Annotated in this window: 56 protein-coding genes (2 of these 56 cut by a window edge); 28 read left to right on the top strand and 28 right to left on the bottom strand. The window is 62.3% G+C overall.

What is annotated here, in order from left to right:
• The 5 genes in view from AC4PTT_RS20205 to AC4PTT_RS20225 are tightly spaced (at most 56 nt apart) and all read right to left on the bottom strand, a layout consistent with a single transcriptional unit that may run on beyond the window.
• Positions 1-431, bottom strand: the beginning of a protein-coding gene (locus AC4PTT_RS20205; RefSeq protein WP_492162861.1) for an ABC transporter ATP-binding protein. It extends 634 nt beyond the left edge of the window; the window shows 431 of its 1,065 coding nt (coding positions 1-431); its start codon is at positions 429-431; the stop codon falls past the left edge of the window.
• A gap of 56 nt (positions 432-487) precedes the next feature.
• Positions 488-1,738: an ABC transporter substrate-binding protein gene (locus tag AC4PTT_RS20210; protein ID WP_492162862.1), complete on the bottom strand. Its 1,251-nt coding sequence runs from the start codon at positions 1,736-1,738 to the stop codon at positions 488-490.
• 31 nt (positions 1,739-1,769) lie between these two features.
• On the bottom strand, positions 1,770-2,615 hold the full coding sequence (locus AC4PTT_RS20215) for a carbohydrate ABC transporter permease (protein WP_206544968.1): 846 nt from the start codon (positions 2,613-2,615) through the stop codon (positions 1,770-1,772).
• The gene (locus tag AC4PTT_RS20220) at positions 2,612-3,535 is read right to left on the bottom strand and encodes a carbohydrate ABC transporter permease (RefSeq protein WP_492162863.1); all 924 of its coding nucleotides are present in this window, start codon (positions 3,533-3,535) and stop codon (positions 2,612-2,614) included. Before AC4PTT_RS20220 ends, AC4PTT_RS20215 begins: the two co-directional genes overlap by 4 nt.
• Positions 3,532-4,362: an MBL fold metallo-hydrolase gene (locus AC4PTT_RS20225; protein WP_492162864.1), complete on the bottom strand. Its 831-nt coding sequence runs from the start codon at positions 4,360-4,362 to the stop codon at positions 3,532-3,534. Before AC4PTT_RS20225 ends, AC4PTT_RS20220 begins: the two co-directional genes overlap by 4 nt.
• Before the next feature lie 145 nt (positions 4,363-4,507).
• Here AC4PTT_RS20225 and AC4PTT_RS20230 point away from each other — a divergent pair, with 145 nt between their 5' ends.
• The 8 genes from AC4PTT_RS20230 to AC4PTT_RS20265 all read left to right on the top strand — a co-directional run bounded on the left by AC4PTT_RS20230 (position 4,508) and on the right by AC4PTT_RS20265 (position 12,314).
• Positions 4,508-5,437, top strand: a complete 930-nt coding sequence (locus AC4PTT_RS20230; RefSeq protein WP_492162865.1) for a LysR family transcriptional regulator — start codon at positions 4,508-4,510, stop codon at positions 5,435-5,437.
• Between the two features lie 220 nt (positions 5,438-5,657).
• Positions 5,658-6,677, top strand: coding sequence for an ABC transporter substrate-binding protein (locus AC4PTT_RS20235; RefSeq protein WP_113156769.1), 1,020 nt, complete (start codon positions 5,658-5,660; stop codon positions 6,675-6,677).
• Complete coding sequence (locus AC4PTT_RS20240) at positions 6,677-7,480, top strand: ABC transporter ATP-binding protein (RefSeq protein ID WP_492162866.1); 804 nt, start codon at positions 6,677-6,679, stop codon at positions 7,478-7,480. The genes AC4PTT_RS20235 and AC4PTT_RS20240 overlap by 1 nt, the downstream gene beginning before the upstream one ends.
• Before the next feature lies 1 nt (position 7,481).
• Positions 7,482-8,297 carry an ABC transporter permease gene (locus AC4PTT_RS20245; protein ID WP_317561653.1) on the top strand — a complete coding sequence of 272 codons (816 nt, stop codon included), beginning with the start codon at positions 7,482-7,484 and terminating at the stop codon, positions 8,295-8,297.
• Between the two features lie 21 nt (positions 8,298-8,318).
• Positions 8,319-9,038 carry a GntR family transcriptional regulator gene (locus AC4PTT_RS20250; protein WP_113156766.1) on the top strand — a complete coding sequence of 240 codons (720 nt, stop codon included), beginning with the start codon at positions 8,319-8,321 and terminating at the stop codon, positions 9,036-9,038.
• Positions 9,035-9,949, top strand: coding sequence for an Ldh family oxidoreductase (locus tag AC4PTT_RS20255; protein WP_492162867.1), 915 nt, complete (start codon positions 9,035-9,037; stop codon positions 9,947-9,949). Before AC4PTT_RS20250 ends, AC4PTT_RS20255 begins: the two co-directional genes overlap by 4 nt.
• 104 nt (positions 9,950-10,053) lie before the next feature.
• The gene (locus AC4PTT_RS20260) at positions 10,054-11,370 is read left to right on the top strand and encodes an acyl-CoA thioesterase/BAAT N-terminal domain-containing protein (protein ID WP_492162868.1); all 1,317 of its coding nucleotides are present in this window, start codon (positions 10,054-10,056) and stop codon (positions 11,368-11,370) included.
• Positions 11,371-11,435: 65 nt separating this feature from the next.
• Entirely contained in the window at positions 11,436-12,314 is an 879-nt protein-coding gene (locus AC4PTT_RS20265) for a DUF1684 domain-containing protein (RefSeq protein ID WP_206544977.1), read from the top strand.
• Between the two features lie 59 nt (positions 12,315-12,373).
• Here the strand turns inward: AC4PTT_RS20265 and AC4PTT_RS20270 are convergent, their stop codons facing one another.
• The 4 genes from AC4PTT_RS20270 to AC4PTT_RS20285 form a co-directional block, all read right to left on the bottom strand.
• The gene (locus AC4PTT_RS20270; RefSeq protein WP_297562249.1) at positions 12,374-13,111 is read right to left on the bottom strand and encodes a hypothetical protein; all 738 of its coding nucleotides are present in this window, start codon (positions 13,109-13,111) and stop codon (positions 12,374-12,376) included.
• A gap of 364 nt (positions 13,112-13,475) precedes the next feature.
• A complete protein-coding gene (locus AC4PTT_RS20275) occupies positions 13,476-14,210 on the bottom strand; it encodes a pentapeptide repeat-containing protein (RefSeq protein WP_206548523.1) in 735 nt (244 codons plus the stop codon).
• Positions 14,211-14,924, bottom strand: coding sequence for a pentapeptide repeat-containing protein (locus AC4PTT_RS20280; RefSeq protein ID WP_492162869.1), 714 nt, complete (start codon positions 14,922-14,924; stop codon positions 14,211-14,213).
• A gap of 182 nt (positions 14,925-15,106) precedes the next feature.
• On the bottom strand, positions 15,107-16,513 hold the full coding sequence (locus AC4PTT_RS20285) for an aminotransferase-like domain-containing protein (RefSeq protein ID WP_206544979.1): 1,407 nt from the start codon (positions 16,511-16,513) through the stop codon (positions 15,107-15,109).
• Between the two features lie 128 nt (positions 16,514-16,641).
• Here AC4PTT_RS20285 and dctP point away from each other — a divergent pair, with 128 nt between their 5' ends.
• From dctP to AC4PTT_RS20310, 5 genes are all read left to right on the top strand, one after another.
• Positions 16,642-17,676 carry a TRAP transporter substrate-binding protein DctP gene (dctP, locus tag AC4PTT_RS20290; RefSeq protein WP_113156761.1) on the top strand — a complete coding sequence of 345 codons (1,035 nt, stop codon included), beginning with the start codon at positions 16,642-16,644 and terminating at the stop codon, positions 17,674-17,676.
• Between the two features lie 65 nt (positions 17,677-17,741).
• Positions 17,742-18,245, top strand: a complete 504-nt coding sequence (locus AC4PTT_RS20295) for a TRAP transporter small permease subunit (RefSeq protein WP_113156760.1) — start codon at positions 17,742-17,744, stop codon at positions 18,243-18,245.
• The gene (locus tag AC4PTT_RS20300; RefSeq protein WP_113156759.1) at positions 18,242-19,555 is read left to right on the top strand and encodes a TRAP transporter large permease; all 1,314 of its coding nucleotides are present in this window, start codon (positions 18,242-18,244) and stop codon (positions 19,553-19,555) included. Before AC4PTT_RS20295 ends, AC4PTT_RS20300 begins: the two co-directional genes overlap by 4 nt.
• A 14-nt stretch (positions 19,556-19,569) precedes the next feature.
• Positions 19,570-20,847: a hydroxymethylglutaryl-CoA reductase, degradative gene (locus tag AC4PTT_RS20305; RefSeq protein ID WP_283801243.1), complete on the top strand. Its 1,278-nt coding sequence runs from the start codon at positions 19,570-19,572 to the stop codon at positions 20,845-20,847.
• The gene (locus AC4PTT_RS20310; protein ID WP_492162870.1) at positions 20,844-21,743 is read left to right on the top strand and encodes a hydroxymethylglutaryl-CoA lyase; all 900 of its coding nucleotides are present in this window, start codon (positions 20,844-20,846) and stop codon (positions 21,741-21,743) included. The genes AC4PTT_RS20305 and AC4PTT_RS20310 overlap by 4 nt, the downstream gene beginning before the upstream one ends.
• A 124-nt stretch (positions 21,744-21,867) precedes the next feature.
• Here the strand turns inward: AC4PTT_RS20310 and AC4PTT_RS20315 are convergent, their stop codons facing one another.
• The 15 genes from AC4PTT_RS20315 to AC4PTT_RS20385 form a co-directional block, all read right to left on the bottom strand.
• The gene (locus AC4PTT_RS20315) at positions 21,868-22,920 is read right to left on the bottom strand and encodes a dihydrodipicolinate synthase family protein (RefSeq protein WP_492162871.1); all 1,053 of its coding nucleotides are present in this window, start codon (positions 22,918-22,920) and stop codon (positions 21,868-21,870) included.
• 16 nt (positions 22,921-22,936) lie between these two features.
• Positions 22,937-23,659, bottom strand: a complete 723-nt coding sequence (locus tag AC4PTT_RS20320; protein ID WP_113156745.1) for a TetR/AcrR family transcriptional regulator — start codon at positions 23,657-23,659, stop codon at positions 22,937-22,939.
• Entirely contained in the window at positions 23,646-24,674 is a 1,029-nt protein-coding gene (locus AC4PTT_RS20325; RefSeq protein WP_113157131.1) for an NAD-dependent epimerase/dehydratase family protein, read from the bottom strand. The genes AC4PTT_RS20320 and AC4PTT_RS20325 overlap by 14 nt, the downstream gene beginning before the upstream one ends.
• Before the next feature lie 4 nt (positions 24,675-24,678).
• Entirely contained in the window at positions 24,679-26,157 is a 1,479-nt protein-coding gene (locus AC4PTT_RS20330) for an enolase-like domain-containing protein (RefSeq protein ID WP_492162872.1), read from the bottom strand.
• Positions 26,154-26,993 carry a sugar phosphate isomerase/epimerase family protein gene (locus AC4PTT_RS20335; RefSeq protein ID WP_492162873.1) on the bottom strand — a complete coding sequence of 280 codons (840 nt, stop codon included), beginning with the start codon at positions 26,991-26,993 and terminating at the stop codon, positions 26,154-26,156. The genes AC4PTT_RS20330 and AC4PTT_RS20335 overlap by 4 nt, the downstream gene beginning before the upstream one ends.
• 4 nt (positions 26,994-26,997) lie before the next feature.
• Positions 26,998-27,510: a tripartite tricarboxylate transporter TctB family protein gene (locus AC4PTT_RS20340; protein WP_317090167.1), complete on the bottom strand. Its 513-nt coding sequence runs from the start codon at positions 27,508-27,510 to the stop codon at positions 26,998-27,000.
• The gene (locus AC4PTT_RS20345) at positions 27,507-28,544 is read right to left on the bottom strand and encodes a Gfo/Idh/MocA family protein (RefSeq protein ID WP_492162874.1); all 1,038 of its coding nucleotides are present in this window, start codon (positions 28,542-28,544) and stop codon (positions 27,507-27,509) included. The genes AC4PTT_RS20340 and AC4PTT_RS20345 overlap by 4 nt, the downstream gene beginning before the upstream one ends.
• Positions 28,541-30,058, bottom strand: a complete 1,518-nt coding sequence (locus AC4PTT_RS20350; RefSeq protein WP_224924832.1) for a tripartite tricarboxylate transporter permease — start codon at positions 30,056-30,058, stop codon at positions 28,541-28,543. Before AC4PTT_RS20350 ends, AC4PTT_RS20345 begins: the two co-directional genes overlap by 4 nt.
• Positions 30,059-30,183: 125 nt before the next feature.
• The gene (locus AC4PTT_RS20355; RefSeq protein WP_492162875.1) at positions 30,184-31,206 is read right to left on the bottom strand and encodes a Bug family tripartite tricarboxylate transporter substrate binding protein; all 1,023 of its coding nucleotides are present in this window, start codon (positions 31,204-31,206) and stop codon (positions 30,184-30,186) included.
• 294 nt (positions 31,207-31,500) lie between these two features.
• Positions 31,501-32,322 (bottom strand): carbohydrate ABC transporter permease, encoded by an 822-nt coding sequence (locus AC4PTT_RS20360; RefSeq protein WP_475079735.1) that lies wholly within the window; start codon positions 32,320-32,322, stop codon positions 31,501-31,503.
• Positions 32,323-33,189, bottom strand: coding sequence for a carbohydrate ABC transporter permease (locus AC4PTT_RS20365; protein WP_113157129.1), 867 nt, complete (start codon positions 33,187-33,189; stop codon positions 32,323-32,325).
• 167 nt (positions 33,190-33,356) lie between these two features.
• Positions 33,357-34,688 (bottom strand): extracellular solute-binding protein, encoded by a 1,332-nt coding sequence (locus AC4PTT_RS20370; protein WP_317090175.1) that lies wholly within the window; start codon positions 34,686-34,688, stop codon positions 33,357-33,359.
• Positions 34,689-34,702: 14 nt separating this feature from the next.
• Positions 34,703-35,590: an ROK family protein gene (locus AC4PTT_RS20375; RefSeq protein WP_492162876.1), complete on the bottom strand. Its 888-nt coding sequence runs from the start codon at positions 35,588-35,590 to the stop codon at positions 34,703-34,705.
• A complete protein-coding gene (locus tag AC4PTT_RS20380) occupies positions 35,583-36,269 on the bottom strand; it encodes an N-acetylmannosamine-6-phosphate 2-epimerase (protein ID WP_492162877.1) in 687 nt (228 codons plus the stop codon). Before AC4PTT_RS20380 ends, AC4PTT_RS20375 begins: the two co-directional genes overlap by 8 nt.
• A gap of 72 nt (positions 36,270-36,341) precedes the next feature.
• Positions 36,342-37,091, bottom strand: a complete 750-nt coding sequence (locus AC4PTT_RS20385) for a GntR family transcriptional regulator (RefSeq protein ID WP_492162878.1) — start codon at positions 37,089-37,091, stop codon at positions 36,342-36,344.
• 204 nt (positions 37,092-37,295) lie between these two features.
• Between AC4PTT_RS20385 and AC4PTT_RS20390 the strand changes: the two genes are divergently transcribed.
• Positions 37,296-37,709 carry an antitoxin Xre-like helix-turn-helix domain-containing protein gene (locus AC4PTT_RS20390; RefSeq protein WP_492162879.1) on the top strand — a complete coding sequence of 138 codons (414 nt, stop codon included), beginning with the start codon at positions 37,296-37,298 and terminating at the stop codon, positions 37,707-37,709.
• 5 nt (positions 37,710-37,714) lie between these two features.
• The gene (locus AC4PTT_RS20395) at positions 37,715-38,413 is read left to right on the top strand and encodes an RES family NAD+ phosphorylase (RefSeq protein ID WP_492162880.1); all 699 of its coding nucleotides are present in this window, start codon (positions 37,715-37,717) and stop codon (positions 38,411-38,413) included.
• Between the two features lie 318 nt (positions 38,414-38,731).
• On the opposite strand, the gene AC4PTT_RS20400 is transcribed toward AC4PTT_RS20395, so the two are convergent.
• Complete coding sequence (locus AC4PTT_RS20400; protein ID WP_299936308.1) at positions 38,732-39,817, bottom strand: response regulator; 1,086 nt, start codon at positions 39,815-39,817, stop codon at positions 38,732-38,734.
• Between the two features lie 222 nt (positions 39,818-40,039).
• On the opposite strand from AC4PTT_RS20400, the gene AC4PTT_RS20405 reads away from it, so the two are divergent.
• The 3 genes from AC4PTT_RS20405 (at position 40,040) to AC4PTT_RS20415 (ending at position 43,159) form a co-directional block, all read left to right on the top strand.
• Entirely contained in the window at positions 40,040-41,023 is a 984-nt protein-coding gene (locus tag AC4PTT_RS20405) for a hypothetical protein (RefSeq protein WP_113156724.1), read from the top strand.
• Positions 41,024-41,234: 211 nt separating this feature from the next.
• Entirely contained in the window at positions 41,235-41,822 is a 588-nt protein-coding gene (locus AC4PTT_RS20410; RefSeq protein WP_492162881.1) for a putative pterin-binding protein, read from the top strand.
• The gene (locus AC4PTT_RS20415; RefSeq protein WP_492162882.1) at positions 41,819-43,159 is read left to right on the top strand and encodes a sensor histidine kinase; all 1,341 of its coding nucleotides are present in this window, start codon (positions 41,819-41,821) and stop codon (positions 43,157-43,159) included. Before AC4PTT_RS20410 ends, AC4PTT_RS20415 begins: the two co-directional genes overlap by 4 nt.
• On the opposite strand, the gene AC4PTT_RS20420 is transcribed toward AC4PTT_RS20415, so the two are convergent.
• Positions 43,156-44,769, bottom strand: coding sequence for an alkaline phosphatase family protein (locus AC4PTT_RS20420; protein ID WP_492162883.1), 1,614 nt, complete (start codon positions 44,767-44,769; stop codon positions 43,156-43,158). The two genes, AC4PTT_RS20415 and AC4PTT_RS20420, sit on opposite strands and share 4 nt — an antisense overlap.
• A gap of 131 nt (positions 44,770-44,900) precedes the next feature.
• Between AC4PTT_RS20420 and AC4PTT_RS20425 the strand changes: the two genes are divergently transcribed.
• The 4 genes from AC4PTT_RS20425 to AC4PTT_RS20440 are packed head-to-tail and all read left to right on the top strand — an operon-like array spanning position 44,901 to position 48,428.
• Positions 44,901-45,410, top strand: a complete 510-nt coding sequence (locus AC4PTT_RS20425; RefSeq protein ID WP_206994633.1) for a MarR family winged helix-turn-helix transcriptional regulator — start codon at positions 44,901-44,903, stop codon at positions 45,408-45,410.
• Between the two features lie 32 nt (positions 45,411-45,442).
• The gene (locus tag AC4PTT_RS20430; protein ID WP_492162884.1) at positions 45,443-46,396 is read left to right on the top strand and encodes a Bug family tripartite tricarboxylate transporter substrate binding protein; all 954 of its coding nucleotides are present in this window, start codon (positions 45,443-45,445) and stop codon (positions 46,394-46,396) included.
• Between the two features lie 6 nt (positions 46,397-46,402).
• Positions 46,403-46,915, top strand: a complete 513-nt coding sequence (locus AC4PTT_RS20435) for a tripartite tricarboxylate transporter TctB family protein (protein WP_492162885.1) — start codon at positions 46,403-46,405, stop codon at positions 46,913-46,915.
• Between the two features lie 4 nt (positions 46,916-46,919).
• Positions 46,920-48,428 carry a tripartite tricarboxylate transporter permease gene (locus AC4PTT_RS20440; protein ID WP_206545008.1) on the top strand — a complete coding sequence of 503 codons (1,509 nt, stop codon included), beginning with the start codon at positions 46,920-46,922 and terminating at the stop codon, positions 48,426-48,428.
• A gap of 39 nt (positions 48,429-48,467) precedes the next feature.
• Here AC4PTT_RS20440 and AC4PTT_RS20445 read toward each other — a convergent pair whose 3' ends face one another.
• Entirely contained in the window at positions 48,468-49,682 is a 1,215-nt protein-coding gene (locus AC4PTT_RS20445) for an ROK family transcriptional regulator (protein WP_206552925.1), read from the bottom strand.
• A gap of 170 nt (positions 49,683-49,852) precedes the next feature.
• Here AC4PTT_RS20445 and AC4PTT_RS20450 point away from each other — a divergent pair, with 170 nt between their 5' ends.
• From AC4PTT_RS20450 to AC4PTT_RS20475, 6 genes are all read left to right on the top strand, one after another.
• A complete protein-coding gene (locus tag AC4PTT_RS20450) occupies positions 49,853-51,094 on the top strand; it encodes an extracellular solute-binding protein (protein WP_492162886.1) in 1,242 nt (413 codons plus the stop codon).
• A gap of 77 nt (positions 51,095-51,171) precedes the next feature.
• Positions 51,172-52,056, top strand: a complete 885-nt coding sequence (locus tag AC4PTT_RS20455; protein WP_113156715.1) for a carbohydrate ABC transporter permease — start codon at positions 51,172-51,174, stop codon at positions 52,054-52,056.
• Positions 52,056-52,901, top strand: a complete 846-nt coding sequence (locus AC4PTT_RS20460) for a carbohydrate ABC transporter permease (protein WP_113156714.1) — start codon at positions 52,056-52,058, stop codon at positions 52,899-52,901. The genes AC4PTT_RS20455 and AC4PTT_RS20460 overlap by 1 nt, the downstream gene beginning before the upstream one ends.
• Positions 52,898-53,917: an SIS domain-containing protein gene (locus AC4PTT_RS20465; protein ID WP_492162887.1), complete on the top strand. Its 1,020-nt coding sequence runs from the start codon at positions 52,898-52,900 to the stop codon at positions 53,915-53,917. The genes AC4PTT_RS20460 and AC4PTT_RS20465 overlap by 4 nt, the downstream gene beginning before the upstream one ends.
• Positions 53,917-54,852: a carbohydrate kinase family protein gene (locus AC4PTT_RS20470; RefSeq protein ID WP_492162888.1), complete on the top strand. Its 936-nt coding sequence runs from the start codon at positions 53,917-53,919 to the stop codon at positions 54,850-54,852. Before AC4PTT_RS20465 ends, AC4PTT_RS20470 begins: the two co-directional genes overlap by 1 nt.
• Positions 54,849-55,922 carry an ABC transporter ATP-binding protein gene (locus tag AC4PTT_RS20475; protein ID WP_283801286.1) on the top strand — a complete coding sequence of 358 codons (1,074 nt, stop codon included), beginning with the start codon at positions 54,849-54,851 and terminating at the stop codon, positions 55,920-55,922. The genes AC4PTT_RS20470 and AC4PTT_RS20475 overlap by 4 nt, the downstream gene beginning before the upstream one ends.
• Positions 55,923-56,006: 84 nt before the next feature.
• Here AC4PTT_RS20475 and AC4PTT_RS20480 read toward each other — a convergent pair whose 3' ends face one another.
• Positions 56,007-56,012, bottom strand: the end of a protein-coding gene (locus AC4PTT_RS20480) for a glycosyltransferase family 4 protein (RefSeq protein ID WP_492162889.1). The gene runs 2,277 nt beyond the window's last position; only the last 6 of its 2,283 coding nucleotides appear in the window; its start codon lies beyond the right edge, outside the window; it ends in the stop codon at positions 56,007-56,009.

A 56,012-nucleotide genomic window follows, 5' to 3' on the forward strand; every position in this document is an offset into this window, starting at 1 on the left:
CCGACACGCTGCCGCTGGCCGCCGGAAAGCTGCGCCGGGTAGCGGTCAAGATATGGCTCCATGCGGGTCAATGCGGCTGCGGCCCTGACCCGCGTGCGAATGCTCTGCGCATCAAGCCGCGCCATGCGCAGCGGAAAAGCGATGTTCTCGAACACCGTCTTGGTCGGATAGAGCGCATAGTTCTGGAACACCATGGCCACGCCGCGATGCTGGGAATCCACCTGCGTGACATCCTGCTTACCGAACAGAATGCTGCCCGATGTGGGCGTTTCAAGCCCGCTCAGGCAACGCAGCAGCGTTGTCTTCCCGCAGCCCGAAGGGCCGACGATGATCGTGATGCCGCCTGCCGGGCAGTCGATGTCGAGACTGGAGAAAACCGGACGCTCCGCGCCCGGCCAGTGCTTTGTGAGATTGCGAACCGCAACGGGCATGGGGTTCTCCCCCATGCCCTGCGGGCCTGTTTTCCGGGCCGATCCGTTGCGCGCGATCATTGGGCTTCGTTCAGCTCGTTCATGATGTCGGCAAGGCGGCTCATGCCCTCCTGCGGTTCGACAGCGCCGGTCAGGATCTGGTGCTGGATATCGCCGAAATTGCTCTGGAACTCATTGTTGGCGCTACCCGGCAGCGTATACCAGGGGCGGTTTTCCTGGCCGTTCAGAGCCATGAGCGCGGGGTTCTCGGCATAGAAATCGCCGAGCAGTTCCGGCGTCTGCGCTGCGGTGACATTGATCGGCGAAGAGGCGGTCGCCTTCACCGTAGCGGCAACGCTCTCGGGCGCAACGAGCGAGAGGAGCGCCTTGCAGGTGGCTTTCTGACGCTCCGGGTCCGTCGCGAGCATCACGAAACCATTGCCGGAAGCGGCCGTCAGCGGCGTCTCGCCGTCACGGGCCGGCATCGGCGCAACCGCCAGATCGAACGAGATGTTGCTGGAGACGTTGTTATAGGCCGAGGACGAGCTCAGAAGCATCGCCACTTCGCCCGACTGGAACATGCGCGAAGCCTCGCCCCAGAAGGTCGAGGGCGCGAGCGCGGGCATCTGTTGCTTCTCGACGAGGCCCCGCATGAACGCCATCAGCTCGACCGAAGCCTTGCTGGCAACGCCGGACCGCCCCTCGCCATCGACCATCTCGCCGCCCGACGAGAGAAGCTGGCTCTCATAGACATAGGTGTTTGGCATGTACATCAGAAGGCCGAAGCGGTTGCCGGAACCATCGCTCAGCCTGGCGGCAGCGGCCTCAAGCTCGCTCCAGTTGCGCGGCGGGTTCTGCGGGTCGAGGCCTGCGGCCTCAAATGCATCCGCGTTCACGAACAGCGCAGGCAGGGTGACATACCAGGGCATGGCATAGAGCTTGCCGTCGACACGAAAATTGTCGACCAGCCCCTTGTCGAGCTGCGCCGCGAGCTCCGGAGCCGAGGCAAGGCATTCGTCCAGCGGCTGCGCGCGACCGGAATCCACATAGGCCCGCAGCACGGCGCCGGTCACGCGAACCGCATCCGGAGCGGAGCCGGCAACGATGTCGGCCAGAACCTTCTGCGTGGTGTCGAGATCGGACTGGTTGTCGAGCTCCAGATTGACCGAAACATCCTCCTGGCCGGCGTTGAAGGCCTCGAAGACCTGTTTCAGAACCGCGCCGTTCTGTTTTTCCTGGCCCGAAACCAGCCGCAGCTCGGTCTGGGCGAGTGCAGGCGTCGCGCTGATCATGGCGAGAAGTGCGGTGGTGGTGAGAAGGCGTTTCATGAATTGGCTCCAGATGTGATGTGAGATGATGTCAGTCGACCTGCCCGGAGGTCATCGCGATGCCGGCGATGAGCTGCCGCTGGGCGATGAGGAAACCGACGAGAAGAGGCAGGACGGTCAGGGTTGCAGCCGCCATTTGCGGCCCGTAATCCGCACCAAGCTCCTGATCCAGAAACTTGACGATGCCGAAGGGAACCGTGGCGGCGAAATCGTTGCGCAGCACGAAAGACGGCCAGAAATAATCGTTCCAGTGCGACACGAAACTGAGGATGCCGAAGGTGACGATGGCCGGCCGCGCCATCGGGAAGACGATGTGCACCAGCGTGCGGAGCGAAGATGCGCCATCGAGCCGCGCCGATTCGAAAACCGATTGCGGGATCGACAGGAAGAACTGCCTCAGCAGAAAAACGCTGAAGGCCGAACCGATGAACGGCAGGATGAGCGCGCCATGCGTGTTGATCATGCCGAAGCGCGACAGAAGCACGTAAATCGGGATTGCCGTGGCGTGATAGGGAACCATCATCGCGGCCAGCACCAACCACAATCCGACTTCGCGCCCGGAAAAGCGCAGCCGCGACAGCGCATAGGCTGCGGGAACGCAGACGATCACCTGCCCGATGAAGATGGCGGTCACCACGAAAATGCCGTTCAGATAATAGCGAAGCAGCGGCACTTCCGCGAAAACGCGGCGATAGTTCTCGAGGCTGAAATCGCTGAGCGCCAGAATGTTCCCGGCAAAGACCTGATCCGGTGCGGTGAACGAGGTGCGCAGCATCAGCCAGAAAGGCAGCAGCATGAAAACCGCGCCTGCAGCGAGCGCCAGATGGGTGCCGCCTGCAACAAGGCGGGCGCGGGTCGTGTCGATTGATTGGGTCATCGCGTTCCAGCCTTCTCGAGCCGTGCGGTCATGATGCGCTGGAGCGCGGTTGCGGCGATGGCGAGCGCCAGAAGAACGAGCGTGACCACCGATCCCCCGCCGATGTCGAAGAAGTAGATGCCCCGTTCCCACATGAGGTGAGCGAGCGTCTGGCTGCTGCGCGAGGGGCCGCCGCCGGTCATGGTCGAAACCGTGTCGAACACCCGCAGCGCATTGACCGAAGTGATGATGCCGACAAACACCGTGGTGGGGCCGATGGCGGGCCAGGTGACGTGCCAGAAGCGGTGCCATGCGCTGGCGCCATCCACCCGCGCGGCGTCGATCTGGTGGCTCGGCACGGCTGCAAGTGCCGCGAGATAAAGAACGACGACAAAGCCGATCTGCTGCCAGTTGCCGACAATGGCCACCGCCGGCAGAGAAAGCACAGGCGAGTTCAGCCAGTCCACCAGGCCGGTCATCTGACCAAGCGTCTGGTCGACGATGCCGCGACGCCCGACGAACATCCAGCGCCACACGATCGACATGGCGACCAGCGTGGCCGCGACCGGAAGGAAGTAGACTGCCTGCCAGAATGCGCGCCCGCGCCGCAGACTGTTGATCGCGAGCGCGATCAAAAGGCCGAGGATCATCGATGGCGGCACGGTCAGGAGAATGTAGGTGAAGGTGACGCGCAGGCTGTTGAGCACCTCGCCGCGCGCGGCAGCCCGGGTGAAATTCTCGAACCCGACGAAGCGAATGGTACCGGCCAGAATGTCCACGTCGAAGAAGGCGAGCAGCAGCGTCAGAAGACACGGCAAGATCGCAAAGACGAACAGGAGCAACATCAGCGGGCCGACCAGCAGATAGGGCGCAATGCGCTGCCCGATGCCTGTGGGCGCTGCCGGAATGGGTGTCAGAAGCGCTGCGGGAGAAACGGTCACAGGCGATACTCACGCGTTTCAAAGGCGAGATGGATTGCACCGCTGAAATGCTGCGCTGCCGCGGCGCGCGCGCCCGGCCCGTCTTCGGGCGCTGCGAGATGGCAGAGCACCAGTTCGCGGGCCTTTGCCAGGGCCGCCAGCCTGCCCGCCTCGGCAGGGCTCATATGCGCGCCGCCGGCAAGCGGGCCGGACATATGTGCATCCACCAGAAAAAGGTCGGCGGAAGCGGCGAAACCCACCAGGGTGGGGTCAAAGCAAGCATCTGCCGAGTAGACGATGCGCGCACCGTTCTTCTCGATCCGCATCGCGGCCGTCGGCGCATTGTGATCCACCGCATGCGTCTCGATCTGGTTCGCGCCGAGCTCAAGCGTATCTCCGATGGCATACTCACGGACATCGAAAACCGTCAGAAGCCAGTCGTGCCGCTCCTGAACTGAGGCGGCAAGCGCCCGTTTTCCGGGTTCGTCCGCATCGCTCGGGAACTGCCAGCTGCGGTGACCGAACAGGTCAGAGAACCGCTGAAGAAACTGCAAACCGCCCTGCGGAATGCAAAGCGGCAGCGGCGTCGTGCGCCCATCCACGAGCCATTCGGCCAGAAGCGCATAGGCAAGCGGCACGAGATCCAGAACGTGATCGGGATGCAGATGGCTGATGACCACCCCATCCAGCCCGCAATGCCGGCCATCGGCAAGCAGAGCGGTTGCGATGCCGGGACCACAATCGAGAAGGATGTTTTCCTGATCGGCCGTAACCAGATAGCCCGAACAGGGAAGCCCCCGCACGGGATACCCACCCGACGAACCCAGAACTTTTAGAGCAAGTGACACAAAAACCGCCTGAACCGAAACGCGATGGCGGCGACGGTTAAGTCGGCTGCATTTCACCTGCATGACAGTTCAATTCGAATGTCATCCGACTGATAGATAAAACCTATAGGCGGGTTGCCGTGATCAAACGCGAAAGTGTCAGGGCATGTCCGGCAATCCCATCGAACCGTCCATTCTGCGCCGCATGCGCAATGTGAGCCTGCGCCAGCTCATCTATTTCGACGAACTGGCCCGCCAGAGCGGCTTCAACCGCGCGGCAAAGTCGCTCGCCATCAGCCAACCCACTCTGAGCCAGCAGATTTCGCAGCTTGAAACGACACTGGGCGTGCGTCTGGTCGAGCGTGGAAACCGGCTCCTCAGGCTGACGCCGGAAGGGCAGTTCCTGCTTGGACAGGCGCAGCGGGTGCTCGACATTTTCGGCGACGCCATCGAAACACTCGAAGGGCGGCGCAATGCGCGGGAGCTCAAGATAGGCATTCCCAATTACATGTTCTATCCGGCAACCACACAATTGCTGCAGCGGTTTCGCAAAAGCCATCCGGCAAGCGATTTCTTCCTCACCGAACTTTCCGCCGAAGAGCTGAGCCAGAAGCTGAACGAAGGCGAGCTGGACGCTGCCTTCCTGACCATTCCGACGCCGCCACGCCTGTCGGAGGATCTGGAGAGCATCACCGTCTGGAAGGCCCCCTATCTGATCTGCCTTTCACGGCACCATCCGCTCGCCGCAAAGCCGTCTCTCAGCGGCGAGGATCTGGCGCATCTGGAGATCATTCTCGCGCCGCGAAACTATCACCGCGCGCATTACGATTATCAGATGGCCGGCCTTCATGCGCTGGGCTTCACGCCGCGCATCGTCCACACCCAGGTCAGCACGGCGCAGTCCCAGATGGCGCTTGCAACGGCGGGTGTCGGCGTCTGCCTGATCTCACCGGACACGCTCTCCATGAGCCCCGAACTGGTTCTGAAGCCCACCGAGCCAGCGCTGCCAGACCACGAACTCGCGCTTTTCTGGTCGCCGGCGAACCAGAACCCGCTGCTCAGGGAGTTCTGCAATTGCGCCCGGCGTTTCGGCTAGGCACCTTCCCCGATTTACCCCGCCCGGCACAGGCGAAATTGCTTCAATCGATACAACAGTACCAAAATGAAAATATCAGGTTGCGCCACTGATATATCAGTTGTACGGTTTCATTTCCGGCATGACGTTCTCCCTGCCCACGGCCCGGAAAGGCTTCGGACAGGGGCGGAAATGTCAGGCGCCGGCCAGTTTTCCTTGCGGAGAAGGAGGAGTCTCACGCATGCTCTCAGTCAGTCGTCGTGTTCTCATGGCAGCCGCGTTTGCTGTCGCTTTGGCACCGGCAGCCACCCTGCCAACAAAGGCCGAAGACCTGCCGGAGATTGAGTTCCTCTATTCTCCCTTTGCCGACTATGCGCCCTTCTTCGTCGCGGAAGATCTGGGATATTTCGATGAGTTCGGCGTCGACGTGACGCTCTCGCCGAAGGGCAACACGGCCGAGACCATCCAGATGCTCGCCTCCGGCAACATTGAAGCAGGCGCCGCCACCTGGGCCTCCAGCCTCTTCAACGCGCTTGATCGCGGCGCCACGGTTTCCATCATCGCCACCTCGGCGCGCATGCCGAACACGGTGCCCTCCCCGTCGCCTTTCATGGTGTCGCAAACGGCCTGGGATGAAGGCATCCGCACCGTTGCCGACCTCAAGGGCAAGCGCATCGGAATTCCCGGTCCCGGCGGCTTTGGCATGTATTCGGTCGCAAAGGCTCTCGAAAAGGGTGGCCTGACCATCGACGATGTCGAGCCGGTCTATCTGCCGCCGCCCGCGACTGCCGCCGCCTTCGCCAATGGCGGGCTTGAAGCGGGCTGGAGCATCGAGCCCTTCGCCCACCAGCTTGAAAAGCAGGGTCTTGGCCGCCGTCTGGTCGAGGATCACACCTTCGGCACCGAGCTCGGCCTGATCGCCTTCAACCAGGACTTCGTCGAAGAGAACGAGGAGGCGGTTGTGCGTTTCATGGCGGCCTATCTGAAGGCTGCGCGTCAGCTCGACAATGGCGGCTGGGAAGACGACAAGATCCTCGAAATCGTTTCGAACTACACCGGCACCGAGCCCGACGCCCTGCGCGGCATTCCCTATACGGTCCGTTCCGAAGACGGCGCCATCGACATGGAATCGGTGCGTGAACAGGAAGAGTTCTTCCGTCAGCGCGGCGCGCTCGAATATGAGGGAAATTCCGACATCGACAGCGTTTATCGCCGCGATCTTCTGCAGCGTGCCAACGAACTCCTCGCAAGCAAGAAGTGATGCAGGCCGTGCAGGAAAAAGTGCGTCCGTCTCCGGCGAAGACCGCCGGAGCGGCCATCGAGGTCAGCCATCTGACCAAAGCGTTCTACGACAGCCAGGACGACCGCGTGACCGTGGCCGTCTCCGACGTCAGCTTTGAGGTCGAGCGCGGCGAATTCGTGTGCATCGTCGGCCCCAGCGGCTGCGGCAAGACCACGGTTCTTCGCATTCTCGCCGGCCTTGAGGACGAGCTGAGCGGTTCCGTGAAGCTGCACAGTTCGACGCCGCCGGCGATGGTTTTCCAGGAAGCGTCCGTGCTGCCCTGGCTGACCGTGTCGCAGAACATCGCGTTCCCTCTGAGCCTCAAAGGCGTGCCCCGCGCACAGCGGGAGACGCGTGTGCGCGAAATGCTGACGCTGACGGGCCTGACCGACTTCGCGAACGCCCTTCCCCATCAGCTTTCCGGCGGCATGAAGCAGCGCGTCTCCGTAGCGCGCGCGCTTGTCGACGACCGCGACATCCTCTTGATGGATGAGCCGTTCGGCGCACTGGATGAGCAGACGCGCCTGGTTCTCCAGCAGGAATTGCTGCGGATCTGGGAAACAACCGGCAAGACCGTGGTCTTCATCACGCACAGTGTCGATGAAGCGCTGACGCTGGCGGATCGCGTTCTCGTCATGTCGCCGCGCCCCGGCAGGTTGGTCGCCGACATGCGCGTCCCCTTCGAACGTCCGCGCGACGTTGTGGAGATGCGCCGCGACAAGCGTTTCTGGGATATGACTTACGAGGTCTGGCGCTTGCTGGCCTCTCCTGCGGAGGCATGAGATGAGCACTGCGACCACGATACTGACAGAAGACGAACTCCGCCGGCTCAAAACACCGGCGCGGCGTGAAAAACTGTTCCGCTTCGCGTCCTATTTCAGCCCGCTTCTGCTCCTTTTGATCTGGGAGCTGTCGAGCCAGTTCAACCTGATCGACCGCCGTTTCTTCCCGGCTCCCAGCGCAATCGCCGAAACGGCCTGGCGCATGATCGTGAGCCTGGAGCTTTTCGAGCATATGGGCGCAACCCTGCGCCGTGTGGGCATCGGCTACATGATGGGCGCCATTCCGGGCATCACGCTCGGCCTCATTCTGGGCCTGTCCCAGCCTGCCCGCCGCATCCTCGGTCCGATCTTCTCCGCACTCTATCCGGTGCCGAAGATCGCCATCCTCCCACTGATCCTGCTGATCTTCGGCGTCGGCGATGCATCCAAATTCGTCGTCATCGCCATCGGCGTGTTCTTCCTGATGTTCTACAACACCATGGGCGGCGTCCTGCAAACCCCGCAGATCTACATGGATGTCGCCAAGAACGCAGGCGCGAGCCGGTTCCAGACCTTCACGCGCATCGCCTTCCCGGCTGCGCTGCCAAGCATCTTCACCGGCCTGAAGCTTGCTGCGGGTTCGTCCTACATCATCATCGCGGCTGCCGAGTTCCTCGGTGCGCGCAGCGGCGTCGGCTTCTTCATCTGGGCATCGTGGCAGACCTTTGCGGTCTCACGCATGTTCGTCGGCATCGTCGTGATTTCGGTCATGGGCTATCTCACCATCCTCGCCCTTGAGGCGCTGGAGCGGCACTTCGTAGCCTGGGCGAAGAACTGATCGGCTGAGGACAAGAGGCTCATGACCGTCGACACCGGCCCGGCCCCCAACGCCCACACACCCGTCTCGGAGCGCATCTATCTTGCGCTCCGGCAAAAAATCGTGCGCTGCGAACTCGCACCGGGCACCACGCTCGACACCAACGCCATTGCGCGTGACTACGACGTTTCGAAAACGCCGGTGCGCGACGCCATGCAGAAGCTCGCGGCCGACGGGCTCGTGACGATCCTGCCGCGCAGTGGCTATCGCGTGGCCACCATCACGTTTCAGGCCGTCCACGAAATCCTGGACCTGCGCGCGGCCATCGGCCCGCACGCGGCACGGCAGGCAGCGCGTTATGCCACTCCGGCCGACATCGCCGAGCTGCGCGAAATCGTTGCCGAATACGCCACGCCGCTCGACATCGGGGCCATGCAGCAGGTGGCGCGGCGCTTCCATGTCGCCATCGCGCAGTGCAGCCGCAACAAGCGCGTTGTCGCTCTCTCGGAAACCCTGTTCGACGAGCTTGAACGCCTCCTGCGCTTCGCAATCGACTTCTCGGTCAAGATCGGCGAACACTCGGACGAGCACACGGCGCTTGTCGACGCCATCGAGGCCGGCGATGGCGAAAGGGCCGCCGCCATCGAGGCCGAACACATCAAGAGCAGCCGGGCGTTCCTGATCGAACGCCTGATGACGCTCGGTTATCTGTCCGCTGGCGAAGTCCAGATCGGCAATGCAGCGCGGGGCATGGACGAATGATCGCATTTCCCGACGCAGTTGCGCGGCTGTCGGCAGCGCTTGGCGACACTCCGGCAGCGAAACTTGCCTCAGCAGCACTGATCGAGGCCGACGCACTCAACCTGTCGCGCTTCGGCATTGCCATGCTGGATGAGTGGACGGCCGACGCCGCGCCCGTCCCTACTGCCGAAACCCCGCAGACCGTAAGCTGGCTCGACTGCTCGGCCGCCTTTGCACCGCTTGCCGTTGCGAGCGCCACGCTGGGCCTCACCACAACCGCACGGGAAAAGGGCATCGCCGCCGTCTTTCTTCGTGGCGTCAGGGGCTTCGGCCGTCTTGCTCCCTTCGTGCGCCATCTCGCCGATGCCGGCCTTGTCGGGATCGCCGGGGCGGAAGGCCCGCCTTTCGTCGCCGCCCATGGCGGGACGCGCGCCGTCATCGGCACCAATCCGTTCGCCCTCGCCATGGGCACTGGCGCGGACCGCGTGGTGATCGACGTGGCAAGCAGCACCGCCACCATGGCCGACATCCGCAACGCCCGCAGCACCGGCGCTCCCCTGCCGGAGGGAATTGCGCTGAATGGCGAAGGACAGCCGACCACAATCGCCTCCGAGGTTACCGCACTTCTGCCGCGCGGCGGACAGGTTGGCTCTCTGCTCGGCCTCGTGGTCGAACTTCTGGCCGGTGTCGCCGGCGGAGGCCGCGACGATCCGAAAGGCCGGGGCGTGTTCCTGCTCGCCTTCGACCCTGAAGCAGCCGGAGACAGCATCGACTGGCAGGCCCGGCTTGCAGCCCTCAAAAGCGACTGGACCGGAAGCGGCGGTCACTGGCCGCGCGGCGGCGCACGCTCGCCCGAAGCCGCGCTGGGCTATGATTTTGCCAAACGCCTCGATGCTCAGCTCGCACGCATGACAGGTGAGGCAAACCAATAATGCCACGCCTTTCCCGACACGGCCGGAGTGCCTCCGGCTCAGCCCCTCTGCGCGCCAATGCCCGGAAATGGCTGACCACCCCTCTTGCAGAAATGGTGCTCTAGATGACGACAAATCCTGCTTCCGCGCCCGTTGTTTCCGTCACCCCCGCTGACGGCCTGATCGACGAGCCCCGCCGCATCGTCGTCTCGGGCCTCACGCCCGATGAACTCGTCGCGATCTCCGCGCGGACAGTGCGGGCGGGCGGCGTTCTCTGGTACAGCCAGGCGACATTCATGGCCGATGCCGATGGCGTCGTCGATCTGACCCGCGATGCGCCCGTTGGCGGCGATTATGCGGAAATCTCGGCAATGGGCCTCATCTGGAGCCAGAAGCCGGTCGACAGCAACAGTCAGGAGCTTTTCCCCGACGACGTCATGCAGCCGCTGAAGACGGCGCTGACGGCGGAAACCGCCGCCGGCGTCAAGGCAGAGGGTGCGCTTCTCCAGCGTCTCGCAGCTGAAGGCGTGGAACGGCAGGAAATCCGCGAAGACGGACTGGTCGGCACGCTGTTCACACCCGCAGGCCCCGGCCCGCATCCCGTCGTGGTGGTGCTCAATGGTTCCGGCGGCGGCATCAACGAGCCGCGCGGCGCGCTTTACGCCTCTCATGGCTATCAGGCTTTTGCGCTCGGCTATTTCAAGGCTCCGGGCCTGTCGCCCTTCATCACCGAGACCCCGCTCGAATATCTGGAGACCGGCCTCAACTGGGCGCACCTCACGCTCAAGCCGCGCGACGGTTTCGTGGCTGTGGCCGGGCAGTCGCGCGGCGGCGAACTCTCCCTGCTTCTCGGCTCGACCTTCCCCGATCTCATCTCCGCCGTGATCGCCTATGTGCCGGGCGCCATGGTGCATGGCGCACAGGGTGCGGGTGATCCCGCGCGTGGCGGCTGGCAGGGCGTGACCTGGACCCGGGGTGGTGAGCCGCTTACCCATCTCTGGCAGGACAACAAGGCCGTGCACTGGCACCCCTGGGGCGGCGACGCACCACCGACCCGGCATCATTCCGTCTTCTTCGAGGGCCTGAAGGACACCGATCTGGCCGCACGCTCACGCATTCCAATCGAGAACACGAAGGCCGCCGTCCTGCTCGTTTCGGGCCGCGACGACCGCGCCTGGCCATCGAGCCTCTACTCGAAAATGGTGGTTTCCACCCTCAACCGGCACGACCACCCGCACCTCGTCCGTCATCTCGATTTCGATGACGCCGGCCATGCGATCAACCTGCCCTTCGTGCCTTCGACCCAGTTGAGCCGCGAGCACCCGGTTTCGAAAGTGCCCTACACGAATGGCGGTACGCCATCGGGCAACGCGCGGGCGGATGAAGGCTCCTGGCGCGGTGTCCTCGCATTCCTCGACGAACTCACACGCCCGGCCGGCTGAAGCGCCGGTCCACCCGCTTTCTTTTGCGCAAGCAGACAACTGAATCCTTCGAAAGGAAGATGAACATGCCCACGACAGAACACCTGGAAGGTCAATGGCGCGAATGGCGCTATGCCCACGTCGCCAAGATGTTCCGCCCGTATGGTTGGACTTCGCTGGTTGCGCAGTACTGGCTGGAGAAAGACGATCAGGGCGTCACCTTTGACCTTCTGCCGGGCACCTGGTCGGTGGAAGACGGACGCATCATGTTCACCCCGCCCGCCGAAGGCCCGAACCTGTCGGTGGACGGCGAATACCCCACGGGCCCGGTGGAGATCATTCCGGGCCGCAACCAGACCTATGGTCATGGCGACAGCCTTCCGGTCTATTTCGGCCGCAACGAGGTGGAAACGCTTCTGCGTACGACGCATGACGGCCAGCCGCTTTTCGGCGTGCGCGTGCGCGACCCGCTTGAGGCCACACGTCTGGAAGACGCCGGCGTCACCGCTTTCGATTACGATCCCGAATGGCGCATTCGCGGCGTCTACACGCCGAGCGAACGCACCGACTACGAGGCCGAAACCGTGGAAGAAGGCGTGCGTGAATCCACGCCGCGCATGGGCACCTTCACCTTCGAGTACAAAGGCAAGAGCCACGAACTCGTTCTCATCGGCAAGGACACGCCGGATGGCGTACAGCCGGTCGCCCATGTGCGCGACAAGACCAATGGTCCCGTGACCTATGGCGCCGGCCGCGTCATTGAACTTCAGTTCACCGACGAGACCAACAGCCGCATCGACTGGATCGATTTCAACTATGCTGTGGCACTGCCCTGCGCCTTCACGAACTTCGTGACCTGCCCGCTGGTTCCGCCGGAAAACCACCTCGACTTCGAGGTTCTGGCCGGCGAAAAACGCCCTGCGCAGAACATTGCGCGGACCATGACCTATCAGCCCAAGGACTGACCGGCCTCCACAGTCTTCAGGCATGTGCCGCCAGGTGTTTCCCCTGGCGGCACAACACCCTAAAATGTGATGGAAAGCCCGACGACCGGGCCATGCTGGGTCACGCGATACTTGAAGTCGCTGACATTGTCGCCGCCATCATAGTCCTGATAAAGAACGCGATAGCCGACGCGGAACATGGTCGGAACGTCGCGGATCATGGTCCGGTAGCCGAGATAGGCCTGACCGTGCGCACTGAAATCAGTGCCGGCGCCAAAGCCGCCAATGTCTGCTTCCGCCGCAAAATTCCAACGGTCATCAATGTCGTAGATCATCCGCGCGCCGATGAACGGGTCGGTCCACTGCACCTTCCGGCGAGCGGTCATCGGCCCGACTTCGACCTTGGCGTCTATCTGTGTCCAGCGAACACCAAGCGTCGGCTCGATTGCAAACACGCGCGGCCTGCCAAAGAGCGTCGCGCCACCCAGCTCCTGCTCGTAAACGCGATAATAGGCGCCGGCGGCAAGCGTGGTGTTGATGACCTGCAACGCCAGTTCATTGTCCAGAATGTCTTCATCCTGGCTGGTCTTGACGTACTGGCCGTCGACATAGACGCCGAACGTGCCATTCGTGACTTCCAGATTGCCCATCAATCCGACATCGAGATTCTTAAAGATCTCATGAAAGGGCATTTTTACATCAGTGCTATATCCAAGAACGCCCGCCGTGCCGTTGAGCGACGCGCCCCAGACATAGGGGCTGAAAATCACCCGCCATCGCTGCTGATCCTGGATTTCGGCCTCTGTCGCGCCAAGCATGTCGCTGGCCTGCGCCGCAGCGGACGCAGAGCACAGGGCAAAACCCGCCAGCGCGGCCCTGAAGAGGCGCGCAGCTGATAAACCACCACTCTTGCCCGCACAATGTTCGGTCATATTCCCCCCTCGCTCCAGCAGACACCGGCCACCCCTTGTCCCTGGGATTCAGCGTAAAACTTCGCCAAACTCAGAACTCACAAACATTTATTTCATCAAACAGGGCAAGTGAACTGGTTTTTTTACGAAAGCGTCGCGAAAGCCGAAACATACGCCAGATGATTTTGGCCATTTCCTGCATCGTTTCCATCAACTCTCACCAGAGCTGTGAAAGTATTTTTCAGATGATCAATATTACTGGGTCCTGACCCTAGTTCAGCACCCTGATCCGGAATTGCGCCAGCACCTTTTCCTGCTGATCACGGCTGATGGTCAGATCATCAGTCGTCAGCGCCTCGGTCAGATCCAGTTCATCGATCTGCGCATGCGCGATGCTTGCCCCCGTCAGGACCGCACGCGTCAGCCTGGTTCCATTGAGATTGGAGCCTGCAAAACTGGCGGATGAGAGATTGCAGCCGGTCAGGTTCGCACCACGCAGATCGCAAAACTCGAACGTGCTGCTTTCAAGATTGAGGCCATTCAGATCGGCGTCCTGAAGTTTCGTGCGCACGCACGAAAAGCCACCCATTATGTGCCGATGGTTGATCTGCCGCTGAACGTCGAGCTTCAGCTGCGCCTCACCCGCATCGCAGTCTTCCAGACGCAGCATGAAGCCCAGGCAGTCGCCAAACACATTGTGCGAGACATCGCATTTCAACAGAACCGCATTCGACAGGTCGCAGCGCGACCAGGTGCAGCGCTGCGTCTCCTTCTCTCCGCTGAAACGGCAGGATTGCAGTTTTGCGTCACGGAACGAACAGCCGATGAACTGACAGTCGTGAAAGGTGGACAGGCCGATCCGGCCGCCATCGAAAATGCAGTTCACGAATTCACATCGAAAAAACGTGGTTTCGAAGATCGCAAGGTCGTCGAGAACCTCATCGCGGAAGCTCTTCTCCGAAACGTTCTGCAACCCTGCGGCTTCTTCCAGGCTCATCGCGTCCATTCAGAAAACCAGCAGCCCGAGTTGTTCCAGAAGCTCGGCGGCCTGTTGCCTTGAGATCATCGCTCCCCTGAAGCGGCGGGCGTCGGTCAGCTTTATCTCACCAAGATCGGCATCGCGCAGATCCGCAAGCTCGAAACGGCAATCCCCCAGATTCGCGCCCCGCAGAGAACAGCCCTCGAATGTCGCCCCGCGAAAGTCGCACATCCGCAGGTCCGCCTCGCCGAAATCGACCCGCTTCAACACCTTCTTGCGAAACGAGAACGATGGCAGGGTGGCCATTCTCAGGAGCACTTCCTCGAGCTGAAGCTCAAGGCTGCGCACTTCCGTCAGGTCCGCGCCGAGCATCTTGCAGCCAGTGATGACCGCCGATGTGAGCGTTGCGCGCCGAAAGTTTGTATTACTGAAATCACTACCCGCAATCCGGGCGTCGGTCATTTTTGCGCCAACGAAACTGGCCTTCGCAGCCCGGCAACCAACAAAAGCGGCATCATCCAGCTGCGCGCCATCAAAACAGGTCCGGGTAAGATTGCATTCCTCAAAATGCCATCCCTCCATGTCCAGCCGCGAGAGATCGGCGTCTTCCAGAACGCAGTTCCGCAGCACCACCGGCGCACCCGACCCGGTGAGCTGGCGTAGCGCATCCCGACCGAGTTCCTGATCGGCGAGCGTGGCGGAACCTTCGCCTGTTGAGATCATCTCAAAGCGGCCTTCCATGAAAGAACTCTCTGAACCAGCGTTGTCCTATTCCCCACCGCGCTCCCGCCATCCTGACGGGAGATGCATTTGCGGCGAGGCCGAAGCATCTTGAAGCGCCCTTATCGAAGACGCGCCGCGAACTTGCAATCAGAAGCGGCTCTGGACCCAGGACACTCCTGACAGTCCGGCTCACATCGTCTTTACGCGCGCGAAGCGTTTCGCAGCTGATCCGCCAGAAATGCAAGGAAGCGCGGATGCGTCCCATAGGCGACATTCACCCGGATCGCCGCCCTGCCCTGCGTCGGCCTGCCCGGCCGAAAGACGCTGCCCGGCGCAAGGAATATGCTCTCCTCAGAGGCCGCACGGCAGAGCGCCATCTCGTCAATCGAGTCGGGGAACTCCACCCAGAGATAAAAGCCCGGCGAGACACTCTTGCGAACTGTCAGCCCCAGCGCCTCAAGCCGCGCAAGCGAGGTCTTGTGCGCTTCCTCGACGCGCGATTTCAGCTTTCGCAGATGCCGCAGATACTGCCCGCCCTGAATGAGATGAAACACGAATCGTTCCACATAGTCGGAAGTGGCCACCGTGGTCAGCATCTTCAGATTGCCGAGCGCCCCGACAATGGAAGGATGACCGGCGACGAAACCGCAGCGCAGGCTGGCCGACAGCGTTTTCGAGAAGGTGCCGACATAGAGCACACGGTTGAGCTGATCGAGGGAGGCAAGCCGCGGCAATGTCGCGGGCAGAATGTCGGCCAGGGCATCGTTCTCCACAAGCAGAAAGCCCCAGCGTTCCGCAAGCTGCATGAGGCCGAACGAAACCGCCGGCGACAATGTGCTGCCGGTGGGGTTGTGGGCGAGAGACTGCGTGAAAAAGACCTTGGGCCGATGCAGCGCCAGCTTCGCGGCCAGATCTTCCAGATCCGGTCCGTCATGGCTGCGGCGAATGCCGATGATCTGCGCCTTGGCGAGGGTCAGTTTTGCAAAAAGCGGATAATAGCCCGGATCATCGACGAACACCGTGTCACCCGGCTCGATCAGATGCCGGATGATCAGGTCGAGCCCGTGATTGACCCCATGCGTGAGAAGAAGCCCGTCCGGCTGGGCGGTGATCGAACGTTCCAGAAGCAGAACCCGAAGGCGCTCGCGCAGCGGCGCATAGCCCCAGGAACTGCCATAGCCGAAATCCACCGCAGCCGGATCCGCCGTCCTGAAACTGGAAAAATACCGTTTGAGTTCTGCCCCCTCCATCCACGAGGCCGGCGGTCTGCCGTCGCCCGGCCGCACCTCATAGTGCTGGTCGAGCTGTTCGCGCAGGAGCGAGACCACATCCACCGCCGCAGCCACATGCGGGGCGGGCGGTGCGGGGCGGTCGATCTGAAACTGCGCGACGTAGTAGCCAGACCCGGCGCGTGCCTCCAGCAGCCCCCGCGCAACCAGCCTGTCATAGGCCTCCGCCATGGTGTTTTTGGAAACACCATGCTCCCGCGCGGCCTGGCGCACGGAAGGCAGCCGCTCACCCGATTTATAGGCTCCGGCGGCGAGCAGCCCGCTGACATGCTGGACAATGCGGTCGACGCGAGAGAGGCGCGTATCGCTTTCAGTCATCGCTTATTGCCCCATTCCTCCTGCTGGGACAGTCATCGCCAATTTGCGTCAAACTGTCCCTTGATTGTCCCAATTCATTTTAGGACAATTTGCGCTTATGAACAAACATGCTGTCTTGGGAGGAAGCAATGACCGATTTGAAAAGACGCCGTTTTCTGACGGCTTCCGCATTGGGCGGTGCAGCAGCATTGGCTATGCCCGCAGTGGCGCGCGCAGAAGAAGCAGTCCAGTGGCGCATGCAGGCGCTCTGGGACGGCGGAACAACGCCGTTTGAGTTCGAGAAGAAGTTCGTCGAGCGTGTCTCGGAGCTGACCGACGGCCAGTTCGAGATCAAGCTGTTCTCGGCGGGCCAGCTCGTGCCGGCCAATCAGGCGTTCGATGCGGTTCGCAGCGGCGCATTCCAGCTGATGAAGACTTTTGACGGCTATGAAGCCGGCAAAATCCCGTCTTTCGCCTTCACCTCGACCATTCCGTTCGGTTTCCCGGATCCCGACCAGTACGAAGCCTGGTTCTATGAGCTCGGCGGTCTTGAAATGGCCCGTGAAGCCTATGGCAAGGCCGGCCTGACCTACATCGCGCCGACCGTCTATGGCGAAGAGCCGATGCACTCGACCGTCAAGATCGAGAGCATTGCCGACATGGCCGGCAAGAAGGGCCGCTTTGTGGGCCTCGCTTCTGCGGTGATGGGCGATCTGGGTGTTGCGGTCACGCCGATGGCGACGGCCGAAGTCTATTCCGGTCTTGAAAAGGGCCTGATCGACTTTGCAGACCGTGGCGACCTCACGGCCAATTACGAGGCTGGCCTCGCAGAAGTCGCGAAGTTCATCATCCTGCCGGGCGTTCACCAGCCCACCACGGCCACCAGCTATGTGGCGAATTCGGCCGCCTATGACGCACTGCCGGAAAGCTACAAGGCAGCCCTTGCCGTCGCAGCCCGCGAGATTTCGGGCTCGCTGCGTCAGCGCATCATCGTGCAGAACAGCCAGGTGCTCGACAAATATCGCGAGCAGGGCGTCGAGGTCATCTACCTCGATCCGGCGGATGTCGCAGAGGCCCGCTCCAAGGCCGTCACATCCTGGAAAGCCGCAACGAAGGAAGATCCGCTGGCGACCAAGATCGTCGACAGCCAGATCGGCTTCATGCAGTCGCTCGGTCTTATCTGATCCTTGTTCCAGGCGGGCGGCCACAGCGCCGCCCGCTATCGACCCTCAGGCTCAATGTCATTTCCATGCAGGCAGTCTACGCCTTCGTCACCGGTGTGAACCGGGTTCTCTTCGTTATCGCTGCGGTGATCATCTTCGCCGTCGTGCCGATGCTCCTCTATGAGGTGATCGCGCGCTACGCCTTCAATGCGCCCACCGTCTGGGCCATGGAAGCGAGCACGCTCGTCTTCGGCCCACACTTCATGCTGGCCGGCCCCTATCTGCTGCATCTGCGCGGACATGTGGCGGTCGACATCGTGAGCGAGAAGGCCCCTGCTCCCGTTCAGCGCGTGCTCAATGTATTCGCCTTTCTCGTGATCGCGGTGTTCGCGGCCGTCTTCGCCGCCGTGAGCTGGCCTCTGGCCGTCAATGCATGGTCGCTCGGAGAGACGAGCTTCTCTGCCTGGAACCCACCCATCTGGTGGCTGAAATTCGTAGTGCCTTTCGCCTTTGTCATGCTGTGCGCACAGGCGCTGGTCGAGGCGGTTTTCGCCCTGCGCAATGATGCACGCACGGAGGCGCGCCCATGAGCTCCGAACTCGTTCTGGTGATCATGTTCGCAAGTCTGGTCGGACTGCTTCTGACCGGTCTTCCGCTCGCCTTCACGCTGGGCTCGCTCGCCCTCGTCTTCACGATCACCCTGTGGGGGCCGGCGGCCCTTTCCGTCACCGTTCTCAATCTCTTTGACACGATGCAGTCGGAATCGCTGCTCGCCATTCCGCTCTATGTGATGATGGCCAGCGTTTTGCAGCGTTCGGGCGTGATCGAGAGCCTCTACAAGGCGATGGAACTGTGGTCGCGCCGCCTGCCCGGCGGGCTGGCCGTGGGCACCATCGCCATCTGCACGATCATCGCCGCCATGACCGGCATTGTTGGCGCAGCCGTTGCCGCCATGGGCATGCTTGCCCTGCCCTCGATGCTCAAGCGCAACTACCAGCCGGAACTCGCCATTGGCACGATCTGCGCCGGCGGCACGCTGGGCATCCTGATCCCGCCATCGGTCATCACCATCGTCTACGCGGTCACCGCGCAGGCCTCGATCGGGCAGATGTTCATCGCCGGCGTGATACCGGGCCTTCTGCTCGCCTCGCTCTATATCGGCTACATCGTGCTGCGTGCAGCGCTCAACCCGTCGATTGCGCCACGTCCGGAAGAGAATGAAGACATCACCTGGGCCATGCGCATTGCCGCGCTGAAGTCGCTTGTCCTGCCGATGCTCATCATCGTTGGCGTTCTGGGCACCATCTATATGGGCATCGCCACGCCGACCGAAGCAGCCGCCGTGGGTGTTGCTTTGGCCTTCGTTTCAGCGTTGATCGAACGCCGTTTCGGCTGGGAGCTTCTGCGCGGGGTTGGCATGGACGTGGTCAAGGTCACGACCATGATCCTCTGGATCACCATCGGTGCGCGCGCCTTCGTCGCGATCTTCACCGGAACGGGCGGCGCGGATTTCCTGCTCGGCTTCATTCAGGACATGGACGCCAATCGCTGGGTCGTGCTGGCCGTCATGCTGGCGATCCTGTTCTTCCTCGGCATGTTCCTTGATGAGATCGGCATCATTCTCCTTTGCGTGCCCGTCTTCCTGCCGGTCATCGACTTTCTGGATTTCGACAGGCTCTGGTTCGGCATCCTGTTCCTCGTGTCGGCACAGATGGCCTACATCTCGCCGCCCTTCGGCTACACGCTCTTCTATATGAAAGGCGTTCTGCCGGCCGGTATCGGCATGGGAACGGTCTATCGGGCCATCATTCCCTTCATGCTTCTTCAGGCGTTCGGCATCCTGATCTGCGCGCTGTTCCCGGAGCTGGTGCTCTGGCTCCCCAAAACCATGATTCAGTAACAACAGGACACATGATGAGCGACGTCCAATCGTCCCGTATTGAAGGCCTTCACAAGATGACCCCGGCAGAGCGCCTCCAGGCCGTTGCCCGGCAGGCGCAGCTTGGCAACGAGGCCATTTCAAGCCTCACTGCAGCAGCCGAAGGTCAGATCGAACTCGCCGACCGTATGGTCGAGAACGCGATCACCACCATGGCCATTCCAGTGGGCATCGCCACCAACATGATTGTCGACGGGCGCGAAATGCTGGTGCCGATGGCGACGGAAGAATCCTCCGTCGTCGCCGCCGTCTGCAACGCAGCCAAGCGCTGCCGCTCCACCGGCGGTTTCTTCACCTCCGGCAGCGGCCCCGTCATGGCGGCGCAGATCCAGCTTCTGGGCGCAAGCGACCCCGAAAATGTGCGCCTGAAGGTTTACGAGAAAATCGAAGAAATCCGGGCCATTTGCGACGAAACCGACCCGCTTTTGGTGAAATTCGGTGGCGGTTTCCGCGATATCGATGTGCGGGTCATTGCGAGTGATGAAGGGCCGATGACCATCGTGCACATCATCGTCGACACGCGCGACGCAATGGGCGCCAATGCGGTCAACAGCATGGCCGAGGCGCTGGCCCCGCGGCTCGCCGAATGGACCGGCGCGCGCACCTTGCTGCGCATTCTCACCAATCTGGCAGACCGGCGCGTGGTGCGCGCCCGCGCCGTATGGAAGCTCGAAGAGATCGGCGGCGAACAGGTGCGCGACGACATGCTGTCGGCCTACCGCTTCGCCGATGCAGACCCCTACCGCGCCGCGACCCACAACAAGGGCATCATGAACGGCGTCAGCGCTGTCGTGCTGGCAACCGGCAATGACACCCGCGCCATCGAGGCCGGCGCGCACGCCTTCGCCGCGCGTGATGGACGCTATCGCTCCATGTCGCGCTGGGAAAAGGATGCGGACGGCAATCTGGTCGGCATTCTGGAAATGCCGATGGCCGTGGGCCTGATCGGCGGCGCGACCAAGATCCACCCGACCGCCCAGGCCAATCTGAAGCTGCTCGGCGTCGAAACGGCCGATGCACTGGCCCGCATCGTGGTTTCCATCGGTCTTGCGCAGAACTTCGCCGCCATGCGCGCGCTTGCCACGACCGGTATCCAGAAGGGACACATGGCGCTGCACGCGCAGAATGTCGCCCTGATGGTCGGCGCGGTCGGTGACGAAATCGATCTGGTCGCGAGCGAACTCAAGACCCTCGGCAAGGTGCGGCAGGATCTGGCCGAAGAGATTTTGAAGCGCATCCGGGGCGACAAGTGAGCACGCCCGTCTCAATCGTCGAGGTGGCGCCCCGTGACGGGTTGCAGGCGCGCAGGGAGCACATCGAAACCGCCCACCGCATCGCGCTGATCGAGCGGCTGCGCCGCGCCGGCATTCAGCGGATGGAGGTGGGTGCGTTCGTCTCGCCACAGCGCGTGCCGCGCATGGCAGACACGGCGGAAGTGATGAAAGCCGTCGGCGCATCGGAACGCGCCGGCGACATGGTGCTGGTCGCAAATGAGCGGGGGCTGGAACAGGCGCTTGCAGAAGGCGCGCGCGCCATCGCCGTTTTCACGGCGGCAAGCAATGCTTTTGCGGAAAAGAACATCGGCTCCACGGTCAGCGCCTCTCTCCAACGTTTCGCGCCCATCGTCGCGCGGGCGCGTGACGCGGGCGTGTTCGTGCGCGGCTACATCTCCACCATCACCGACTGCCCCTATGCCGGCCCGATTGAACCCGGGGCCGTCGCCCCGGTGGCCAAGGCCCTGCGCGAGATGGGCTGCCAGGAGATCGCCCTTGGCGAAACGCTTGGAAAGGCGACACCGGCGCGCATTGCCGCCGTGCTGGAAGCGGTCGCGAAAAACGTTCCAATGGATGAAATCGCGGCCCATTTCCACGACACCTACGGCATGGGCGTCGCCAATGTCTGGGAAGCGGTGAGGCTCGGCGTTCGCACCGTAGATGCGGCAGCGGGCGGCCTCGGCGGCTGCCCTTTTGCCCCCGGCGCAGCCGGCAATGTGGCGACGGAAGATGTCGTTTATCTTCTGAACGGCCAGGGCATGGAGACCGGCATCGCGCTCGGTCCGCTTCTCGACGCCGTTTCCTTCTGCGCGGACACGATGGGCATCGCCCCGACCAGTCGCGTCTACAAGGCGCTCCGCGCGCCCGAGTGCTGATGATGGAAAGCCAGCCGTGCTAAAGCTGGCTGGCTGCCCGATAAAGGCGCAATCTTTCTCGAAGTTGAGGGGTTGTGCCCCCTCAACCATCTCCCTGAGACCGGTCAGCCGAATACCTACCGCGTCAGGCCGTCAGCCAGCGCTCCAGATTGGCGGCAACGAAGGCGTCGTCGTTGAGTTCGGGATAATCCCGGCAGATGCGCTCGAGCTCTTCCATCTGGCCGGGCCCCATGGTCTCGTCCGGATTGAGGCACCAGGTTCCTTCAAGCAGGCCCTGCCGACGCAGGACTTCGTGCAGGCAGGCGATGCAGCCGGCAAAATCGTTTGCCACGTCAAACAGAACGCCATTGGCGTCGGTGGTGCGGGCGTCGAACTCCAGCCACTCTCTGGCGCTCCTGCTGTCGGGGCGCTCATGGATATCTTCGAGCAACGCCACGGCCTTGCGCGTCCAGACCGACCAGTGCCCCAGAAGCCCGCCCTTGATCCGCACGCTGACCGGCGCACCATCGCGCATGAAGGTGAACTTCGTCATCAGATCGGAGACGATGTGATCGTCATTGCCGGTGTAGAGCGTGATGCGGTCTTCCGCGCGGGCGTCGATCACCGCGCGCACCACGTCGAGCGTGCGGTAGCGGTTGAACGGCGCCATCTTGATCGCCACCACATTCTCGATCTCGGCGAAACGTCGCCAAAATGCATAGGGCAGAGGCTGCCCGCCAACGGCAGTCTGCAGGTAGAAGCCCACCAACGGGATGACACCGGCAACGGCGCGGCAATGAGCGATCAGCTCGTCCACGTTCGCATCGCGCATCGCCGCCAGACCGAGCAGCACGGCGTGATACCCCTTGGAACGTGCAAGCTCGGCCTCGCGCACGGCCTGCTCGGTCTTGCCGACCGCGCCGGCCACCATGAAGGGCGTGCTCGCATGGGCGTTCGCCTCTTCGGCCGCCAGCGAAAGAACCGGCTCCAGAAGGCCATGATCGCGGATCTCGAACTGCGTGGTGTGAACGGCCACGGCAAGCCCGATGGAGCCCGCATCGAGGTAGTAACGCGACAACGCGCGCTGACGGCGTTCATCGAGCCGGCGGTCGGCATCAAGCGCCAGCGGATGCGCCGGGATCACGCCTCCCTTGCGCAGTGCGGCAAGCGGCGTTGCGGGAAGATCGCTGATTTTCATGTTGAAACTTTCGTTGTCAGGCCTTCGGCATGGAAGGCAGGTCCTGTCCGTCGGCCTCCGGGCGCAGATAACCCAGAATGACCTCGATCACGTGCTCGCGGCGCTGCGCGAGCACTTCGGACGTCTTCGGCAGGCCGAAGATCGCCGACAGTGTCGACCGGTTGGCAATGAAGAAGTAGCAGATGCTTGCGATGGAGATGTAGAGCTGCACGGGATCGACGCCGGAGCGGAACTTGCCCTCGCCCTGCCCGCGCTCCAGGATCGTCTCGATCATCGCCACGAGCGGGCTGTTGAGGTCCCGCGCCTTGACCGAATGAGCCACATGCACGCCACCGTGCATGTTCTCATCATTGATGAGCGATATGAACTCCGGGTGCGCGCTCACATAGTCGAAAGAGAAACCGATAAGCTCCCGCATGGCAGCCACCGGCTCGCGGTGGGCCAGGTCGAGCTGACGCTCGGCGCTGCGGATGGCCTCGTAATTCCTCTCCAGAACCGTGCTGAACAGGGCCTCCTTGTTACCGAAATAGTGGTAAATCAGGGCCTTGTTACAGCGCGCACGCTTGGCGATCGCGTCGATGCGCGTTCCCTTCAGTCCTTTCTTCGCAAACTCCTTCGAGGCAGCGTTGAGAATGCGGGCGCGCGTCGCCGCTGCGTCGCGCGTCGCCTTCTGGCCCGTTCCGGACCCGTTTTTCTTCGCTGCCCCGGCGCCGGCCGTGGGCCGGTCAGTATTTTCCATCGCGCACCTCGAAATGGGTCGGCTTGCCAAGCGAGCGGCCGCCCTCTTTCATCCAATCTGCCGTCCACTCTATCAGCCGCGGCAGCGGGACGGAGGGATAGCCGAAGAGTTTCTGCTGCAGGCTCGTGTCAACGATCCATGCCCGCTCCTGCTCGGAACCTTCCAGAACCGGCTCCTTGCCGAAGAACTCGCCAAACTTCTGCGCGAGGCTGCGCACATTGACCAGTTCCGGACCCGAAAGGTTGAGCACAAAGGGCGGATTATCCGCGTATGCCAGCGACTGCAACGCAATGTCGTTTGCATCGCCCTGCCAGATCACATTGCAATGGCCGCTGTCGATCTGCACGGGCTCGCCCTGCTGCACCGCATTGGCGACATCGTGCAGAACGCCATAACGCATGTCGATTGCGTAGGAGAGACGGATCAGCGCCACGCGCGTGCCATGCACGCTGGCAAAATGCTCAAACATGCGCTCGCGGCCCACGCAGGAATTGGCGTATTCGCCCGGCGGGTCGAGCACCACATCTTCACGCGCGCCCTGCTCGGTGATCTTGACGAACGGATAAACGCAGGCCGTCGAGAAGGCGACGATGCGCGAGTCCTTGAACGCCTCGGCGACAATCGCAGGAACCTGAACATTCATGGCCCAGGTCAGGCCCTGATTGCCGCTGGAACCGAATTTGCGGCCAGCCATGAAAAGCACATTCTCCGTCTTTTCGAGGCTTTCCACCGCTTCGCGGTCGAGAAGATCGCATGAAACGGTCTCGATGCCCCAGCCTTCCAGCTTTTCTTTCAGCCCCGGCTCGGAGAAACGGGCGACGCCGATGACGCGCTTGTGGGGCGCGGCGCGCTTGGCCATGCGCGCAAGCGTCGGCCCCATCTTGCCGCCAACGCCAAGAATGGTGATGTCGCCATCCAGCTCGGCGAGAACGGAAACAAGGCGGTCGCTCGGCTGCGACAGCATGTCTTCGAGCTGGGCTTCATCCAGAACGGTGTCAGGCAGGGATCGGGTCATGGTCTCAGTCTCCTGTGCCGGCATGTCCGGCATCGCTTTTGTTGAGGCTATCGAAAGTCCAGTCGGCAGCGCGTGTGCGCTGACCGAGGTCGGGCAGGCAGGCGAACCCCATGCCGGGGACCTGCAATGAGGCAATGTCGAGCGCGCCGCCATTGATGGCGGTGACGATGGAAGAACCCTCGCGCCGATAAAGATCGGGATGGGCGGCCAGAGCGGCCTCCGCCTCACGGGCGGGCAAATGCTCAAGGCCATGGAAATAGTGGTGGCCGTTGCGCTCCACATGCGTGATGCCAAGCGCCGCCACGACCGCGAGATCGGCCTGAAGCGACACCACCGGCAGACAGGTGAGATCTTCCGCCGACTGGAAGTAGACGCCCAGCCCCGCTTCGCGATTGCGCGTTTCGGCAATCATCGCGTTCAGCAGGGAGCGGATGACGCCCTTGCAGTTCTTGTGGCTTACACCGTGATAGCCAAGCGCAATCGCCTCATGATAGGCGCTCGTCCAGCCATCGGCCTCGTCGATCAGAAGTGGCTTTCCGATTGTCTTGAGAGCCCTGGGATCGAGCGGCGCGGAAAGCGCGACCGAGCGTTCCAGCGGCTGCTCGATGAAAAGGATCGCATCATAGAAGCGATCAAGCGCCGGATTGCCGCGAATGGCGTCCATCAACGCGGCGAACTCCTCAAGCCGGCTGTATTGCTCATTGCCGTCGAGCGTCAGGGCAAATGCCCTGCCGGTCCGATCCATCAGCCCTGCGATGCGCTCCAGTCGCGCCATGTCCGATGCCGGATCACCGGAAATCTTGATCTTGAGATAGCTGAGATCGTCCTGCTCGATATAGTCCGCGAGCGTTTCGGGCAGGCCATCGTCAAGCCGGTCAGCCGACGCGATGTCGTCCGCCTCAATCGGATCGACCAGACCGACCGTATGGCGCAGTCCGATGCGCTCCAGTGGCTTTTCGGGAAGGATCGAGGCCGGCGACATGCCCGCAAGCTCGGGAAAGACCGCGCCGCCATCAATGCCGAGCGCATTGCCGCGCACCATGCCGAAGAAGCTCTGCCCGGTTGCCCTGCCCAGCGCATCGATGATGGCGCGCTCCACCATTGAGACGCCAAAGGAAGCGCCAAGCCTGTTGAAACCGGCTGCGACAGCGCGACGGTCGACTTCTTCATCAAGCTGCCGCCAGAGCGTGAACAGGGAACCCTCCGGCAGGTTTTTGGCGACGGCGAGCGCTTCCTCGACCACCCAGAGGAGGTCTGCAACATTGTCGGCTGGCGTCTTTTCCGGCCGCTTGTCGAACCATTTGTAGGCGAGAAGGTCGGAGGCATAGCCCAGAACCGGCTTCCCATCGACGAAAACCTCAAGCTCCAGCGTCGCGCTGGCAGCGGCTTCCATGGTCACCACGCCGAAGCGGAACGGCATGCGCGCAAAGGCATTGGCAATGCCGATGCGGCCACCGATGACCTTGAGTTTGGTCGTGCTCATGAACACTCCTTCCGCATTTCCAAAAGTCCCCGGACATAGCCTGCGGCGAAGGCCGCAACACCCGGCCCATCGGGGTGGTAGTCGAACGGTTCCACGGCGATGACGCCGTCATAATCATGCCGGACGAGGCAATCGACGATTGGTGCAAACCGGTCGGCGCCAAGGCCCGGCCCGCGCTTGGAGCGGTCGTTGAAATGGATGTGGCGCACATGGCCGCCGGGCAGAAAGCGGTCCAGAACCGCTTCTGCGGGTTCGGCTTCGCCGCCCACCGCAGCATAGGTGTCGAGCATGGTCGCAAAGCCGGGCGAGCCAATGGCTTCGACAAGCTTCACCGCTTCGGCAACCGTGTTCACGAAATCGTCCATTGAGGGTGCAAGCGGTTCGATGCAGTAAAGAACACCGGCATGCGCCGCCGCATCCGCTGCTGCAGCGAGATGTGCCATGGCGATGTCGCGCGCATGCTCGGGCGAAGCCGCGTCGCGCAACTGGCGCTGTCCGGGCGAACCGTGAACAAGAACGCTGCCGCCCAGATCGGCGCAAACCTCGACCATCGCCAGCATGTGATCGCGGGTGCGGGCGGCCACAGCGGCATCGTCGCTCGTAATGGAGAGCCCTTCCGGGGCGGTGAGAAGCCAGTGCAGGCCGGTGATTTCAAGGCCATGGTCGGCAGCCACCTGTCGCAAACGGCGACGCTCGGCAGCGGGAACGGAGGCAGGCTCGTCCGACAGGGTGAAGGGCGCCACCTCCAGCCCGTCATAACGGAGCGCGCTTGCCAGTCTGCACTGTTCTTCGAAAGAAAGGTCGCGCAGCACTTCATTGCACAGCGAGAGTTTCATCGCGTCACCCCGGCAACCGAACGAGGAAGAGATCGGTGAACACGAAGTCGATGGCGAATGCCGCAACTCCGGCCAGCACCAGACCACCGATCACGAGCTTCCAGACGGGCAGGCTTCGTTCGGTGTCGATCAGTTCCGCCCCCACCGTGAAGACGAAGATGAAAAGCGCCGTGGCCAAGATGAACGGCATGTGGCCGAACAGAAGCGTTCCATAAAGAAGCACCATCACGATGGTGAAGATCGTGCGGGCCGCGCTGGCGCGGGTCCATTCCGTGATGCTCGGCCGCGCACCTTCAGCCAACACCCGGCCCGACATGCCGCGCAGCAGAAGCACGACGCCGAGAACGCAGAGAACCGCGCTCAGAAGCCCCGGCGTGAGACCCGGCACGGTGAAAGGATCTGCGCCCCGCGCCTCAAAGCGCGGCATGCGCAGCGAGCCGACCAGCCCGGCAGCGCCCATCACCGCCACCACGATGCCGGAGATGAAATCGGTCCTGTTGATGGTGCGCATGCTCATGCTCCCTTCTCCAGTGCGATCTGCGGCAGCGGTTCCCGCACAAGCGCGCGGTCGATGGCGTCAAGAAGAGCGGCCATTTCCAGAGCGCCCTCATCGGCGGCGCACAGGGTCGGCCCGCCGCTTTCGATGGCGGATGCGAACAGATCGAAGCTCTTTGCCAGAAGAGATGACGGCGTAACCCCGATCACCTGTTCGCTGGTCATTGCGCCCGGTAAAACCTTCCAGCCCCCGGCCGACGGTGTGTAGGAGACCTGCGCCTGCGTGAGCGTATTGCGGTTGAAATCGATGACGATGTTGCCGGCATCGCCGATCAGTCGCAGCCGCTTTGTGGTCACCGCGCCCGGCATGAACCCGTCTTCCACCTCGCCACAGGCAAGGACGCCAAGCCGCAGATTGCCGGATATGCCTTCCTCGAAAGCAAGATCGATGCGGATGTCATCGTCCTTTTCCGCGCCGAGCAGGCTTACCCCACGGGCCTCGACCGAGCGCACGGGAACGCCTGCCAGATGGCGCATGAGATCGAGGAAATGCACGCCGTCATTTTCGATGATGGTGGAATCGTCGCGCATGCGCTTCCATCCCGAGAAATCGCCTTCGACCGCAAGCAGGCGACCGATGGCCCTCGACGCGATGAGCGCCTTCGCCTTTTCGACGAGCGGATGACAGCGCAGAACGAAGCCGATCTGTACGGCGCAGCCTGAGGCATCAACCGCAGCCATCAGCTGCCGCGCCTCATCCAGCGACGTGACTGCCGGCTTCTCGATGAAAACGTGTTTGCCACGCGCGAGAGCCGCCAGAGCCACGGGCAGGTGCAAACGCGGCGGCGTGACGATGTCGACGAGATCGACCTGATCCAGATAGACGGACGGATCCTCCGCAACATACCCGAGGCCGAGGGCGCGCGCCCTTTCGCGGGCAGACGGATCGGGATCGCTGATGAACAGACGCGGGGCCGTCATGCTTTTCCGCCAGGCGGCGGCATGCTGCGCGCCGAACGCGCCAAAGCCGCACAGGAGAACGTTTCGCACCGTCATTGTGCACCTCCCCGGGCAAACCGCGCCCGGAAGGCAGCGACGCGGCGACGCACGGGCGGCAGGCTGAAAATGATGATGAGAAAGACCAGCGAAGCGATCACTGCACTTATCGGGCGCGTTACGAACGGCAGCGGATCGCCCTGGGTCAAAGCGAGGCTGCGGCGCAGATTGTTGTCGAGGATCGGCCCAAGCACGACACCGAGGATCATCGGCGCGACCGGGAAACCGGCCTCGCGCATCATGAAGCCGATCAGGCCGAAACCGATCATGACCCAGACATCGAAGATGCGGCCGGCAATGGCGAATGCGCCGACGGTGCACAGCACGAAGATGATGCCCATCAGCCATTCACGCCGCACGCGCAGGATGAGTAGCAGCGGCCGCGTGAGAAGCAGGCCGAGGACCAGCATGGCGCAGCTTGCCCAGAAAACCATGGCGACAACCGAATAGAAGAAGTCGGCCTGCGTGATCATGATCAGCGGTCCGGGGCGCAGGCCATGGATGATCATGGCGGCGAGCAGAACAGCAGCCGGCGCGGAACCGGGAATGGCAAGGGTCAGAACCGGGATCAGCGCACCGGGCACGGCGGCGTTGTTACCCGTCTCGGCGGCGAGCAGACCCTCGGTCGAGCCCTGCCCGTATTCTTCCTTGCGCTTGGAAGCGCGCTTTGCGGCAGCGTAGGAAACCCACGCGCCCATATCCTCGCCGACACCGGGAACAACGCCCATGAACGTGCCGATGAAGCCGGACCGCAGCCAGGTGCGCGCATGGCCGAAGGAGGAAAGCGCAGAGCGGAAGACGCCCGTCACCTTGCCGGCGACGGCGCGCGTCGCTTCCTGCCGCATGACGATGAAGACTTCCGTGCAGCCAAACGCGCCGACGAGTACCGGGAGAAGGCCGAAGCCGCCTTCAAGGTCACGAATGCCATAGGAGAAGCGGGCATAGGCATGGATGCTCTCCTGCCCGACCATGGCGACGAGCAGGCCGAAGAAACCGGCGATCCAGCCTTTCAGTGCATCGTCCATGGCGGTGAGCTGGCCGCAAAGGACAATGCCGAAGACGGCAAGCCAGAAAAACTCGAAGGAGGTGAAATCAAGCGCGAATTCCGCAAGCCATGGGGCAACCAGCGCCAGTCCGACCATTCCCACGACCGACCCCAGAAAGGAGCCTGTGGTCGCAACGGCCATCGCCTCGCCTGCGCGCCCTTTCCGGGCAAGCGGGAAACCTTCCAGAGCGGAAGCCGCATTGGCCGGCGTGCCGGGAATGTTGAGCAGAATGGCCGTGCGTCCGCCGCCATAGATCGCGCCGATGTAAACGCAGATCAGAACCAGGATCGCCGTGTTCTGCTCCATCGCGAAGGTCAGCGTGGTCACAAGGGCAACGCCCAGCGTGGCCGTGAGGCCCGGGATCATGCCAACGGTGATGCCGAGGAGCGTTGCCCAGAAAACAACGATGATCTGCGCGGAAAAACCGATCTCGGCGATCGCGCTCAGGAAATGAGTGAGTCCGTCCATGGCCATGCTTGTCGACAGGAGGGGTCAGCGCGGCCAGGAAGCTGGCAGCGGATACCTTCCGGTTGCGTATAGGCGAAGCGTCAAGGCTCCCCCGCCTCACAGGAGGGGGAGCCGCAATTCCAGCCCTATTCGGGGCGCGGAATGCCGAATTTGCTCGGATCGTTCGACGCAGCGCCGCTGTCGAACTGCTGCCAGGCATTGATCGAGAGGAAGGGCAGCGCGGTCTTCGCGGCTTCCTCGCCATGGGTCGCCTTGAACAGCGCACCGCGCTCGGCGGCGTGCTTCTTCATGACGTCGGAATTGGCGATCTTTTCCGCCCAGACCTTGTCCATGGAGTCGAGCACTTCCTTGGGCGCATCGGCAGGAATGTAGATGCCGAAGAAGTTCGGCGCGCTGGCAACCTCCGGCAGCCAGTCGGTGACCGGCGGAACCGTGCCATAGCCCTGAAGCTCAAGCGGTTGGTCGGCAATGACAGCGAGAGGACGCAGACGCCCGGCGCGGATCATGTCCACCTGCTCGGTCGCCGTCTGCGCGGTAAACTGCGTCTCGCCCGAAACCGTGGAGATTACGGCGGGGTTGCCGCCTTCATAGACGATCTGACGGAACTTGATGCCGGGCGCGGCCTTCTCAAGCGCCTGCATGGAGATCGCCGTGGCCGAGGAAAGCCCGCCGGAAGAAACCGTGATCGGCTCGCTTCCCGACTTCATGGCTTCCAGAAGATCGCCGAAATCCTCCCACTCGCTGTCGGCGCGCACCGACACCAGACCCGGATTGGCCACGTGGAGGTAAAGACGCCACTGATCGAGGTTCGCGTCGAGCGTTCCGAAAACGGGATAGGCCCCGAGATCGGCAGCCGCGCCGGCGGCCATGGTCATGCCGTCATGCGGCGCTTCCCAGACGGCGCGTGTGCCAACGGAGCCCGATGCGCCGGGCTGATTGAGAATGACGAAGTTCTGGCCGAAAGCCTTGCTCAGCTCTCCCGCGACGACGCGGGTGACAGTATCGGTGGAGCCGCCAGCGGACCACGGGACGATGATCGTCACCGGTTCAGTGGGCTTCCACTCCTCGGCGAAAGCCGGAGCGGCAAGCAGCGCTGACGCTCCGAAAGCCGCAGAAATCAAGCGTGCGGCAAGTGTCTTGCTCTTCATTTTTGTTCCCCTAACTAACCAAACGGTTAGATAATTAGCGATGTCTTTTGGCTTTCTGTCAAGCGCTTTTGTCGCAGGCTGCCGAGACGCGCGCGCCATATGTGCCGGCGAACGAATGCAAACCCGCCCGCAATGGCCCGCGGCTGGGGCCGAAGACAGCCCCCTGCCCCGCTCTGGAAAAAATGCGTGATGAAGCAGCCCGCGCGCCTCGGCGAGAGAGCGGCAAGACAGACAAGACGGCGTGTCCCGGCTATTGATGGCGCGTTGGAACGGCCGGATAACCGGCCCCGTTCTCTAGCCCTTCACGGCGCCTGCCATCATCGTTCCGCTGATCTTGCGGTACATGACCAGACCGAGAAGCATGGGCGGCAATGCGCCGACCATCATAACGGCTGCGGCCACACCCCATTGCACACCGCCGCCGGAAGCGGCGAAGAAGAACGATGCGCCGACCGTTACAGGCACAGCCTTCGAGGTCGTCAGCATCAGGCCGAACAGGAACTCGTTCCACGCGGTGATGAAGCCGAAGATCATGCTGGTCACGATTGCCGGACGGATGACGGGCGCAATGATCTTCACCAGAATGCCCGGCCGGCTCACGCCGTCGATCATGGCCGCTTCATCGAGTTCGAAAGGCACATCCGATATGGCGTTGACGAGAATGATCAGCACCAGCGGGATGTTGACGATGGTCATCACAAGGCCGAGGCCGAGCCGCGTGTCGAGCAGCCCCATAAACTGGAACATCATGTAGATGGGGATCGCGAAGATCACCAGCGGCACCGCCCGCAGGTTGACGATCAGCGGCAGCAGCGTTTTCTCGCCGAAACGGCCGCGCACGATTGCATAGGCCGCCGGCAGCGCCAGAAGAACGGCCAGAAGCGTGCCCATCGCGGCAATGGCGAAGCTGTTGGCAAGATAGAGGAAAATGTTCAGCCGGTCCGAAACCGTGAGCACCGTCACATAGTTCTCGAGCGTCGGCGCATTGATCCACAGCCCCGGATTGGTCGAGATCTCACGCGCGCTCTTGAACGAGGTCACAAGCGTGACGATGAGCGGAAAGTTCATTGCAAAGGCGGCAAGGGCGAACACGGCCCAGCGGATCGCGTTGAGCATCTATCGTCTCCTGCGCCGGGCAAAGCGGTTCAGGCCGTAAAGCACCATGAACGATGCCACAAAAAGGACGACCGAAGCCGCGACCGCCTTGCCGATGGCAGCCTGCTTGAAGAAGGCTTCGTAAATGTAGATCGACAGCGAAGTGGTAGAGCCGCCAGCCCCGCTGCCGGTCAGCACGTAGACATTGTCGAAAACCCGGAAGCCATCGATGAAACGGATCAGAAGCGCCGCCGCCAGTGTGGGCAACATCAGCGGAAGCTCGATGCGCCAGAAACGGGCAAACCCGGTCGCACCATCGATTGCAGCGGCTTCCCGAAGCTCTTCCGGGATTGCCTGATAGGCCATGTGGAACAGCAGGAAGGCGAATGGCGTCCACTGCAGCGTCTCGACCACGATCAGCGTCCAGAAAGCCGAATTGGGACCGAGAAAGGCCGGGCTGTTTCCAAACCAGGCCCAGAGATAATGCGGCACGGGGCCAGCGAACTCGTGCAGAACGAGGCGATACATCAACCCCATCAAGGCCGGAGCCACCATGAGCGGCAGCATGAGAATGGCAATCGGCCAGCTGCGGTTCTTGAAAAGCGGGGCCAGAAAAACAGCCAGCCCAAGCCCGATCAGACATTCCAGAACAGCGGTCAGCAGGCCGAAGCGCAGGGAAAACCAGTTGGCGCGCCAGAACGCCTCATCGGTGAGAACAGCGACGAAATTGCCGAAACCGGAGATCTGCGGACTGCGCAGCGTCTCGAAGCTGATTTCGGAAACCGAGTAGATCAGATTGACGATGGCCGGAAAGCCGAGACAGACCAGCAGAAACGCCATCAGCGGCGTGGCAAGCAGCGTCCATTCGGTGCGATGGGTCGTTTCCATGGTGCTTCTTGGTCTGTGATCCAGATCGGTTTGATGGTCGGCGCTGCCCCTCATCCGCCTGCCGGCGCCTTCTCCCCGCGCACGGGGAGAAGGAAGAAGTGGCAACGTCTACCTCCCATCCCTCCCGCGTGCGGGGAGAAGGCGAGGATGAGGGGCTGACGCCAGCTTTATTTCAGGAGATCCGCCATGCCCTTCTCGACATTGGCAAGTGCGGCGTCGAGGTCCTGCTGGCCCGACCAGTAGCCGGTAAACTCCTTTGCCTGTAGCTCGTAGATGGCGAGCGCATTTGCCGATGCGCCGCCATTCATGACATAGCCATAGGCACCGGCATATTCGCCGAGCTGCACCAGATCCGGCCGCTCTTCCGCCACTGCTGCGACAGCCTCGGCCGAGAGAGCCGGCGCACCGCCCGCACGGGCGTAGATGAGGGCTGCCTCTTCGGTGGAGAGCCATTTCAGGAAGGCTTTCGCACCGTCCTTGTTGCCGGCGCTCTTATTGAGGCCAAGACCGAGACCATGGATATGCGTGGCCCGGCTTTCAGGCCCGGCGGGTGGAGCGATGGTGGCGGTCGCGTCACCCACTGCGGGTGATTTTTCCGCATTGGTGAGATCGGCGGCAGCCGCGTTCCACTGCACCATGGCGGCCACCTGCCCCGCCGCATAGGCGGCATTGGCTTCGGCAAACTCGTAGGAAAGCGAGTCGCGCGGCGTCGCTCCGGCGTCGTAGAGCATCTTGTAGAGCTCAAGCCCCTCGCGGAATGCATCCGAATTGACCGTGATGTTGCCTTCGGCATCCATCCAGTCACCACCATAGGAACGCGCGGTCGACTGCCACACCATGATGTTGAACAGCAGGTTCTTCATCTGCAGAACGGTGCCGTAGCGGGTCGGGCTGTCCGGGTTCACCGCCTTGGTGAAATAAAGCGCGGTGGCCGCATAATCGTCCCAGGTCCAGTCATCGGGGTTCTTGGGCTCAAGCGCCTCGCCCAGATGCTCCTTGCTGATTTCCGCGTAACGCGCTTTGGCGCCGTCATCGCTCATCAGCGCATCGATCAGGTCCTTGCGGTAATACATGAAATGCAGAGAAAGATCGGTCGGCACGCCATACTGCTTGCCGTCGAACTGCATGGTCGAAAGAACGGCGTCGCCATAAAGCGCCTGCGCCCCGTCGGACAGTTCCACCGGCTCCATGAACGGCGCATAGCGGCCGATCGAATAGGTGGCGAGCAGGTTCAGATCGAACGCATCGGACCCTGCAGCGAGATCTGCCTGCAGCTTGTCCCAGAAGCCGTCGCGGTTGAAGAACAGGAGTTCGACCTTGTTCTCGTCGCTGACATCGTCCTTCGCGTTATAGGCTTCGGCTGCGGCGCGCAGCGCCGTCTCTTCAGGGCCGCCCGGCCAGCCGAGCACGGTGACCTCGGCGCTTGCCACGCCGGCCCACAGGCCCGCAGCAAAAACACTTCCTGCCAACATGGCTGCAAATCGTGCAACAGGTCTCATATCCATTCTCCCATTCATTGTTTGACTTGGTTTTGTGTCGTGTTTTGAAGTGCGAGATCAGCGATGCCCACAACGCCGGCCCTCTCCCCCAGCCGGGCCGCCACGAGCCGTGGCTTCAGCCGTTCCGAAACGTGATCTAGCTGCGCTTCAATGCGCGCGCGATACCCCGGGGCAAGCCCGATGCCGCCGCCGATGACAATGCGATCCGGGTCGAAGCTGAGCTGAATGTTGCGGCACAGAATGGCCACGCGCCGGGCCGAACGGTCGATGATATCGTTCGCCCAGCCCTCGCCCATGGCCGCCGCGTCAAAAACGTCATGCGACGTTGCGCCCGGCTGATGCGCCGCCGCGGAAGCGGCGATGAAATTGCCCGAAACGTGATCCTCCAGCGCGCTGTCATCCCCGCTGGCGCCTTCGAAGTCCTGCCCCCGCAGGAGGCCGAAATGCCCGGCAAGTCCGGTTCTCAGCCGCCCATCCATGACGATGCCGCCACCAATGCCCGTGGAAACGGTCAGGAAGACGAGATTGCCCTCGGCTTCGCCGAAGCGATATTCGCCCCATGCAGCAGCCTGCGCATCATTGGCGGCGATGGCGGACACGCCGGAAAGCGCACCAACGGTTTCAAGCAGCGGAAAGCGGTCGGGAAAATCCAGCGTCCTGCGGTTGAGCGGGGACCAGAGCCCGTCATCCACGATGCCGGTTACGGCAACGCCGACACATCCATAAGCGCCCTTCCAGTGCTCGATCTGCGCAAAGAGCGCTTCGAGCCACTGGGCGGGCCCGCCCATATCGCGCGGGGTCGGCACTTTCAGGCTGTCGACAACGGTCTCTCCGCGCACGAGCGCGGCTAGCATCTTCGTGCCGCCAATGTCGAGCGCCAGAACCGTCTGAGCCTCACGCATCATCCGCTCCCGCCCCGGCATCCATATCGGCCCGGAACCAGGAGGTGACATGCTCGGGCCGCGTGATCGCGGAGCCGACGACCACCAGCCGCGCCCCGGCCTGCAGCGCTTCGCCCGCATGACGCGGCAGGCGAATGCAGCCTTCCGCCACCACATGAGGCGTGAGCGCACGCATGGCGCTGATCAGTTCAAGGTCGGGCTCCGTGGGTTCCGGCCCTTCCGTGTAACCGGAGAGCGTGGAACCAACCATGTCGGCCCCTTCGTCAAGCGCCTGTCGGGCGTCGGAAACAATCGAGCAATCGGCCATGGCGAGCTTTCCCGCCGCGTGAATGCACCTGACCAGATCGGCCGTCGGCACGGGGCGCGTGCGCTGCGTGGCGTCATAGGCGATGACATCTGCGCCAGCTTCTGCAAGCGCCTCCATATCCTCGATCCACGGAGTGATGCGCACGGGCGACGTGTCCAGATCGCGCTTGATCAGGCCGATGATCGGCGCATCGGTGGCGGCCCGCACGGCTTTCACATAATCGGCAGATTCGATGCGCAGCCCCTGCGCGCCGCCGGCAAGCGCCGCCAGCGCAAAGGCAACGACAATGGGCGCTGTGTCCATCGGCCCGCCGGTGACCGGCTGGCAGGAGACGATCAGCCCGTTTTCGAGCGCTAGGATGCGGTTCGGCACGCTTTCTCCTCCATCTGTGGAGGATATCATAGGCAGACAAAATACCAGATAACAACCAGTTTTAAACTGGTATTAGCGGTGCAGCTCGATGACGAAATCGTAGACATCGCCACGATATTTGGTTTCCGTGAACTCCACGATCTGCCCGTCTTCCAGAAAGCAGCGACGCTCCATCACCAGAAGGCTGGTCTGCGGCGGGGCTTCGAGAAGCCGTGACTCCTCCGGGGTGATCGGGGTCGATTGCATCCGCTGCACCGCACGCACCGGCATGGCCCCCCGGGCTTCCAGAGCCTGATAGAGGGAATCGCCCACCTCGGCGGGTCTCGGCAGGAAACGCAGAGGCAGCGTCGCCGTCTCGATCGCGATGGGCGTGTTGTCAGCGGTGCGGATGCGCCTCAAGCGCGCGACCTCATCGGCAACCGAAATGCCAAGCGCCATCATTTCCGTCGGCGAGGGACGCCCTGTTTCCTTGGAAATCCATATGCATCCGGGCTCCAGACCACGCGAACGCATATCCTCTGAAAAGCTCGTCATGGTGGAGAGAGATTTCTCCAGCCGTGACGACACCACCGTTTTTGCGCCGTGCCTGCGATGCAGAAGACCATCCGCCTCCAGATCCTCAATGGCGCGGCGAATGGTGACGCGGGACATAGAGAGGGCAGCGCAAAGGGTGCGCTCGCTCGGGATAACGGCGCCGCGTTTCAGCCGCGACGTATGAATGGCTTCCGCCAGCGCCATTTCGACCTGGCGATAGAGCGGCTCGGCTCCGTTTCCGCTGGCGATATGCCCCCGTATGAAATCGAGAAGTGCCGCTTCATTCATTCCGTTTTGCCTCGGTCATTGCGTCCGCTGCACATGATGACAAAATTTCTACAGGTTTTGAACTGGTATTATTTTATATGCTGCTTATGGTCTCTGAGAGCGGTCTTACGGCAACACCACTCTCCCTTTGCTTCATGCCTCCCCGGCGGCAAATCTTGCCAATTGGCAGCATATAAATTATTTAATGCCAAAAGGAGAAATTCAATGGCACAGCTGCAGCCGGTCGATACACGTTCACAGGAGTTCCGGCCCGCCCCGATCACGGATGATGAGGCAGCTGCCATGTTTCGCGCCACGGTCAACCTCTTCCGGCTGTGGGAGATCACCGACGAGCAGGCCGCGACCCTGCTTGATCTGCCGCTACGCACCTATCGGCGCTGGAAAGCAGGGGAACTCGGCCGCATCGACCGCGACAGCAAGGCGCGGCTTTCCAACCTGATGGGCATACACAAGGCGCTACGCCTCATCTTCCGCGAGCCCCAGCGCGCCTACCAATGGATCGGCAAGCCCAATGAGGCCTTCGGCGGTCGTTCCGCGCTCGAGATCATGCTGGGTGGCGAGCTAACCGACCTCATGCGGGTGCGACGCTATCTCGATGCCGAACGGGGCGGCTGGTGAACGAAATGAATACCCCTCCCCTTGCGCCCGTCGCATGGCGCGGCGCGGTGCGGATCATCCGCAGCATTTTTCCGCCCATCGATCTGTTCGAAGACATCGCTGACCCTGCCGACTGGCCGCTGCTCATTTCCGCCGAGCAGAAAACCAATCCGCGCATTATGGAGACCATCGGCAATCTGGATCTCGTACCGGAGGATCGCCGCGTCGCCGGCCCCGGCGCAACATGGCTGATGGCGCCCTTCACCCATGTGAGCCCGGACCGGCCGAGCCGCTTCAGCGACGGGCGCTTTGGCGTTCTCTATGTGGCGAAGGGCTTCGAGACCGCGCTTTTCGAAACGATCCACCACCACGCCCGTTTCATGGCGGCGACGAACGAGCCCGCTGGCTGGACCTCCCAGTTTCGCGAGATCGTTCTCGATGTGGAGGCCGAGCTACATGATCTGCGTGGCGAAGGCTGGGAACAGGCGCTTGCGCCGGACGATTATGCAGCCGGCCAGTCTCTCGCCGCTTTGCTGCGCGCTGACGGCTCGGAAGGCGTCGTCTATCCAAGCGTTCGCCATGAGGAGGGCGAATGCGTAGGCCTCTTCCACCCCGACAGCGCGGCAAACCCCGTGCAGGGCCGCCATATCGACTATCACTGGAACGGGGAACGCGTTGATTTCTACCGCGATGCCGGCAGCGGCGCGGTGTTCAGGATCGTCTAGGACACGCCCCTGAAAGACTGCCCTGTTACGGGGCCTTGCCGGTCGTCGAGCGAACGATCAGATGCGTTTCCGGCAACAATGCCGGAGGACGCCATACAGGGCGGCGCTTCGAAAAAAGTTAGCCGCCCTATTCAAACGAAGGGCGCGCTCTTCGACCAGATGGATAAGCTCTCCGGTGGTCTCGATGAAACTGTTGGGGTTCACTTCGCCCGGGGGCGGGGGGCTGCCGGGTCAATCAACAATCGATAACTTGCCTACAATCTGGAGCATCGCGGAAAGGTCGCCGCGATGTTCCCAAAGCCGGGCACACAGGACGCTTCAAGTCTGCGGCTGTGGAGATGCTTCCAATTCCGGCCCCGAGATGGATGCAAGCCCGGTCAAAAGCAGCACGATCAGATCCGCCTGCCGATGGGTGCCCGTCTTTCCAAAAAGATTGCGCAGATGAAACGCGACCGTGGTGGGTGACACGGCAAGATCCTGAGCGATCTCATCGGTTCGCCGACCATGCGCCAGAGCGCGCGCGACCTGCGCCTCTGTCGGCGTCAGGTCAAACAGCTTGGCAAGCAGTTCGTCAGGAACCGCAGGCCGGCGCTCGGGATCGGAGATGAACACCACCGCCTGCGCATCTCCATTCATGGCCTCGCTTGTATCGGGCAGCGCGCAGGCCGTGAGCAGAAAGTCGCGCTGACCGGAGAGGCGCGGCACCGACAGGCTCGAAAGGTGATCCCGGCCAAGCCGGGCAGCCTCGCAGGCCTCGGCCAGAAACGATTTCATCTCAGCCGCGAGATTGGAGGAGGCAGGCCGAAGCGCCCTGTCGATGACCAGACCGTCGCCGGCCCGGTGAATGGCCTGCGCCGCGCGATTGGCAAATGCAACACCAGAGCCCGACACCAGAACGACACCGAAGGAGAGAAGATCGACAACGCGCCGCATGCCGGCAGCCGTGCCGGCGCGTGCGTCGGTCAGCGCCTGACGCATTGCGTCCAATTCGCGTCCCGCGCCCTGTCCCAGTCGCTCCACCTGTCGCAGCCGCGCCTCGATGGTGGCAAGCATCAGGTCGAAGTCGATCGGCTTGACCAGATAATCATCAGCGCCCGCACGCTTGCCATTGATGACGGCGTCACGCTCGTCAAGCGCCGTCAGAAACACGAAAGGCACATCCGCCAGACCGGGATGGCTGCTGCGCACCGCTTCCAGCAATCCATAGCCGTCCAGTCGCGGCATGGTGATGTCGCAGAGAATGAGATCCGGGCGGCTTGTCTCCAGCATGGCGAGCGCTTCGCGCCCGTCTCTGGCCGCCAGCGCCTCATAGCCGGCGATCCCGAGTTCATCGATGATGTCCTGCCGCAGATGGCGCTCATCCTCGACGCACAGAATAATTGGTTTCGATCCGTTGCCTGCCATTGCCGCCCGTGTTCCCCCTTCCCTGTCGCCAACCCATAGAATGACATGCGTGAGCCTCCGACGACACCCCGTCAAGAATGACGCGCCCGTGCATCCATGCCGCCTGTCAAACCGGTTGTGTTCGAAAGCCTCCGGCATATCCCCGTTCAAACAAACGGGGCGCATCTTCCCTATCGTCAATAGTTTTTGCAAAACTGATTCAATCGTCGGAGAGACAAGGGAATGTGGGATTTTTCCATAGGGCGCGCATTGGGGCTGATGGCCCGGACAATGCCGTTCATTGTGCTGCGAATGGCGGTCTATTTCGGCGCTGCCGTGGCCTATGTTCTCGTCACCGGTGTCGGCGCCGGCGTCGGCTGGGGCATCGGCGGGTTCGGTGATCCCGACTTTCAGGCGACGACGACCATGTGGGGCGGCGTCATCGGCTTCGGCGTGGTCGCGGCAGTGATGTATCTGCTGCGGGAATATGTTCTCTATGTCGTCAAGGCCGGCCATATCGCCGTGCTTGTGAAATTGCTCGACGGGGAAGAACTGCCCGAAGGACGCTCGCAGGTTTCCTATGCCCGTGAGGAAATTTCGCGGCGCTTTGTACAGGCGAGCGTGCTTTTCGGCATCGATCAGCTGGTCAAGGGCGTGCTGCGCGCAATCACCGGGCTGGTGCGCGGCATGGTGAGCATTCTGCCGATCCCGGGCGCACAGCAGTTCGTTTCGATCATTCACGCCTTCCTGCGCATTGCGGTGGGTTTCATCGATGAAGTCATCCTGGCATTTGCGATCCGCACCAATTCCGACAATGCCTGGGAATCCGCGCGGACCGGGCTGGTGCTCTACGCCCAGAACTACAAGCCGATGCTCAAGAACGCGGCCTGGCTGGCGCTCATCGTCTACGGGCTGTCCTTCGTCGTCTTCCTCATCATGCTCGCGCCTGCGGGCCTCGCCGTCTATCTCATTCCCGGCGCATGGTCGGCCGGTGGCGTTGTCTTCGCCCTGCTTTTCGCATGGTCGGTCAAGGCGGCGCTGCTGGAGCCATTTGCCATCACCTGCATGATGGAAGTCTATTTCCGCACCATCAAGGGGCAGGTTCCAGACCCTGCCTGGGAAGCAAAGCTTGAACAGCTTTCGAAGAAATTCTCCAGCCTCAAGGAGAAGGCCGCGTCCTATCAGCCGCCGCGCGCCAACCCCGACCCGGCGACCGCGAACGGCTGACCTCCCGCGGCAGCGCCATTCCGGGGCGTCCACAACACGCTGGACGCCCCGGAGCATCATTGTGGCCCGCACCAAACCTTCACCCCTTCATCACCCATGCCTGCTAACCGGTCTCTCAGCGGATCAGACTTCGCTCTTGCAGCCATCGGCCCTTGAACGCGCGCGTCCTTGAGAGTTTGATGGTGCGGGGCGGTGAAACGGGGGAACACCAATGTCGCAAAACACTTTCGCCGGCATGGCTGGCGCTTGCGAAACGCGGTCGGATGCATCGCGGACAGGGCAGATCAGAAGACTTGCGCGCATCGCGCTTCTCGGCGCCGGGCTTGTCGCGTTCCTGCCGCCAGCCCTTGCCGGAGAAGACAATCTGTCCTCCCCGACCGGAGATGTGGTGCTGACGGTGACCGGCAGTATCGAACGTACGAATGCCGATGATAGAGCGCTCTTTGACGAGGCCATGCTGGCGGCGCTGCCGCAGAAATCCGTCGAGACAACAACGGTTGTGACCGACGGGGTTCGCCGCTTCGACGGTTTCCTGATGCGCGATCTGCTCGATTATCTCGGGGCGCACGGAGAAACGGTGACGGCAAGCGCCATCAACGACTACATCATCGACATTCCCATGGAAGATTTCTCGCGCTTCGATGTTCTCGTCGCGACGCATATGGACGGCCAAAGGCTCCAGCCAAGCGACAAGGGTCCTCTGTGGATCGTTTATCCGCGCGACGATCACGACGCATTGCAGGACATCCGCTATGACTATCGCTGGGTCTGGCAACTCGTTCGGCTGAACGTGGAATGAAGCGCGGAAGCGACCTCTTCGCCTATGTCACGGTTGGCGTCACGATCCTCGCCTTCGCGGTGCTGCTGGTCTTCGCCCTCATCCGCCTGCTCGACACCGAGGCGGAGATACGGCGCAGCCAGGGCGACAACATGCTGTGGTCCATATCGCAGGCGCAATCGGCCGCGTTGCTGCTTGATGTGGCGGTCTCGCAGAAAAGCTCCATTCCGGATAGCGAGGTGGATATCGCGCGGCGCTATGACGTGCTCCTGAGCCGTCTCGCCCTTCTCACCGAAGGTCCGCAGGCACGCTATATGGAAGAACTGGGCATGGGAGAGAGCCTTGCCCGGCAGGACAGCGCCATCCGGGCACTGGAGACCGAGTTGCACACGCTCGCCCTCGGCGACGCCACGGTGGCGCTCTCGATCCACGAACTGCTTGAAACCCTCAGTCGGGATCTCGGTCGCGCAGCCAATCGCTCCATGGTCAAACACTGGGATGCAACCGGCGCGCGCCTCGACAGGCAGCAGGCGGCCATCATTCAGGTCATCGTGTCGATCCTGGGGATCATCGCGCTCGGCATCTTCCTTTCGGTCATGATGCTCCGGACCATGGCGGAGAGACAGCGCATTCGCATGTCGCTCTCGCGCGAGCGCGAAAGCGCAGAGCTATACCGCAGTTTCGTCGGGCTGGTGTCGCATCAGTTTCGGACCCCGCTTGCCGTGATCGATTCTTCCATGCAGCGCATTCTGCGCAGCGGCGACGCCATGGACCAGGCCGAGATCCAACGCCGCGCGCTTCAGGTACGCTCGGAGGTGCGCGATCTGACCAGACTGATCGAGGCAACGCTTGAGGTTATCCGTCTGGATACCGGTCAGGTCGCGATGAAGCCGCGAAACTGCGACATCGCCGCTCTTCTGGAACGGGTAAAAGCCCGCCAGCTAACGGAAACGCCGGATCGGGCCATCGACATCGTGATCGGCGACGAAGTTCCGCCCTCCTTCGTGTCGGACCCGTTTCTGGCGGAGCAGGTTCTGACCAACCTTGTCTCCAACGCCGTCAAATACTCGCCAGAGACCGAGACCGTGCTGATCGGCGTCCGCGCGGAGAACCGGCAGATCTGTTTTTCGGTTCAGGACCAGGGCATCGGCATTCCGGCAGAGGAGCAGGACAAGCTGCTCGGCCACTTCTTCCGGGCGAGCACCGCCCAAGACGTTCCCGGCACCGGTGTTGGACTGAGCATCTCCGCCCAGCTCGCCGAGCTTCTCGGCGGCAGGCTAGACTTCGTCAGCACCGCCGGGATCGGCTCCACCTTCACGCTGAGGCTTCCCGATGAGTGGCCAGCCGCGCGGGTCTAACGCCCCGGCTTGCCCCTGTATCGCTCGGTGAACTCGGGCCCTATATCGGCTTCTTCATAGGCGCCGATCAGGACGCCCTTGCCGTCGGAGCCATTGCGCCCGGCAATGATCTGCGCGTCGGATTTCGTGGTTCGTTGCGAGGGCCTGCGCGCCCATTCCGCAAGGCGTTCCGCCATCATACGCCGGATGTCCTCATACTCCGCATCATCACCAAGATCACGCAGTTCCTGGGGGTCGTTCACGAGATCGAACAGCATGGGGCGGAAACCCTCGACATGCGTGAACTTCCAGCGCTTGTCCGCAACCATGAAAAGCCGCGCCTGTTTGGGCGGCACGCCCAGTTCCTCGGCCATCGAAGTCTGGGAATAATCATATTCCGAGATCACGAAATCCCGCCATTCCGCTGGCTCTTCACCGTGGAGGAACGGCATCAGAGAACGGCCTTCCAGCACATGATCAGGCACCTCGCCGCCGGCGAATTCAACAAAAGTTGCCGCCAGATCGATCGACTCGACCAGCGCGTCGCAGACCTGTCCGCGCGTGGCGTCAGCTTCCGCAGAAGGATCGAAAATGATCATGGGTACCTTCACCGACTGCTCGTGGAAGAGATCCTTCTCGCCCAGCCAGTGATCGCCAAGGTAATCGCCATGGTCTGAGGTAATCACGATCATCGTGTCTTCCAGACGGCCGGACCGTTCCAGAAAGTCCAGCAATTGCCCAAGCTGGTCATCGCATTGCTTGATGAGCCCCATATAGGCCGGGATCACCTTCTCGCGCACCTCGTCGCGGCGGAAGGCCTTCCCGATCGTGTTGTCCATGAAGGCGCGATAAAGCGGGTGCGGGTTCTGCCGTTCACCTTCGGAACGAACCGGCGCGATAACGTCACGCGCGGAATAGAGGTCGTGATAAGGCGCGGGCACGATGTAGGGCCAGTGCGGCTTGATGTAGGAGAGGTGGCAAAGCCACGGCCTGTCGCCGCGCGACGCGATGAACTCTTCCGCCCGGCGCGTCAGCCAGGGCGTCTCGGAATCCTCTTCCGCGATATTTGCCGGCTTGTCGGCGTTTTCCATGAACCAGCCGGACGCCATGTCGCCATCGTCATCGACGGCGGAATTGGCGAAGTCATGCCAGGGGTTTGAGCCCGGATAGCCCTTCTCCTTGAGGTAGTCGTTATAGGGCTGCGGACCCGTATCGTAGTGGCCAGCCGGCCCCTCGCCCCACAGGCCGTCATCACGGACGAAGATGTCGAAGCCGCATTCGGCCACCCGTGCGCCGATGATCGAGTCCCGCGTCAGGCCAAGCCGCTCCATGCCGTCGGCGTCCACCCGCATATGCGTCTTGCCGACAAGAGCCGCATCCATGCCGAGCCGCCTCAGATGGTCGCCGAGCGTGATCTCGCCCACCTTCAGGGGAAAGCCGTTCCAGCTCGCGCCATGGGAATGCACATAGCGGCCGGTGTAGAAACTCATGCGCGAAGCGCCGCACACGGGCGACTGCACATAGGCCCGCGTGAACCGCACGCCCATGGATGCAACCCGGTCGAAATTCGGTGTCTCCAGACAGGGATGCCCCGCGCAGCTCAGATAATCGAACCGCAGCTGATCATACATGATGAAAAGGATGTTCCTGGGCTTACCCGACATGGGACTCCGCTCGATAGACCGTTGACAAAGACAACAAAACTAAACACGATATCGTTGACAAACGCAACGATGTCGAGCGGAAAGCAATGGCAGGCAGCATGCCAGCATCGATAGGACCAGACGAGACCGTCGCGCTCCATCCACGGATCGGCGACATTCGTGATCTGCTCACCTTCCGCGTCGCCATGCTTGGCGCGGCGGGCGACCGCATCGCGCAGCAATGGCTTGCGACGGAATTCGGCTTTCGCATCGTGGAGTGGCGGGTGCTCGGCATCATCGCGGCATCGGAGCCGGTGCGCTTCTTCGAAGTGGCCCGCGCCCTGCTCATCGACAAGGGGCAGTTGAGCCGCGTCGTGAATGTGCTGGCGAAAAAGGGGCTCGTGGAGGCGGAACCCGATCCGGACGACCAGAGGACGATCCGCCTGCGCACGACCGGCGAAGGCGCGGATGTGCACCGGCGCATTCTCGCACGCGCCTTTGAGCGCAACCAGCTTGTCGTGGCGGCGCTGACGCCGGGCGAACTTGAAACCCTGTTTTCGCTTCTCGACAAGCTGCAGCCAATGATGAGCCACCGGGCTGCCCGCCCGGCCGAGGAGGCTGAAACCTGAAACGGGCCTGAAAAACGAAATGGGAGGAAAACATGTTTGGTAAGTTGTTACGCGCAGCGCTCGCTGCAACCGCCGTTCTCGGCGTCTCGATGGGGGCGGCCATGGCCGACTGGCCGTCGAAGCCGATCCAGATCATCATTCCGTGGCCCGCGCCGAACGATCCGTCCACGCTGGTCGCCAACGCAATCGCGCCGGTGATGTCGGATGAACTTGGCGTGCCGGTCAAGGTGGTCAACAAGCCCGGCGGCGGCGCGGTGCTTGGCGCTGCCGATCTGGCGAACGCCCGTCCCGATGGCTACACGATGGGACTGGTTTCCATTGGCCCGATGATCACACAGGTGCTGCGCGGCAAGACGCCGTACAAAAACGACGACCTCCAGCCGCTCGGCCTGGTGTGGTCGAGCCCCTTCACGCTGGCCGCGCGCGCTGACGCTCCCTATTCCAATCTCGATGAGCTCGCCGAATACGGCAAGAAGAACGAACTGCGTCTGGCGCATTGGGGCCTTGGCGCAGTGCCGACCCTGATTGCCATGAAAGTGGCCGAAGCCGGCGGCTTCGAGTGGAAGGAGACCGCCTATTCGGAATTGAACCCGCTTCTGGTCGTGCAGGGCGATGCCGATGTCATCACCTTCTCAACGCCGGGCCTGACCGATTACATCGACGCCGGCAAGATGAAGATCCTCGCAGCCATGGTCCCCGACCGCCTGCCGGCCTATCCCGATGTGCCCAACGTGTCCGAACAGGGCTATGGTGACGCCTATTCGATCTGGTTCGGCGCTTTTGTTCCCAAGCAGACCGACAAGGAAATCGTCAACAAGCTCTCCGCGGCCTTCTTCTCCGCGATGAAGAACGAGAAAGTGGCCGAGGTGATCGAGAATGTCGGTGTCGTGCCGCATTCCAGCGGGCCCGATGAGGCGCGCGCGCGCATGGATCGCGAGCTGGCCGAATTCGGCACGACCATGAAAAATCTCGGGATCATGGAATAGTCACCCATGACGAACCGGACGGACGAAGACAGCGCCAGCGCGGCAGAAGCGCCGTCAGGGCATGAAACACTGGCTGCCGGGATCGGCATGGCAGCCGCCGTGCTTCTCATCCTGTCGCCCTGGCTGGTCGACCGGTCCGGTCCGGACCCTTTTTACAAGGGGCCGCTGATCTTCCCGATGATCGTTCTGGCAGGAACGGCCCTCTCGGCCGTTCCCGCGATCCTGCGCCTGCTGTGCCACCGTGTCGGCCTGCCCTTCCATGTGGATGGGAATGGCTTCCCCGGACGCGCCGCGGCGCTGTTCGTTCTGATGTGCCTCTATCCGCTGGGCATTTCTGCAATTGGCCTTTCCGCCGCAACCTTTCTGGCTGTGCTCATCGGGCTCCTGATGGTCTATCGGCGTCCCTGGCAGTCCGTCGCCATCGCCGCTATCATGACCCTGACCGTGCATCTGGCTTTCAAAACCTTTCTCGACATCTGGTTTCCAGCACCCTGGCTGTTTGAAATGATCGGGGCCTGAACTCATGGAATTTCTTGCACAGGGCTTCAGCCAGGCCTTCTCGTTCGCAAACATCGTTGCGCTGGTCATCGGCACCACGGTCGGCATCATCGTGGGCGTTCTGCCGGGGCTCGGCCCGATGGTGGGCATGGTGGTGCTCCTTCCCTTCACCTTTTCGCTGGAACCGTCCGTGGCGCTCTCGCTTCTGCTCGGCGTGTTCTGCGGCGGCTATTTCGGTGGCGCGGTTCCCGCAATCCTGCTGCGGACCCCGGGCGTCCCCTCCTCCATCGTCACCGCCTTTGACGGGTTTCCGCTCACCGCGCGCGGTGAGGCTCAGACCGCGCTTTCCGCAGCACTCGTGGGTTCCCTCGGCGGCGGCCTCGTCAGCATCGTCATCCTCATCATGCTCGCGCCGCTCCTCTCACACGTGGCCGCAAGCTTCGGACCGCCGGAATATCTGGTCGCAGCGCTTTTCGGCGTCACCCTCGTCGTCGTGTCCTTCCGCGATCAACTGTCACGCGGCCTTCTTCTGCTTGGCGTCGGGCTTTTCCTGTCCACCATCGGCATTGACGGTCCGACACTGAGCGCGCGCTTCACCTTCGGCTTCTGGCCGATGCAGAACGGCTTCGATCTTGTCGCGCTGGTGCTTGGCATCTTCGGCATCGGCCAGTCTCTGCTGCTTCTCGAGCAGGGCATTCTCAAGACGGACCGGCTGGATCTCGGGCGCAACACACTCGATTTTTCGCGCATCATCGGAACGCTGCGCTACTGGCGAACCCTTATCCGCTCCGGCGTTCTGGGAACCTTCATCGGCCTCCTGCCGGGGCCGGGTTCGGTGCTTGCCTCCTTCATCTCCTACGATGTGGCCAAGCGCCGTTCCAGCGACCCCGAAAGTTTCGGCAAGGGAAATCCGGAAGGGTGCGTCGCCTCGGAAGCCGGCAACAATGCCGTGCCCGCAGGCGCGCTGATCCCGCTTCTCACACTCGGCATTCCCGGTGAGGCGCTGAGCGCCGTGCTGCTCGGCATTTTCACGCTCAACGGCATCTATCCAGGGCCCCTGCTCCTCATCAAGGAGCCGGAGCTGATCTCGACGCTCTACTGGTCGATGCTGCTGATCAACGTCGTCGCCTTCGCGATGCTCGCACTCCTGCTGCGCCCCTTCGCCATGATCGTCAAAGTGCCGCCCGCGATCCTCGCGGTCTGCGTGATCGCGGTCTCGCTGATCGGCATCTACGCAGTGAACAGCCGTCTGTTCGATTGCGGTGTGGCGCTTGCAGCCGGCGTGGTGGGCTATGTCCTGCTGCGTCTTGGCTGGCCGGTCGTCGCGCTCATCATGGGCATCGTCATGGGGCCGATCATCGAGGACCGGCTCCGCCAGACGCTGAGCCTGGGAGAAGGCAACCCGCTATTCGTCTTCGGCCGTCCGGTTTCGCTGACCATCATCGCGCTTGGCGTGGCGATTATCGTCCTTCCGATCATCATCAGAAAGTTGCGACGCGACAGCGCCGAAGATGAAGGCCGGGCCTCCTCGTGAACACCACTGAGGCCCTGCTGCCTGACGAATGGATTGCCATCAGTCGACTTTGGGCTGCCCCTTCCAAAGGGCCGAATAGCGCGGATCGAAGGTTCGGCTGATCGGCTCGACGGCCGCCCCCTGAGCAACCGACCACGGATCGGTCCTGCCAAGCTGGAGCCTTGGAACACTGCGCACCCGGTCCGCGACAATAGACGGCAGAAGCGGCTGCATTTCATCGATAAGCCTTGAGACGAGCGACTCGGGCGCGCCGCCGCAAAAGATGATCGTCTCGGGGTCGAAGAGGTTTTCCAGAAGCTGGATGCTGCGCCGCAGGTCTTCGGCAGCGCAGATGACCCATTTTTCCAGTGCGGGATCTCTCGCCTGCACCAGAGCATCCACACGCGCGTAAATATCGGGCAGTGCGGGATCGATCTGCAATGCGCTGTAGAGAGAGGCCAGCGAGGCGCTGTGCTCCAGCGTGGTCTCACCATCCACGCAAGGGGCGAGCGCCATGCCGATCTCGCCCGCATTGCCATTCGCCCCACGGAAGATGTCACCGTTCAGGATAAGGCCCGTACCGATACCGAAGCCAAGAAACAGGCAGACCGCATTGTCCACAGCGTTGGCCGCTCCGACCATGCGCTCGGCAATGGCGGACGCCGCCGCATCGTTCTGGATCTCCGGTGCCAGTCCTGTTTTTTCAGCGAGTTTTTCGCGCAAGGGATAGGACTGCCAGGCCGACATCATCCACTTGTTGTGAGCATTGGCTGACACGCCGAACGGACCCGGCATCGCGACACCAAGCCCGACGATACGCTGGTCCCAGTCCGGAGCGGAAGCGGCAAGTTTCTCGCGCAGGCCATCGATCAGCTTGGAGATGATCTCGACGCCATCCTCGGGCGCTTCGCTGGAAATCGCCGCCTGCGCCCTGAATCTTGGCTGGCCGAGAAAATCCACCATCACGGCTCTGACCACATAGCGATCGATCTGCAGACCGACTGCAAATGCGCCTTCGGGAACAAGCTGATAGGGCGTGAAAGGCTGCCCCCGTCCACGCTTCACGGCGGGCAAAGCCTCGATGAAACCTTCATTGGCGAGCTGCTCGACAATGTTGGACACCGCCTGTTTCGTCAGCGACGTCGCCCTCGCCAGATCGGCGCGTGAGATCGGACCGTTGATGCGCAACGCATCAATGATCACGCGCCGGTTATGCGCGCTTGCCCCATCCTGGTTGGTTCCGGGCGTCGCCCGGATGCTTCGAATCACGTCCATCAGATTTCCCATTGACAGCTCAGACAATAACGACAAATAATTAAGTCAAGGCAACTGATTTAATCGATCAGCAACACCGGACGTTCGAAGCCGGCGTCGCACAAAGCGACAGACAAGGAGGCCCCGGGCCCAAACCCCGGGGGTTGGAACTGCAAATGGAGGAGACACAAATGCTGAAGATTACCCGCAGAACTCTGCTCGCGACCGCTCTGGCCGGCGCATGCTTCGTGCCGCAGGCCCATGCCGAGACCACGCTCAATGCCCTGTTCATGGCGCAGGCCGCTTACAGCGAGAGCGATGTCCGCGAGATGACGGAGCGCTTCACTGAAGCCAATCCCGACATCAAGGTGAACCTGGAATTCGTCCCCTATGAGGGCCTGCATGACAAGACCGTGCTCGCTCAGGGTTCCGGCGGCGGCTACGATATCGTTCTGTTCGACGTGATCTGGCCGGCCGAATACGCAACCAATGGCGTCCTTGTCGATGTCAGCGACCGCATCACCGGCGCGATGAAGGACGAGGTTCTTCCCGGCGCATGGACCACGGTTCAGTATCAGGACAAGTACTACGGCATGCCGTGGATTCTGGACACGAAGTACCTCTTCTACAACAAGGAAATGCTCGAGAAGGCCGGCATCGCAAACCCGCCAACCACCTGGGACGAGCTGGCCGAGCAGGCTAAAATCCTGAAAGAGAAAGGCATCGTTGAGCACCCGATCGCATGGAGCTGGGCGCAGGCCGAAGCCGCGATCTGCGACTACACCACGCTGGTCAGCGCCTATGACGGCGCGTTTCTCGATGCAGAAGGCAAGCCTGCCTTCCAGAGCGGGGGCGGCCTGAGCGCGCTCGAATACATGGCAAACAGCTATGAGAGCGGTCTCACCAACCCCAACTCGAAGGAATTCCTGGAAGAGGACGTGCGCAACGTGTTCCAGAACGGCGAAGCCGCATTCGCCCTGAACTGGACCTATATGTACAACCTCGCCAACAGCTCCGAGGACAGCAAGGTTGCCGGCAAGGTCGGCGTTGTCGCCGCGCCGGGCATTGAGGGCAAGAGCGAGGTTTCCGCCGTGAACGGCTCCATGGGCCTCGGCATACCGGCCACCAGCGAGAATGTCGACGAAGCATGGGAATACATCGTCTACATGACCTCGCAGGACGTTCAGGACAAATATGCGAAGGGGAGCCTGCCGATCTGGGCCTCGTCCTATGAAGACGAAGCCGTGACCAGCGGACAGGAAGAGCTTATCGCTGCTGCCGGCAAGGGTCTCGCCGCGATGTATCCGCGTCCCACGACGCCGCGCTATCAGGAACTCTCCGCTGCGCTTCAGCAGGCCATTCAGGAAACGCTGCTCGGTCAGTCTTCCGCGGAAGACGCCCTGCAGTCCGCTGTTGAGAACAGCGGCCTGTAAGCCTCTCCGGGCCGGGCGGGGCCAAGCGCCCCGCCCCCTTTCATGTATCTGAATATCTCGAACGCTGGAGGTGCACCGTGTCTGGCACCCGCCTGACCATGCGCGCGTGGCTTATGATGCTGCCGCTGCTGGTGGTCATGACCGCTATTGTCGGTTGGCCGCTTCTCGATACGCTGCGCCTGTCCTTCACCGATGCCCGGCTCGTGGGCACTGGCGGTGACTGGGTGGGGTTGGACAATTACGCCCGGATGCTCTCAAGCAGCCGGTTTCTCGACACGCTCTCCACGACCACCATTTTCGCCGTCGTTTCAGTGACGCTTGAAATGGTGCTCGGCGTGCTGACCGCGCTCCTGCTGAACCAGGCCTTCTATGGCCGCACACTGCTGCGCGCGCTGCTCATCCTGCCCTGGGCGCTGCCGACGGTGGTGAACGCCACGCTGTGGCGTCTGATCTACAATCCGCAATATGGCGCATTGAACGCGCTGGTTACCCAGCTCGGGCTTACCACCGACTACCAGTCCTGGCTCGGGCAACCGGCCTCCGCTCTGACCGCGCTCATCATCGCCGATGCCTGGAAGAATTTCCCGCTCGTTGCGCTGATTGCCCTTGCCGCACTTCAGATGGTGCCGCGCGAGATCACCTCCGCCTCGCTGGTTGATGGCGCAGGTCCCTTCTCCCGGTTTCGCCATGTGACGCTGCCTTATCTGGTCGGACCGCTCATGGTCGCGCTCGTGCTGCGCACCATCGAGGCCTTCAAGGTGTTCGACATCATCTGGGTCATGACGCGCGGTGGACCGGCAAACAGCACGCGCACCCTGTCCATTCTCGTCTATCAGGAAGCCTTCTCGTTCCAGCGCGCGGGCTCAGGCGCCTCACTGGCGCTGATCATCGCGCTCCTCGTCACCGTTCTGGCAGGCGTCTACACCATGTTGATCCGCAAAGCGGCAGGGAGTTCGTCATAATGGAACACCGCAGCCTGCCCTTCACGCTCTTCATCTATGCGACCGCGCTTCTGCTCGCCGCCGTCATCCTCGCGCCCTTGTTCTGGCTCATGATCATGAGCGTATCGCCTGCCACGCAGCTCACTGCAAAGCCATTGCAGTGGTGGCCGGAAACCTTCGACTGGTCGCGCTATCAGTTTCTTCTTTCCACCGTTGAAAACAGCGCCGGCGCGGCCTTCGTCGCCTCCCTGTTCAACAGTCTGAAAGTCGCCACCATGGCCACCCTTGTGGCGCTGGCGGTATCCGTTCCCGCCGCATGGGCCGTGTCGCGTACGCCAGCCGTCGGCTGGTCGCTTTCCATGGTCATCCTCACCTACATGCTGCCGCCCGTCGCGCTGTCCGTCCCCCTGTTCATGGGGCTTGCGAAACTGCAGCTTCTCAATTCGGTGTTCGGTCTGGCGCTCGTCTATCTCTCGATCCTTGCACCATTCACGACCTGGCTTCTCAAATCCGGCTTCGATGGCATCCCGCGCGAGCTTGAGGCGGCCGCCATGATGGATGGCGCAAACCTGTTTCAGACGCTGCGCATCATCACTCTGCCACTGGCGACGCCCGTCATCGCCACTTCCGCGCTGTTCGCATTCCTTCTGGCATGGGACGAGTTCTTCTACGCACTGCTCTTCACATCCGATCTGCGCGCCAAGACCCTGACGGTCGCCATCGCGGATCTGGCGGGCGGACGTGTCTCCGATTACGGGCTGATCGCCACCGCCGGCGTACTCGCGGCCCTGCCGCCGGTCCTTATCGGCGCGCTTCTTCAGCGGGCGCTCATTTCCGGCCTCACCAGCGGGGGTGTGAAGGGATGAACAGGCAGCCACGCCCACAGGGTGCTCTCGCCATCGATGCCGAGATGGCGCGGCAACACCCGGACGCCCGCGCCACATTCACGGCAAACCACAGCATGGCAATGCAGATCGCCGCTTCGCTCAAGAAGTCCGGAAAGCTGTTGATGCTTGGCATGGGCGCATCGCACGCCGTCGCCAGAATGGTCGAACCGCTTTACCGGGAGGCGGGCATCGAGGCGCTGTCGCTTCCGCTATCGGAACAGCTCGGCCAGCCGCTGCCAATCGCCGGGCGCACCATCCTGCTTGCCTCGCAATCGGGTGAGAGTGCGGAAATACTCCGCTGGCTCGAAGAAAGCCCTGCCTGCGACAGCGATGTGTTCGGCCTCACCCTTGCAGAGAACTCCACGCTTGCCGCACATGCGCCTTCCATGGTCGGAGCCGGAGGCGTGGAAACCGCCTTCGCGGCCACCCGCAGCCTGACGGTCACGCTGGCCATGCACATGGCCGTTCTCGATGCGATGGGCGTTGATGTCTCGGCAGCCCAGAACGTCCTGCAATCACCGCAAGCCGCGCCCGTTTCAGCGCTCGTGAATGCCTTCGATCAGGTGCAGTCCATCGTTGTTTCCGGTCGCACGCTGCAGGGCGCAGCCGAAGCGCTCGCGCTGGGGCTGACGGAACTCTCCCGCCTGCCCTGCTTCGCTCTCGAAGGCGGGCAATTGCGCCATGGTCCCATGGAAATGCTTGGCCCCGACGTTGGCGTCGTACTCTTCAAGGCCGAAGACGCCACTGCTTCGCTTGTTGATCGCATGGCGCGCTCTGCTGCCGAGGCAGGCTCGCCTGTCATCCTGTTCGATGCGTCTTCAGCCCCTCTCCGGCATCCCCGCGTCACAGTGCTGTCGGCCGGAGCCCATTCCGGGCTCGCAGCCATCTTCGCGCTGCTACCGCTCGCCCAGACATTCATGCTCGAACTCGCAGTCGCCCGGGTCAGCGACGCTGGAACACCCGTTCGCTCTTCGAAGATCACAAGGAGCGAGTGATGTTGCCGCTTGCAGTCATCGGCAATGTGAATGTCGACCTCATCCTTGGCCCCGCGCCCGCATGGCCTCAGGCCGGCACCGAAATCCTCGTCGACCATGATGAACTTCGGGTCGGCGGGTCGGCAGGCAACACCAGTCTCGCCTGGCAGGCGCTCAAGATCCCGCACCAGATATCCGCAACCGTCGGTTCCGACGACTATGGTGACTGGCTTCGCAAGTCATTCGGCCAGTTGGGCAAAGACTGGCCCACATGCGAGGGCAGCACGACACTTTCAGTCGGCATCACGCATCCCAACAATGAGCGCACCTTCTTCACCACACACGGGCACCTGCCCCACATGTCCATACAGGACGTGCTGGCAAGCCTCGACATTAAGGCGCTCAAGGGCGGGATCGCTCTCCTTTGTGGCTCTTTTCTTACCAACCGCCTCACCGACGACTACGCACACTTCTTCGAGATCGCGCAGAAAAACGGCATTCAGGTCGCGCTCGACACGGGCTGGCCGGTGGGCGGCTGGACCGCGGAAAACCGTGCGAGAGCCCGCCAGTGGCTGGGTGCCTGCGACTATGTCCTGTCCAGCGAAAACGAGGTCGCCAGCCTCTCGGGCCAATCTGAGCAACACGATGCCGCGCGCGCCGTGAAAGCCATGATGAAGCCCCACGCGACGCTGATCGTGAAGCTCGGGCCACTGGGCGCGCTCGGCCTCAGCGCCGAAGACGGGATCGTGAGGGTTCCAGCCCCCAGCGTTGAGGTGATCGACACCATCGGTGCGGGTGATGTCTTCAATGCAGGTTTTCTGGCCGCCTGCGCACAGCACGCGCCGCTGGAGCACTGCCTTGCAACAGGCGTGGCAATCGCTTCGCAGGCGATCTCCACCGCCCCCCGCCATTATGATTTTCAGCTTGAAACAGCCTTGAGGGAGACTTCGCCATGAGCGAACTCGAAATCGTCGACATCCGCAAGAATTACGGCAGTGTGGAGACCCTGAAGGGCATTGACATCAGCCTGGAGAGCGGTGATTTCCTTGTGCTTCTCGGCGCTTCGGGCTGCGGCAAATCCACCCTGCTCAACATGATTGCGGGACTTGCCGATCCGACTGCCGGCGACATACGCATCGAGGACCGCTCGGTTCTGGGCGTTGCGCCGAAGAACCGCGACATCGCGATGGTGTTCCAGTCCTATGCGCTTTATCCAAACCTGACCGTCGCGCGCAATATCGGGTTCGGTCTGGAAATGCGCGGTGTGGCGAAAGAAGAGCGCGCCGCCGCCGTTCAGGAGGCCGCGCGCCTGCTCAAGATCGAAAACCTGCTGGACCGGAAACCCGGTCAGCTTTCCGGTGGCCAGCGCCAGCGTGTCGCGATCGGGCGCGCGCTTGTCCGCAAGCCGAAAGTCTTCCTGTTCGATGAACCGCTTTCCAATCTGGACGCCAAGTTGCGCATGGAAATGCGCGCCGAATTGAAGCGGCTGCACGCCATGCTCAAGACCACGGTGGTCTATGTCACCCATGACCAGATCGAAGCCATGACGCTCGCAACCAAGGTTGCCCTGATGCGCAACGGCCGTGTCGAGCAGTTCGGAACCCCGGCGGAAATCTACAACACGCCCGCGACCAGATATGTCGCCGAGTTCGTCGGCTCACCGCCCATGAACATGCTTCCTGCCCGTGTTGCCGGGAACAGGGCAATTGTGGAAGGCACGGACACCGCCTTCGATCTTCCCGCAACATCTTCCGGCCTTCTGGAAGAAAACCAGCCCATTATCATCGGCATTCGCCCTGAAGCGCTTCATATGGCGGAAAATGCCGAGGAGGCCACCCTCGCGCCACGCACCGAAATTGCAGAGATGACAGGCCCGGAAGTGGTTGTCTCCGGCTTGCTTGGCGAACACAAGGTGGTCGCAACCCTGCCCCCCGCTCTCGACACGCCGACGGGCGCGCTCCTACCTCTGAAGGTCGCGCCGGATGCGCTGCACATCTTCGATGCGGACGGGCGCAGGGTCGGGTGATCGTGTCGTTTTATGGCTCAGGAAACAGCCATTTCCACCACGGCGGCAGGATGCGGGAACACACCTCTCTTCAAACGTTCCCGATCACTG

The organism is Nitratireductor sp. WH36-1 (assembly GCF_058725515.1).

Coding starts and splice junctions, on each gene's coding strand:
- AC4PTT_RS20210 (WP_492162862.1), bottom strand. CDS start 1,738: ATGAAACGCCTTCTCACCACCACCGCACTTCTCGCCATGATCAGCGCG.
- AC4PTT_RS20215 (WP_206544968.1), bottom strand. CDS start 2,615: ATGACCCAATCAATCGACACGACCCGCGCCCGCCTTGTTGCAGGCGGC.
- AC4PTT_RS20230 (WP_492162865.1), top strand. CDS start 4,508: ATGTCCGGCAATCCCATCGAACCGTCCATTCTGCGCCGCATGCGCAAT.
- AC4PTT_RS20235 (WP_113156769.1), top strand. CDS start 5,658: ATGCTCTCAGTCAGTCGTCGTGTTCTCATGGCAGCCGCGTTTGCTGTC.
- AC4PTT_RS20240 (WP_492162866.1), top strand. CDS start 6,677: ATGCAGGCCGTGCAGGAAAAAGTGCGTCCGTCTCCGGCGAAGACCGCC.
- AC4PTT_RS20245 (WP_317561653.1), top strand. CDS start 7,482: ATGAGCACTGCGACCACGATACTGACAGAAGACGAACTCCGCCGGCTC.
- AC4PTT_RS20250 (WP_113156766.1), top strand. CDS start 8,319: ATGACCGTCGACACCGGCCCGGCCCCCAACGCCCACACACCCGTCTCG.
- AC4PTT_RS20255 (WP_492162867.1), top strand. CDS start 9,035: ATGATCGCATTTCCCGACGCAGTTGCGCGGCTGTCGGCAGCGCTTGGC.
- AC4PTT_RS20260 (WP_492162868.1), top strand. CDS start 10,054: ATGACGACAAATCCTGCTTCCGCGCCCGTTGTTTCCGTCACCCCCGCT.
- AC4PTT_RS20265 (WP_206544977.1), top strand. CDS start 11,436: ATGCCCACGACAGAACACCTGGAAGGTCAATGGCGCGAATGGCGCTAT.
- AC4PTT_RS20270 (WP_297562249.1), bottom strand. CDS start 13,111: ATGCTTGGCGCGACAGAGGCCGAAATCCAGGATCAGCAGCGATGGCGG.
- AC4PTT_RS20275 (WP_206548523.1), bottom strand. CDS start 14,210: ATGGACGCGATGAGCCTGGAAGAAGCCGCAGGGTTGCAGAACGTTTCG.
- AC4PTT_RS20280 (WP_492162869.1), bottom strand. CDS start 14,924: ATGGAAGGCCGCTTTGAGATGATCTCAACAGGCGAAGGTTCCGCCACG.
- AC4PTT_RS20285 (WP_206544979.1), bottom strand. CDS start 16,513: ATGACTGAAAGCGATACGCGCCTCTCTCGCGTCGACCGCATTGTCCAG.
- dctP (WP_113156761.1), top strand. CDS start 16,642: ATGACCGATTTGAAAAGACGCCGTTTTCTGACGGCTTCCGCATTGGGC.
- AC4PTT_RS20295 (WP_113156760.1), top strand. CDS start 17,742: ATGCAGGCAGTCTACGCCTTCGTCACCGGTGTGAACCGGGTTCTCTTC.
- AC4PTT_RS20300 (WP_113156759.1), top strand. CDS start 18,242: ATGAGCTCCGAACTCGTTCTGGTGATCATGTTCGCAAGTCTGGTCGGA.
- AC4PTT_RS20305 (WP_283801243.1), top strand. CDS start 19,570: ATGAGCGACGTCCAATCGTCCCGTATTGAAGGCCTTCACAAGATGACC.
- AC4PTT_RS20315 (WP_492162871.1), bottom strand. CDS start 22,920: ATGAAAATCAGCGATCTTCCCGCAACGCCGCTTGCCGCACTGCGCAAG.
- AC4PTT_RS20320 (WP_113156745.1), bottom strand. CDS start 23,659: ATGGAAAATACTGACCGGCCCACGGCCGGCGCCGGGGCAGCGAAGAAA.
- AC4PTT_RS20325 (WP_113157131.1), bottom strand. CDS start 24,674: ATGACCCGATCCCTGCCTGACACCGTTCTGGATGAAGCCCAGCTCGAA.
- AC4PTT_RS20330 (WP_492162872.1), bottom strand. CDS start 26,157: ATGAGCACGACCAAACTCAAGGTCATCGGTGGCCGCATCGGCATTGCC.
- AC4PTT_RS20335 (WP_492162873.1), bottom strand. CDS start 26,993: ATGAAACTCTCGCTGTGCAATGAAGTGCTGCGCGACCTTTCTTTCGAA.
- AC4PTT_RS20340 (WP_317090167.1), bottom strand. CDS start 27,510: ATGAGCATGCGCACCATCAACAGGACCGATTTCATCTCCGGCATCGTG.
- AC4PTT_RS20345 (WP_492162874.1), bottom strand. CDS start 28,544: ATGACGGTGCGAAACGTTCTCCTGTGCGGCTTTGGCGCGTTCGGCGCG.
- AC4PTT_RS20350 (WP_224924832.1), bottom strand. CDS start 30,058: ATGGACGGACTCACTCATTTCCTGAGCGCGATCGCCGAGATCGGTTTT.
- AC4PTT_RS20355 (WP_492162875.1), bottom strand. CDS start 31,206: ATGAAGAGCAAGACACTTGCCGCACGCTTGATTTCTGCGGCTTTCGGA.
- AC4PTT_RS20360 (WP_475079735.1), bottom strand. CDS start 32,322: ATGCTCAACGCGATCCGCTGGGCCGTGTTCGCCCTTGCCGCCTTTGCA.
- AC4PTT_RS20365 (WP_113157129.1), bottom strand. CDS start 33,189: ATGGAAACGACCCATCGCACCGAATGGACGCTGCTTGCCACGCCGCTG.
- AC4PTT_RS20370 (WP_317090175.1), bottom strand. CDS start 34,688: ATGAGACCTGTTGCACGATTTGCAGCCATGTTGGCAGGAAGTGTTTTT.
- AC4PTT_RS20375 (WP_492162876.1), bottom strand. CDS start 35,590: ATGCGTGAGGCTCAGACGGTTCTGGCGCTCGACATTGGCGGCACGAAG.
- AC4PTT_RS20385 (WP_492162878.1), bottom strand. CDS start 37,091: ATGAATGAAGCGGCACTTCTCGATTTCATACGGGGGCATATCGCCAGC.
- AC4PTT_RS20390 (WP_492162879.1), top strand. CDS start 37,296: ATGGCACAGCTGCAGCCGGTCGATACACGTTCACAGGAGTTCCGGCCC.
- AC4PTT_RS20395 (WP_492162880.1), top strand. CDS start 37,715: ATGAATACCCCTCCCCTTGCGCCCGTCGCATGGCGCGGCGCGGTGCGG.
- AC4PTT_RS20400 (WP_299936308.1), bottom strand. CDS start 39,817: ATGGCAGGCAACGGATCGAAACCAATTATTCTGTGCGTCGAGGATGAG.
- AC4PTT_RS20405 (WP_113156724.1), top strand. CDS start 40,040: ATGTGGGATTTTTCCATAGGGCGCGCATTGGGGCTGATGGCCCGGACA.
- AC4PTT_RS20410 (WP_492162881.1), top strand. CDS start 41,235: ATGTCGCAAAACACTTTCGCCGGCATGGCTGGCGCTTGCGAAACGCGG.
- AC4PTT_RS20415 (WP_492162882.1), top strand. CDS start 41,819: ATGAAGCGCGGAAGCGACCTCTTCGCCTATGTCACGGTTGGCGTCACG.
- AC4PTT_RS20420 (WP_492162883.1), bottom strand. CDS start 44,769: ATGTATGATCAGCTGCGGTTCGATTATCTGAGCTGCGCGGGGCATCCC.
- AC4PTT_RS20425 (WP_206994633.1), top strand. CDS start 44,901: ATGCCAGCATCGATAGGACCAGACGAGACCGTCGCGCTCCATCCACGG.
- AC4PTT_RS20430 (WP_492162884.1), top strand. CDS start 45,443: ATGTTTGGTAAGTTGTTACGCGCAGCGCTCGCTGCAACCGCCGTTCTC.
- AC4PTT_RS20435 (WP_492162885.1), top strand. CDS start 46,403: ATGACGAACCGGACGGACGAAGACAGCGCCAGCGCGGCAGAAGCGCCG.
- AC4PTT_RS20440 (WP_206545008.1), top strand. CDS start 46,920: ATGGAATTTCTTGCACAGGGCTTCAGCCAGGCCTTCTCGTTCGCAAAC.
- AC4PTT_RS20445 (WP_206552925.1), bottom strand. CDS start 49,682: ATGGACGTGATTCGAAGCATCCGGGCGACGCCCGGAACCAACCAGGAT.
- AC4PTT_RS20450 (WP_492162886.1), top strand. CDS start 49,853: ATGCTGAAGATTACCCGCAGAACTCTGCTCGCGACCGCTCTGGCCGGC.
- AC4PTT_RS20460 (WP_113156714.1), top strand. CDS start 52,056: ATGGAACACCGCAGCCTGCCCTTCACGCTCTTCATCTATGCGACCGCG.
- AC4PTT_RS20465 (WP_492162887.1), top strand. CDS start 52,898: ATGAACAGGCAGCCACGCCCACAGGGTGCTCTCGCCATCGATGCCGAG.
- AC4PTT_RS20470 (WP_492162888.1), top strand. CDS start 53,917: ATGTTGCCGCTTGCAGTCATCGGCAATGTGAATGTCGACCTCATCCTT.
- AC4PTT_RS20475 (WP_283801286.1), top strand. CDS start 54,849: ATGAGCGAACTCGAAATCGTCGACATCCGCAAGAATTACGGCAGTGTG.